General features: G+C 39.4%; 51 protein-coding genes and 1 riboswitch. Of the genes, 50 read left to right on the plus strand and 1 reads right to left on the minus strand.

Translation table 11 applies throughout. From position 1 onward, the window contains the following. Positions 1 to 541 precede the first annotated feature (541 nt). The 18 genes from ACQKMV_RS00460 to ACQKMV_RS00545 all read left to right on the plus strand — a co-directional run bounded on the left by ACQKMV_RS00460 (position 542) and on the right by ACQKMV_RS00545 (position 23845). On the plus strand, positions 542 to 664 hold the full coding sequence (locus ACQKMV_RS00460) for a hypothetical protein (RefSeq protein WP_427501902.1): 123 nt from the start codon (positions 542 to 544) through the stop codon (positions 662 to 664). A gap of 93 nt (positions 665 to 757) precedes the next feature. After that, on the plus strand, positions 758 to 1147 hold the full coding sequence (locus ACQKMV_RS00465) for a MerR family transcriptional regulator (RefSeq protein WP_427502490.1): 390 nt from the start codon (positions 758 to 760) through the stop codon (positions 1145 to 1147). Next, entirely contained in the window at positions 1140 to 2642 is a 1503-nt protein-coding gene (locus ACQKMV_RS00470; RefSeq protein ID WP_427501903.1) for a class I adenylate-forming enzyme family protein, read from the plus strand. The genes ACQKMV_RS00465 and ACQKMV_RS00470 overlap by 8 nt, the downstream gene beginning before the upstream one ends. Position 2643: 1 nt before the next feature. Further along, positions 2644 to 4311, plus strand: coding sequence for an acyl-CoA dehydrogenase family protein (locus ACQKMV_RS00475; RefSeq protein ID WP_427501904.1), 1668 nt, complete (start codon positions 2644 to 2646; stop codon positions 4309 to 4311). Positions 4312 to 4368: 57 nt separating this feature from the next. Next, a riboswitch (cobalamin riboswitch) is annotated at positions 4369 to 4551 on the plus strand. 250 nt (positions 4552 to 4801) lie between these two features. Next, a complete protein-coding gene (locus ACQKMV_RS00480; RefSeq protein ID WP_427501905.1) occupies positions 4802 to 5767 on the plus strand; it encodes an ABC transporter substrate-binding protein in 966 nt (321 codons plus the stop codon). Further along, entirely contained in the window at positions 5764 to 6765 is a 1002-nt protein-coding gene (locus ACQKMV_RS00485) for a FecCD family ABC transporter permease (RefSeq protein WP_427501906.1), read from the plus strand. The genes ACQKMV_RS00480 and ACQKMV_RS00485 overlap by 4 nt, the downstream gene beginning before the upstream one ends. After that, entirely contained in the window at positions 6762 to 8237 is a 1476-nt protein-coding gene (locus ACQKMV_RS00490) for an adenosylcobinamide amidohydrolase (protein ID WP_427501907.1), read from the plus strand. Before ACQKMV_RS00485 ends, ACQKMV_RS00490 begins: the two co-directional genes overlap by 4 nt. Before the next feature lie 183 nt (positions 8238 to 8420). Continuing rightward, on the plus strand, positions 8421 to 8984 hold the full coding sequence (locus ACQKMV_RS00495) for a cob(I)yrinic acid a,c-diamide adenosyltransferase (RefSeq protein ID WP_049667988.1): 564 nt from the start codon (positions 8421 to 8423) through the stop codon (positions 8982 to 8984). A gap of 583 nt (positions 8985 to 9567) precedes the next feature. Then, a complete protein-coding gene (locus ACQKMV_RS00500; protein WP_427501908.1) occupies positions 9568 to 11790 on the plus strand; it encodes a heterodisulfide reductase-related iron-sulfur binding cluster in 2223 nt (740 codons plus the stop codon). A 199-nt stretch (positions 11791 to 11989) separates the two neighbouring features. Further along, entirely contained in the window at positions 11990 to 13195 is a 1206-nt protein-coding gene (locus ACQKMV_RS00505) for an acetyl-CoA C-acetyltransferase (RefSeq protein ID WP_427501909.1), read from the plus strand. Further along, positions 13195 to 14046 carry a 3-hydroxybutyryl-CoA dehydrogenase gene (locus ACQKMV_RS00510; protein WP_427502491.1) on the plus strand — a complete coding sequence of 284 codons (852 nt, stop codon included), beginning with the start codon at positions 13195 to 13197 and terminating at the stop codon, positions 14044 to 14046. Before ACQKMV_RS00505 ends, ACQKMV_RS00510 begins: the two co-directional genes overlap by 1 nt. A 71-nt stretch (positions 14047 to 14117) precedes the next feature. Beyond that, on the plus strand, positions 14118 to 15254 hold the full coding sequence (locus tag ACQKMV_RS00515) for an acyl-CoA dehydrogenase (RefSeq protein WP_427501910.1): 1137 nt from the start codon (positions 14118 to 14120) through the stop codon (positions 15252 to 15254). Positions 15255 to 15405: 151 nt separating this feature from the next. Beyond that, positions 15406 to 16542, plus strand: a complete 1137-nt coding sequence (locus ACQKMV_RS00520; protein ID WP_427501911.1) for an acyl-CoA dehydrogenase — start codon at positions 15406 to 15408, stop codon at positions 16540 to 16542. Positions 16543 to 16545: 3 nt separating this feature from the next. Beyond that, entirely contained in the window at positions 16546 to 17178 is a 633-nt protein-coding gene (locus ACQKMV_RS00525; protein ID WP_427425988.1) for a TetR/AcrR family transcriptional regulator, read from the plus strand. Between the two features lie 322 nt (positions 17179 to 17500). Next, positions 17501 to 20749, plus strand: coding sequence for a fused isobutyryl-CoA mutase/GTPase IcmF (gene icmF, locus ACQKMV_RS00530; RefSeq protein WP_427501912.1), 3249 nt, complete (start codon positions 17501 to 17503; stop codon positions 20747 to 20749). A gap of 149 nt (positions 20750 to 20898) precedes the next feature. Continuing rightward, positions 20899 to 21060: a hypothetical protein gene (locus ACQKMV_RS00535; RefSeq protein WP_427501913.1), complete on the plus strand. Its 162-nt coding sequence runs from the start codon at positions 20899 to 20901 to the stop codon at positions 21058 to 21060. 151 nt (positions 21061 to 21211) lie between these two features. Then, positions 21212 to 21751 (plus strand): DNA-directed RNA polymerase subunit delta, encoded by a 540-nt coding sequence (gene rpoE, locus ACQKMV_RS00540; protein ID WP_427501914.1) that lies wholly within the window; start codon positions 21212 to 21214, stop codon positions 21749 to 21751. Between the two features lie 501 nt (positions 21752 to 22252). Next, positions 22253 to 23845: a CTP synthase gene (locus ACQKMV_RS00545; protein WP_427501915.1), complete on the plus strand. Its 1593-nt coding sequence runs from the start codon at positions 22253 to 22255 to the stop codon at positions 23843 to 23845. Between the two features lie 49 nt (positions 23846 to 23894). Here the strand turns inward: ACQKMV_RS00545 and ACQKMV_RS00550 are convergent, their stop codons facing one another. Then, positions 23895 to 24425 carry a DUF2529 family protein gene (locus ACQKMV_RS00550; protein ID WP_427501916.1) on the minus strand — a complete coding sequence of 177 codons (531 nt, stop codon included), beginning with the start codon at positions 24423 to 24425 and terminating at the stop codon, positions 23895 to 23897. Positions 24426 to 24581: 156 nt separating this feature from the next. On the opposite strand from ACQKMV_RS00550, the gene ACQKMV_RS00555 reads away from it, so the two are divergent. The 32 genes from ACQKMV_RS00555 to murA all read left to right on the plus strand — a co-directional run bounded on the left by ACQKMV_RS00555 (position 24582) and on the right by murA (position 57359). Then, the gene (locus tag ACQKMV_RS00555; RefSeq protein WP_427425994.1) at positions 24582 to 24938 is read left to right on the plus strand and encodes a response regulator; all 357 of its coding nucleotides are present in this window, start codon (positions 24582 to 24584) and stop codon (positions 24936 to 24938) included. 640 nt (positions 24939 to 25578) lie between these two features. Next, positions 25579 to 26433, plus strand: a complete 855-nt coding sequence (locus ACQKMV_RS00560) for a class II fructose-bisphosphate aldolase (RefSeq protein WP_427501917.1) — start codon at positions 25579 to 25581, stop codon at positions 26431 to 26433. 249 nt (positions 26434 to 26682) lie between these two features. Beyond that, complete coding sequence (gene fsa, locus ACQKMV_RS00565) at positions 26683 to 27333, plus strand: fructose-6-phosphate aldolase (protein WP_368636153.1); 651 nt, start codon at positions 26683 to 26685, stop codon at positions 27331 to 27333. A 61-nt stretch (positions 27334 to 27394) separates the two neighbouring features. Beyond that, complete coding sequence (locus ACQKMV_RS00570) at positions 27395 to 28681, plus strand: UDP-N-acetylglucosamine 1-carboxyvinyltransferase (RefSeq protein WP_427425996.1); 1287 nt, start codon at positions 27395 to 27397, stop codon at positions 28679 to 28681. Positions 28682 to 28776: 95 nt separating this feature from the next. Then, positions 28777 to 29733: a class II fructose-bisphosphatase gene (gene glpX / locus ACQKMV_RS00575; RefSeq protein ID WP_427501918.1), complete on the plus strand. Its 957-nt coding sequence runs from the start codon at positions 28777 to 28779 to the stop codon at positions 29731 to 29733. A 276-nt stretch (positions 29734 to 30009) separates the two neighbouring features. Continuing rightward, positions 30010 to 31293: a transcription termination factor Rho gene (gene rho, locus ACQKMV_RS00580; protein WP_427425998.1), complete on the plus strand. Its 1284-nt coding sequence runs from the start codon at positions 30010 to 30012 to the stop codon at positions 31291 to 31293. 333 nt (positions 31294 to 31626) lie between these two features. After that, positions 31627 to 31830 (plus strand): 50S ribosomal protein L31, encoded by a 204-nt coding sequence (gene rpmE, locus ACQKMV_RS00585; protein WP_010857976.1) that lies wholly within the window; start codon positions 31627 to 31629, stop codon positions 31828 to 31830. Between the two features lie 120 nt (positions 31831 to 31950). Next, entirely contained in the window at positions 31951 to 32523 is a 573-nt protein-coding gene (locus tag ACQKMV_RS00590) for a thymidine kinase (protein ID WP_427501919.1), read from the plus strand. A gap of 517 nt (positions 32524 to 33040) precedes the next feature. Next, positions 33041 to 34117 (plus strand): peptide chain release factor 1, encoded by a 1077-nt coding sequence (gene prfA, locus ACQKMV_RS00595; protein WP_427426000.1) that lies wholly within the window; start codon positions 33041 to 33043, stop codon positions 34115 to 34117. Continuing rightward, positions 34104 to 34964 (plus strand): peptide chain release factor N(5)-glutamine methyltransferase, encoded by an 861-nt coding sequence (prmC, locus tag ACQKMV_RS00600; RefSeq protein ID WP_427501920.1) that lies wholly within the window; start codon positions 34104 to 34106, stop codon positions 34962 to 34964. Before prfA ends, prmC begins: the two co-directional genes overlap by 14 nt. 44 nt (positions 34965 to 35008) lie before the next feature. Further along, a complete protein-coding gene (locus ACQKMV_RS00605; protein ID WP_427501921.1) occupies positions 35009 to 35608 on the plus strand; it encodes a stage II sporulation protein R in 600 nt (199 codons plus the stop codon). 101 nt (positions 35609 to 35709) lie between these two features. After that, positions 35710 to 36744, plus strand: a complete 1035-nt coding sequence (locus ACQKMV_RS00610; protein WP_427501922.1) for an L-threonylcarbamoyladenylate synthase — start codon at positions 35710 to 35712, stop codon at positions 36742 to 36744. Positions 36745 to 36943: 199 nt separating this feature from the next. Beyond that, on the plus strand, positions 36944 to 37441 hold the full coding sequence (locus ACQKMV_RS00615) for a manganese efflux pump MntP family protein (RefSeq protein WP_427501923.1): 498 nt from the start codon (positions 36944 to 36946) through the stop codon (positions 37439 to 37441). Positions 37442 to 37465: 24 nt separating this feature from the next. Beyond that, positions 37466 to 37906, plus strand: a complete 441-nt coding sequence (locus ACQKMV_RS00620) for a low molecular weight protein arginine phosphatase (RefSeq protein WP_427501924.1) — start codon at positions 37466 to 37468, stop codon at positions 37904 to 37906. 8 nt (positions 37907 to 37914) lie between these two features. Beyond that, positions 37915 to 39198, plus strand: coding sequence for a methyl-accepting chemotaxis protein (locus ACQKMV_RS00625; protein WP_427501925.1), 1284 nt, complete (start codon positions 37915 to 37917; stop codon positions 39196 to 39198). A gap of 1173 nt (positions 39199 to 40371) precedes the next feature. Next, on the plus strand, positions 40372 to 40809 hold the full coding sequence (rpiB, locus tag ACQKMV_RS00630; protein ID WP_427426008.1) for a ribose 5-phosphate isomerase B: 438 nt from the start codon (positions 40372 to 40374) through the stop codon (positions 40807 to 40809). A gap of 112 nt (positions 40810 to 40921) precedes the next feature. Next, positions 40922 to 41464 carry a TIGR01440 family protein gene (locus ACQKMV_RS00635; protein ID WP_427501926.1) on the plus strand — a complete coding sequence of 181 codons (543 nt, stop codon included), beginning with the start codon at positions 40922 to 40924 and terminating at the stop codon, positions 41462 to 41464. A 59-nt stretch (positions 41465 to 41523) separates the two neighbouring features. After that, complete coding sequence (glyA, locus tag ACQKMV_RS00640; RefSeq protein ID WP_427426010.1) at positions 41524 to 42765, plus strand: serine hydroxymethyltransferase; 1242 nt, start codon at positions 41524 to 41526, stop codon at positions 42763 to 42765. A 678-nt stretch (positions 42766 to 43443) separates the two neighbouring features. Continuing rightward, positions 43444 to 45603 (plus strand): EAL domain-containing protein, encoded by a 2160-nt coding sequence (locus ACQKMV_RS00645; RefSeq protein ID WP_427501927.1) that lies wholly within the window; start codon positions 43444 to 43446, stop codon positions 45601 to 45603. A 126-nt stretch (positions 45604 to 45729) separates the two neighbouring features. Beyond that, positions 45730 to 46359, plus strand: coding sequence for a uracil phosphoribosyltransferase (gene upp / locus ACQKMV_RS00650; protein ID WP_427501928.1), 630 nt, complete (start codon positions 45730 to 45732; stop codon positions 46357 to 46359). 227 nt (positions 46360 to 46586) lie between these two features. Further along, the gene (gene wecB / locus ACQKMV_RS00655; protein ID WP_427426012.1) at positions 46587 to 47708 is read left to right on the plus strand and encodes a non-hydrolyzing UDP-N-acetylglucosamine 2-epimerase; all 1122 of its coding nucleotides are present in this window, start codon (positions 46587 to 46589) and stop codon (positions 47706 to 47708) included. 518 nt (positions 47709 to 48226) lie between these two features. Then, complete coding sequence (locus ACQKMV_RS00660) at positions 48227 to 48598, plus strand: ATP synthase subunit I (protein WP_427501929.1); 372 nt, start codon at positions 48227 to 48229, stop codon at positions 48596 to 48598. A gap of 36 nt (positions 48599 to 48634) precedes the next feature. Then, positions 48635 to 49357: a F0F1 ATP synthase subunit A gene (atpB, locus tag ACQKMV_RS00665; RefSeq protein ID WP_134020520.1), complete on the plus strand. Its 723-nt coding sequence runs from the start codon at positions 48635 to 48637 to the stop codon at positions 49355 to 49357. Positions 49358 to 49422: 65 nt separating this feature from the next. Continuing rightward, positions 49423 to 49647 (plus strand): F0F1 ATP synthase subunit C, encoded by a 225-nt coding sequence (atpE, locus tag ACQKMV_RS00670; protein ID WP_132360362.1) that lies wholly within the window; start codon positions 49423 to 49425, stop codon positions 49645 to 49647. A 173-nt stretch (positions 49648 to 49820) separates the two neighbouring features. Further along, positions 49821 to 50342, plus strand: a complete 522-nt coding sequence (atpF, locus tag ACQKMV_RS00675) for a F0F1 ATP synthase subunit B (RefSeq protein ID WP_427426014.1) — start codon at positions 49821 to 49823, stop codon at positions 50340 to 50342. Beyond that, positions 50339 to 50875, plus strand: coding sequence for a F0F1 ATP synthase subunit delta (locus tag ACQKMV_RS00680; protein ID WP_427501930.1), 537 nt, complete (start codon positions 50339 to 50341; stop codon positions 50873 to 50875). Before atpF ends, ACQKMV_RS00680 begins: the two co-directional genes overlap by 4 nt. Positions 50876 to 50903: 28 nt before the next feature. After that, a complete protein-coding gene (atpA, locus tag ACQKMV_RS00685) occupies positions 50904 to 52412 on the plus strand; it encodes a F0F1 ATP synthase subunit alpha (RefSeq protein WP_427426016.1) in 1509 nt (502 codons plus the stop codon). A gap of 47 nt (positions 52413 to 52459) precedes the next feature. Then, complete coding sequence (gene atpG / locus ACQKMV_RS00690) at positions 52460 to 53317, plus strand: ATP synthase F1 subunit gamma (protein ID WP_053484440.1); 858 nt, start codon at positions 52460 to 52462, stop codon at positions 53315 to 53317. Between the two features lie 48 nt (positions 53318 to 53365). Next, on the plus strand, positions 53366 to 54781 hold the full coding sequence (gene atpD / locus ACQKMV_RS00695) for a F0F1 ATP synthase subunit beta (RefSeq protein ID WP_427501931.1): 1416 nt from the start codon (positions 53366 to 53368) through the stop codon (positions 54779 to 54781). 24 nt (positions 54782 to 54805) lie between these two features. After that, entirely contained in the window at positions 54806 to 55213 is a 408-nt protein-coding gene (locus tag ACQKMV_RS00700; RefSeq protein WP_268636088.1) for a F0F1 ATP synthase subunit epsilon, read from the plus strand. 97 nt (positions 55214 to 55310) lie between these two features. After that, positions 55311 to 55550, plus strand: coding sequence for a DUF1146 family protein (locus ACQKMV_RS00705; protein WP_427501932.1), 240 nt, complete (start codon positions 55311 to 55313; stop codon positions 55548 to 55550). Between the two features lie 495 nt (positions 55551 to 56045). Continuing rightward, positions 56046 to 57359, plus strand: a complete 1314-nt coding sequence (gene murA / locus ACQKMV_RS00710; RefSeq protein WP_427426019.1) for a UDP-N-acetylglucosamine 1-carboxyvinyltransferase — start codon at positions 56046 to 56048, stop codon at positions 57357 to 57359. Positions 57360 to 57671: the final 312 nt, after the last annotated feature.

The following is a 57671-nucleotide window of genomic DNA, read 5'->3' on the forward strand; positions in this document are numbered from 1 at the left end:
CGAAGCGACGGAAGGAATAGCAAGAGCGACGGATAGAATCGGAAGCGACGGAAAGAACCGCAAGAGCGACGGATAGAATCATCAAAGCGACGGAAGGAATAGCAAGAGCGACGGATAGAATCGGAAGCGACGGAAAGAACCGCAAGAGCGACGGATAGAATCATCAAAGCGACGGAAGGAACAGCAAGGGCAACGGATAGAATCGGAAGCGACGTAAAGAATCGCCAGAGTGACGGAAGGAATCATCAAAGCGACGGAAGGAATAGCAAGAGCGACGGAAAGAATCGGAAGCGACGGAAAGAACTGCTAGAACGACGGATAGAACCGTCGAAGTGACGGAAAGAACCGCAAGAGCGACGGATAGAATCGGGAGCGACGGAAAGAACCGCCAGAGTGACGGAAGGAATCATCAAAGCGACGGAAGGAATAGCAAGAGCGACGGATAGAATCGGAAGCGACGGAAAGAACTGCTAGAACGACGGAAAGAACCGTCGAAGTGACGGATAGCCCCGCCAAAGTGATGGATAGAGCAGCCAAAGACGTGGATAGAACCGTCAAAGACGAGGATAGAATCATCAAAACGACAGAAGTATCGGCCAGAGCGACGGAAAGAGCAGCTAAAGAAATGAATGGCATCCCCGAAAAAATAGATTCATCTACTTAAAACATAAATTTTCTTCAAAATTCAGATATCTTGTTGAAGTTTACGTTAGCGTCAATGATATACTGATGGAAAATGGGAAGGGGGGAGATGATGTTGAAGACGATTCAGGAAGTGGCTAAGCAGTTTAATGTTTCAACACGGACAATTCGTTATTATGAGGAGCTAGGGCTGCTTAATCCCAATCGGTCATCTACAAATCAACGAACCTTTTCAAAAAAAGAATTAGCAAAGCTTAAGCTTATTTTCCGAGGAAAGCGTTACGGTTTTTCACTTGAGGAGATAAAGGAGATGGTATTGCTGTTTGATTATGATCGCACGGGCATTCAGCAGTTGGAGCGTACGGTCGAATATGGGGAGCAAAAAATTCAAGAAATTGATGACAAAATAGCGGAGCTTGTACAGATGAAAATGGAGATACAGCAATTACAAGGCATTTTTACAGAAAAGTTAGCGACTTTAAAGGGAGAGATGCACGATGAATAGTTCGAATTTGTTAGCACGTAATGCGCGAAAGTATCCTATGAGTGATGCTGTTGTTTGCCAAGGCAGACGAGTGTCTTATCGTGATTTAGATGAGCAAGTGACACGTCTTAGTCATGCTTTATTAGAGCAAGGGGTGCGCCAAGGCGATAAAGTCATCATTTTTATGCCAAATGTTGTAGAGTTTGTTGTTAGCTATTTTGCAATTCAGCGCATTGGTGCTATTGTCGTTCCAGTAAATGCGAAATTTACGCTGCAAGAGGTCGAATATGTAGCGCAGCATGCTGATGCTAAAGCTATTCTAGTACATGAGGCAATTTTTGCAGCAGTCGAAAACATCACGGTAATTTCTTTAAAAATCAAAACAGGTCAAGAGCATGCTGGTTGGCTAAACTATGAAACTCTTATTCAACATGCAAGCATTCAAACAATTGATTGCCAGTTGAATGAAGATGATGTTTCGACGATTTTATATACATCGGGTACAACGGGAAAACCAAAGGGTGTGTTGTTTAGTTATCGCAATATTTTAACTGTAGCACAAATGATTGCAGTAGAAATGGAAGTAAAGCCCGAAAGCCGAATCCTTCTCATGATGCCGTTGACGCATTCAGCTCCATTACATCTATTTTTAATGGCTGGAGTATTCGTTGGCTCAACAAACGTGCTAACACCAACATTTACGCCTGATTTGTTTATTGATTCAATAGAGCAGGAAAGGACAACGCATTTCTTTGGCGCACCTGTTGCCTATTTGTTAACGGCCCAAATGCCAAGATTGCAAACAGCGGATTTATCATCGATGAAATGGTGGGTTTATGGTGGCGCGCCTTTATCACAAAATGAAGTCCAATTTTTACAAAAAGCATTCCAAACAGATAATTTAACGTGTGTCTATGGCTTAACAGAGGCTGGTCCAAATGGTTCGTTATTGTTTGGCAGAGAGCATGCAACGAAAGCAGGAAGTATTGGCCGCCGTGCACCACTTGGAGCGGAGCTGCGTATTATCAACGACGAAGGAGAAGATGTCAGTGTTGGTGAAGTAGGAGAAATCGTCTTACTTGGTGAAGGCAATATGCTCGGCTATTACAAGGATGATGTTGCAACAAAGGCTGCGTTTATAGATGGCTGGTTGAAAACAGGTGATTTAGCGCGCATAGATGAGGACGGCTATATTTGGATTGTCGATCGCAAAAAGGATGTTATTTTTTCAGGCGGTGTGAATATTTATCCGAAAGAAATAGAAGATAGTATGTTGCGCTATGAGGGGATATTTGAAGTGGCTGTTATCGGTGTGCCACATCCGGAGTGGGGAGAAACGGTGAAGGCCGTTTATGCCGCCAAAACGGAAATTGACGAGGACGAACTTAAAGCTTTTTTGGAGGAGCATCTTGCTAAATATAAAATTCCGCGCATTTTTGAACGCGTGGAAGCACTACCACGAAATGCATCAGGCAAAATACTAAAACAAACCTTAAAGGGACAAGAGGTGAGATAGCATGAAGGTTTTACAGCAGGAAGAAATGAAAACAACAAACTTTTTTAAAGAGAATGATACACTTCATAAAGTTTTAGAAATGATGCTAGATAAAGAGTTTGTGGAATATGCAACACGTGAGCTAACAGATTTCGGTGAGCTTTGTGCTGGAGATATTGATGTGAGAGCCAAACATACGGATAGAGAGGGTGAACCTCGATTACAAAGGTATAATGCTTATGGTGAAGAAGTGTCAGATGTTTGGGTCAATGATGGCTATAAAAGAACAATTGAAGAGACGTATAATACCGGCATTGTTGGCTATGTGCATAAGGATATTCCGCAATTAGGTAGAAAGGGCAACTATGTTTACAGCTTTGCTCAAGGTTATTTACTATCACATACGGAGCCAGGCTTTTACTGTCCTGTTACTTTAACAATGGCAACGGCTTTTTTACTTGATCATTATGCAAGTGATGAGGTGAAGGAGCGATTTTTACCACATGTTTGTGCAACAGGAGAGACAGAGCTATATGAGGGGGCTACTTTTTTAACGGAGCGTCAAGGTGGCTCTGATGTTGGTGCGAATGTTGTAGAGGCAAGACAGGACGGCGATCAATATCGTTTATATGGTGAGAAATATTTCGCGTCTAACGCAGGAATGTGTGGGGTAGCCATGGTATTGGCACGTATGGAAGGGGCTCAGGCAGGTTCAAAGGGCTTAACATTATTTGCAGTTCCATGGCGAAATGAAGATGGCACTGTTAATAACCTTCGCATTCGACGTTTAAAGGATAAGCTGGGTGTTAAAGCAGTACCTTCAGGTGAGGTGGAATTTGATGGTGCGCTAGCTTACGTTGTGGGTGATCCAAATAAAGGAATTTACTATATGCTGGAGGCGCTTAATTTATCAAGAATTTGTAATGCGGTTGCTTCTATAGGCATTATGCGCCGCGGATATTTAGAGGCGAAGCACTATGTGACAAATCGTCATGCATTTGGTAAGCCTTTAACGCAATACCCTATGATTCAGGATACGCTAGGGAAATTCGCTGCCAAGCTTCATGTGGAAGTTGCTACGGTTTTTGATCTTATTCAGCTGTACGATAAGGTAACTAGTGGACAGGGGAATAAAGAGGACATCATTTTAAATCGCTTGTATATTGCGATCATGAAAAAAGAAACGGCAGAGCAAGCTGTACATTATGCTAGTGAAGCAATTGAATTACATGGCGGAAACGGCTATATTGAAGATTTTGTTACACCTCGGTTATTAAGAGATGCGCAGGTACTTACTGTGTGGGAGGGGACAGCGAATATTTTAGCTTTAGAGCTCATTCGTTTAGTTGATAAGTTTCATGTGCACGAAATGTTTGTTCGTGTCATGGAGGAACGTCTAGAAAAACTAGCTGACAGTCCATTAGTCAAAATTGTAGTGAAGCAATTAGCTAAACTAGATTCAACTTTGCAAACATTTAGCCGTTTAGATGATGCGACGAAAACGTTTGAGGCAAAAAAGGTCGCAGAGAAAATGGCACATTTATATGAAAGTGTTGTAGCAGTTGAATGGGCGCAAAGATTCGGCGGCAAATATGAGAAGCTAGCAGATATTTATTTAGAGAACACATGGGCATTGCGAGAAATGGGGGCCCCAATGAAAACCGTACAGTATTTCTCAGACATAGTTTAATCGATTAGAGGTCGTCTCGAATGGGGGCGACTTTTTTGATTTTCATGTATAATGAAATCAACTGAATATTATAAAGGTTCTTTACTAATGTAAAGTGAAAAGGGAAATCGGTGTAATTCCGATGCGGTCCCGCCACTGTATGTGTGAGTTTTTTCAATCTGCGCCACTGAAAATTTCGGGAAGGCTTGAAAAAACGTAAGGAGCACGAGCCAGGAGACCTGCCTTTATAGAAAACACGTTGTAGCCTACGAGGATAGGATGGTGGATTTTGTATATGTATTTTTGTGCAAATTTGACCCCCTCATTTTTTATGATGAGGGGTATTTGTTTTGTAAGATAAATGTCGATAAATTTGAAAGAGTGGATGATAATCTCACAATGCTGGGCGATAAACCCACAACCTTGGGCGATAAAAACAAAAATATATCGATAAATCAGAAAAACAAGTCATTAACTATATGCACAGATAGACTTAGGGGGATTCATTCGCATGAAGAAAATTTGGAAAATAGGATTATCAGCATTTTTAGCTATTGGCTTGCTGGCTGCATGTAATACTAAAGAGGCAACAAATGAAAAGCCGGCAACTTCTGAGCCACAAGAGATATCAAAAGTAGATCAAGCAACATTTCCAATGACGATAACGGATGCTACTGGCAAAGATATTACGCTAGAAGCACCTCCAGAAAAAATTGTCTCTCTCATTCCGAGTAACACAGAAATTTTATTTAGCCTTGGCCTAAATAATGAAATAGTTGGTGTAACAGATAATGACGATTATCCATCAGAGGCAACTAAAAAAGAAAAGGTCGGTGGTATGGATTATAATATCGAACAAATTATTGCTTTAACACCAGATATCGTTTTTGCGCATGCATCGGGTATGGGTTACTCAAAAGGAGCAATTGAACAGCTTGAGGCTGCAGGTGTGAAAGTATTTGTTGTAGCGGATGCAAAAAACTTTGATGAAACATACACAACGATTGAACAGCTTGGTCGTGCAACAGGAAAATTAGAAGAGGCTAAAAAAATTGTCGCAAATATGAAGGCAAAAGTTAAAGAAATTGAAGCAAAACTTGAGGGTGTTGAACCAAAGAAAGTATTTGTAGAGTCATCCGATGAGCCAGAAATTTATACAGCTGGTAAAGGTACATTTATGAATGAAATGCTAGAAATGATTCATGCCGAAAATGTGGCAGCAGATTCAAATAGCTGGTATAAAATTGATGCAGAACAAATTATCGCGAAAAATCCAGATGTCATTGTAGTGGCATATAATTATGTACCTGATATTTTAACGAAAATTCCAAAACGTCCAGGCTTTGAGACAATTACGGCCGTAAAAACTAAAGCTATTGTACAAGTGGATGAAAATACGACAAGCCGTCAAGGTCCTCGATTAGCAGATGGTCTTGAGGAATTAGCGAAGGCCGTCTACCCAGAGGCGTTTAAATGAGTAAAACAATTGTAGCCTATATAATAGCGATTACGCTTCTAGTCATTAGCATCTGGTGTGGTGTAGCGATAGGCTCGGTTCATATTCCACTAGAAGTATTGTGGAATAAGGCGGCTGATGAAACAGCTGCCAATATTTTATGGAAGATTCGGTTACCTAGAGTTTTGCTGGCAGGGCTTGTAGGGGCATCACTTGCTATTGCAGGGGCAGCTTTTCAAGGTTTATTAAAAAACCCTTTGGCTGATCCTTATACGTTAGGTGTTTCCTCTGGTGCATCAGTGGGTGCAGTTATGACGATTTTCTTTAGTATGTCCATACCTGTAGTCGGCCATTTTACGTTACCGACCTTTAGTATGATAGGTGCCATATTAACGATGGTAGCTGTCATGGGTTTTGCTAGAATAGTAGACCGCTCGCTAAAAATGGAAACTCTTATATTAACAGGGGTTATATTTAGTTCATTTTTAGGTTCCTTGATTTCGTTAATGATTGCATTATCTGGTGAAGAGCTACGGCAAGTTATCGGATGGCTACTCGGCTCAGTATCGATGCGGGGTTGGCCTTTTGTTCAAATGATTATTCCGTTTGTGATAATTGGCTCAATTATGCTTTGGACACAAAGACGCGAGTTAAACGTTCTGTTATATGGAGAAGAACGCGCAAAGCATTTAGGTGTCAATGTTAAACGCAGTAAATATATTATTTTAGTGGGTGGATCAATGTTGACAGGAGCTGCGGTAGCTGTTTCTGGAACGATTGGCTTTGTTGGTTTAGTAGTTCCTCATATGACGAGAATGATTTGGGGTTCAGATCACCGTCATTTATTGCCATTATCATTTTTAAATGGTGCAACATTGCTGATTATTTGTGATTTAGTAGCACGAACAATTATTATGCCAAGAGAGCTACCGATTGGTGTAATTACTGCATTTATTGGGGCGCCCGTTTTTTCCTATATTTTTTATAAGCAACGTAGAGGCAAGGGGGTACGGGCATGATTGTTGTTGAACATCTTTCTGGTGGCTATGAAGACGTACCGATCGTCCAGGATATAAGTTTTTCTGTTAAAAAAGGAAAAATACTAGGGATTTTAGGGCCGAATGGTAGTGGGAAATCTACATTGTTAAAAGTAATAAGTGGCATACTACCAGCAACTGCAGGCACTATATTAATAGATGGTAAAAATAGTAGCTCTTACAATGCTCGTGCTTTAGCAAAAAAAATGGCGGTGCTGCCACAATTACATGCTAATGCCTTTTCAAACAGTGTACGAGAGGCGGTATCTCTTGGACGTTATCCACATCAAACAGGCTTTTTTTCGAGCTGGACTGATCGTGATGAACAGGCAGTCCAACATGCAATGATGCAAACAGGTGTGAAACGCTATGAACAGACATCGATGGAATTTTTATCGGGCGGTGAACAGCAAAGAGTTTTTGTAGCTCAAGCTCTTGCACAAACAGCGGAAATATTACTGTTAGATGAGCCAACGAACCATCTAGATATTGCTCATCAACGTCAAATTTTAGATATGGTGCGAAAGGAAGCAATAGAATGTGGTTTGACCGTTATTATGGTACTACATGATATGAATTTAGCTTCCCTCTATTGTGATGAATTGTTACTAATGGAGGAAGGACGGATGCGGGCATTTGGGGAGCCACATGAAGTATTAATCGCTTCGCAAATCGAAGACGTCTATCATGCGCGAGTTGCAACCTATGCACATCCTGAAATTCCAAAGCCTCAAATTACAATGATGCCAGCTTTAGCTGAACATCAGCAACGTGCTGTCATTAAAAAAGAAAACTTCACTGTTACAGATCATTACATTCAGCTTCAATCAGAGTTTCCTTTAAAAACGGTGTCCTCAGCTGTTCATAATCCGGGTATCGGTTGGTATGATTGTCTGTTAAATCGCTCTGTACCAATAGATTATGTGATTAGTGATGTAAAGAGAGAAGTCGCTGAATTTTTACTGAAGGAGCATTTTGCATCTACAAGTACTGTCGTCATGTTAACAGCTGTACCAACAAACCTAGTAGCTATTAATGAATTTAAAGCTTCCTTTGGCAGCGTCCTTGTTGCTGTTACGGCTGGAGTTGGCAATGCTGTTGATGTGTCTCGTACACATGAAAGGCAGGGTGAACCATATATTGGTACTATAAATACGTGGGTTATCGTTAATGGTTGTTTATCAGAAGAAGCGTTTTTCCAAGCAATGATGACAGCAAATGAGGCGAAAACAAAGGCATTACAATCAGAAAATATTCGTGATGAGCTTAGTGGTACGATTGCGACAGGCACTGCTACAGATAGTTTATTGATTGCGGCAACACAAAAAGGGGAAGAAATGCTGTACGGAGGCCCAATTACTGATGTAGGCAAAATTATCGGTAAAGGTGTTTTTGAAACAACTGTGCAGGCAATAAAAAATTATCTTCATTCAGCAGATAAACCTGCTGAATGAAGATAATGCCTCCGGCGGATGTCACGGATTTTCAAAGGAATGAAAAAGGATGTTAGCCTAAAACCTTCGCATCCTGCGAAAACGGCTAACTGACCTGCATCGTGCAGGCCTGGGCACAATTCAAAATCCGGACGCAATTACGCCAAGGCGAAATTGATAAAATAATTTTAGGAGATGAGAGAAATGAAGCTTTACACAAAAACAGGCGATACGGGGAAAACAAGTCTTATCGGTGGACGCGTTGATAAAGATAGCTTACGCGTTGAAACATATGGGGCCATCGATGAATTAAATTCTTTTATTGGTAAGGCTGTCAGTGAACTAGATCGTGAGCTATTCAAGGATATTCTAATTGATTTAGAAACGATTCAGCATGAGCTTTTTGATGCGGGTGGAGACCTTGCTAACGTCATGAAGGAACGTCATTATAAGCTAGCAGAGCAGCCGATAGAAGTGTTGGAATCACGTATTGATGCATTGTCAGACGAAGCACCACCGTTACAACGCTTTATTCTGCCAGGTGGTGCGCCAGCAGCTGCAACTTTACACATTGCTCGCACAGTAGCACGTCGAGCAGAGCGTCAAATGGTAACGCTTATGAAGGAAATCGAAGACGTACCGACAATTGTACAAAAATATTTAAACCGTCTATCTGATTATTTATTTGCAGTAGCACGGGTTGTAAATCATCGATTGAATGTCGCGGATATCGAATATATTCGAAGCGGCAATGTCTTTAAAAAATAATTTGATCACCAAAAGTTGTGGATGACATTGAGCTGCGGGAGTGAAGCGGCTCATCGGACGCCCTCGGGAAAGCGTAAATACTTTTAAGATTTATCGGAACAAAATCTTATTTTATCGGAACAATTTTAGCTTTTATCGGAATATTTTCTCGTTTTATCGGAACAATTTCAGTTTTTATCAACTAAGGTAGAAGAACGAAGGCTAAAACCATCACGTCCTGTGATAACGCCTTCGTGACCAACATCGGTGCTGTTGCTGCTGCCGCTTCGTTAGCACTACGCTTTCGCACAAAAAACATCTGTTGGCCAGAGACCCTGTAGCGGAACGGAAATCAACCCCACGTTATGGAGAAAGTTAATATTAGTATTTTATTAAATAGTCACTTTGAAAAATTCAGGGTGGCTTTTTTTCTTGTAAAATGTAAGAATATAAAATTATCAGAAATATTTTCGTTTTATGTTGACTGAATGCTCACTCATTTATTAGAATGGGAATATAATGATAGAATGAAGTACATTTACGTTTTAGCTAGCAAATTTATCACAAAGAGAGAAACTTACGACAACTAAAGGGGGGACCAACCATGAGTCCATTAGTAATTGCAAACATTGTTCTAACAGTCGTGGTTGTGCTTTATGCAGTAGGATTGTTCTTCTATCTGTTAAAAACACGCTATAAGTTTGTGCAATTGGGGAAAAAGGTTGAGTTTGATGAAAGTGTTAAAGAACGAATTCATTATCTTATGGTCAATGTACTTGGCCAAAATAAGCTATTAAAAGATCCAAAGAGTGGTTTAATTCACGTCATGTTCTTCTATGGATTTTTGATGGTGCAGTTAGGTGCCATTGATTTAATTTGGAAGGGGTTAGTACCTGGATCACATCTGCCGCTTGGCATTTTCTACAGTGTGTTTACATTCTTCCAAGAGCTTGTGGTATTAATGATTTTAGTGGCGGTTGTATGGGCATTTTACCGTCGCTATGTAGAAAAGCTAGTACGTCTAAAACGAGGCTGGAAAAATGGTCTTGTGTTAATTTTCATTGGTGGGTTAATGGTTTCCACATTGTTTGCAAATGGTATGGGATTAATTTGGCATGGTGAAGGACTAACTTATACAGAGCCAGTTGCTTCTGGCATTGCTGCTATTTTTGGCTTCCTACCAGCATCAGCGGCGGCTGTTGTTTTCTATGTGATGTGGTGGGCGCACTTATTAATTCTGTTGACATTCTTAGTGTATGTACCACAATCAAAGCATTTCCACTTGATTGTAAGCCCGATCAATGTGTACATGAACCGTTTAGATCGTACGGGTACTCTAACACCGATCGACTTTGAGGCATTAGAAAATGCTGAAGATGAAGAGGATATGCCAGCAATTGGTGTTGGACGTATTCAAGACTTCACACAAAAACAAATGCTAGATTTATATTCCTGTGTAGAGTGTGGACGCTGTACAAATATGTGTCCAGCAACAGGAACAGGGAAAATGCTATCACCGATGGATTTAATCGTGAAGCTTCGAGATCATTTAACATTTACAGGTGCTGTTGTGACAAAGCAAAAGCCTTGGGTACCTTATCAATTCTTTGCTAATACAAAGGGGAATCAGCTAGCGATGGCAGCTGGTGCTGAGGGGGCAGTCATTGAAGATATCTACAATCCTTCTTTAATCGGCGATGTCATTACAGAAGAAGAGATTTGGGCATGTACAACTTGTCGTAACTGTGAGGATCAATGTCCTGTTATGAACGAGCATGTCGATAAAATTATTGATTTACGTCGTTACTTAACAATGACTGAAGGAAAAGTAAACCCTGATGCACAACGCGCGATGACAAATATCGAGCGTCAAGGCAATCCTTGGGGCTTAAACCGTAAAGAAAAAGAAAATTGGCGTGACCTAGATCCAACAATTCATATTCCAACAGTGAAAGAGCTGAAAAAATCAGGCGAGGAAATGGAATATTTATTCTGGGTAGGTTCAATGGGTGCATTTGATAACCGCTCACAAAAAATTGCATTAGCTTTCTGTCGTTTATTAAACGAGGCAGGCGTGAAGTTTGCGATTTTAGGAAATAAAGAGAAAAACTCAGGGGACACACCTCGTCGTTTAGGAAATGAATTTTTATTCCAAGAGCTGGCAACAGCAAATATCGATGAATTTGAGAAAAACGAAGTGAAGAAAATCGTTACGATTGATCCGCACGCTTATAATATCTTTAAAAATGAATACCAAGACTTTGGCTGGAAGGGCGAGGTCTACCACCATACTGAACTATTGAATCAATTGATTGATGAAAATCGTCTAGCGTTAAATTACGAAGTTCATGAAACGATTGTGTTCCACGATTCTTGTTATTTAGGTCGTTATAACGATGTTTATGATGCACCACGTGAGATATTACGTGGCATTCCAGGTGTTAAGCTTGTGGAAATGGAGCGTAATCGTGAGACAGCAATGTGCTGTGGTGCAGGCGGCGGTTTAATGTGGATGGAAGAACATGTCGGCAACCGTATTAACGTAGCACGAACTGAGCAAGCTTTAGCAACTAATGCATCAGTTATTTCTTCTGGATGTCCTTACTGTTTAACAATGCTTGAGGATGGTACAAAGGCAAAAGAGGTTGAGGATTCAATCGGTACATTCGATGTTGCAGAGCTATTAGAGCGTTCAGTGTTTGGTGAAAAGATGAAAGCTGTTGAGAATTCTGTTGAAGAAGCAGCAGATGTAATGGTTGAAGAAGTAGTAGCATCTGTAGATAGTGTCGAAAAAGACAAGAATGCAGAGGCTAACGAAGAAAAATAATGGTTATTGCAGAAATATTTTAGTTATCTGAAAAATATAAATTGCAGAATAAATAATTGTTTTGTAGAATAAGATTAAATGGAGATGGGAGTTAACACATAAACTCCCATTTTTCATAGCAAGAGGTCGAGCGAGCGTTCAGTCAACGCAAATGCTCTAATACTTCTTCTTAGAACGTAAAACAAAAGGGGTGTTTTACTTGAATAGAGCTGTAATATTAGCAGGATCAAGAACTGCATTTGGTAAGTTTGGAGGTTCACTATCAGCATTAAGTGCAAGTGATTTAGGTGCAATCGCTATAAAAGGGGCACTGGAGAAAGCGAATATTTCACCTGATGAAGTAGATGAAGTAATTTTAGGCTCCGTTTTACAAGGGGGACAGGGTCAAATTCCTTCAAGGCAGGCTGCGATAAAAGCAAATTTACCAATAGCAGTGAAAACAGAAACGATTAATAAGGTTTGTGCGTCAGGGATGCGTGCTGTAACACTAGCAGATCAGCTAATTCGATTAGGGGACGAAGAAGTAATTATCGCTGGTGGTATGGAGTCCATGTCTAATGCACCTTATTATCTACCAAATGGTCGAACAGGCTTACGCATGGGCAACTCTACAATGGTGGATGGCATGCTATATGATGGCTTAACATGTGCCTTCGATAAGGCAAGACCGCATATGGGAAGCTACGGTAATACAACGGCCAATGAATATTCGTTAAGCCGCGAGGAGCAGGATGCTTGGTCTGTTCGTAGTCATGAACGTGCACTTGCAGCAATCGAGAAAGGTTACTTTGCTGAAGAAATCGTACCTGTGGAAATTCCACAGCGTAAGGGAGATCCGCTTCAAGTTGATACAGACGAAGCACCAAGAGCTGGTACGTCAATGGATGTACTTGCAAAACTCAAACCAGCCTTTGACAAGGACGGAACGATTACAGCAGGTAATGCACCTGGTGTTAACGATGGTGCATGTGCCTTAGTAGTAATGAGTGAGGAACGTGCAGCTCGTGAAGGCAGAGAGTCACTTGCGGTTATTATCGGTCATGAAGAGATTGCTATTGAGCCAGAGAACTTTCCGCAAACACCAGGGCTTGTCATTAACAAGTTACTTAAAAAGACGGGAAAATCACTAGCAGACATTGATTTGATCGAAATCAATGAAGCTTTTGCAGCAGTAGCTCTTGTCAGCAAGCAATTGGCGGATTTAGATGCTGATAAGGTCAATGTTAACGGTGGTGCAGTTGCATTAGGTCATCCAATTGGAGCATCTGGAGCACGCATTATTTTGACACTTGCCCATGAATTAAAGCGCCGTGGCGGTGGTATCGGAATTGCTGCTATCTGCTCAGGTGGAGGGCAAGGCGATGCGATTATGATTGAAGTACCGAAAACAGGGGGACTCAAATGATGGGAATTCAAAAAGTAATGGTTATTGGTGCTGGGCAAATGGGTTCCGGCATTGCACAAGTTTGTGCACAAGCTGGTTATGATGTCAAACTGAACGACATGAAGCAGGAATTTTTCGAACGCGGTATAGGAGTCATTACGAAAAACCTGGCACGTGATGTCGAAAAGGGTCGTAAAACTGAGGATGAGAAGGCAACGATTTTAGGTCGTATTAGTATGTCACTAGATTTACAGGATGCTAGTGATGTAGATATTATCATCGAGGCGGCAGTGGAAAATATGGAAGTGAAGCAATCCATCTTTAAGCAAATCGATCAGATTGCACCGGCACATGCCATTTTAGCTACGAATACATCATCTTTACCAATTACGGAAATTGCAGCTGTAACAAATCGTCCAGAGCAAGTAATTGGTATGCACTTTATGAATCCTGTACCTGTTATGAAGCTTGTAGAAATTATTAGAGGATTAGCTACAAGTGATGAAGTCTACAAATCTGTTGAAGACATGACAGTAAAATTATCGAAAACGCCAGTGGAAGTAAATGACTTCCCAGGCTTTATTTCGAATCGTATTTTATTACCAATGATTAATGAAGCGATCTACGCATTGTATGAAGGTGTAGCATCGAAAGAAGCCATTGATGATGTGATGAAGCTCGGAATGAATCATCCGATGGGGCCACTAACATTAGCAGATTTCATTGGTCTTGATACATGTCTATCCATCATGGAGATTTTACATGAGGGCTTAGGTGATAGTAAATATAGACCTTGTCCATTGCTTCGTAAATATGTGGCAGCTGGATGGCTAGGTAAAAAATCAGGAAGAGGCTTTTACGTTTATGAATAATCCTATGGGGATGGGACGACTTTTAAACGAAGTGTAATGCTACGGGACAACGTACAGGGGTGACATAATAGATGCATTTACAATTTACAGATGAACAAATAATGATGCGTGATATGGTTCGTAATTTCGCTCAGGATAAAATCGAACCGTGGGTAGAACGTATGGAGGCAGGAGAGTTCCCGCGTGAGCTCCTTGCCCAAATGGGAGAATTAGGTTTAATGGGGATCACGACGCCTGACGAATTAGGCGGCTCAGCGATGGATTTTACATCGTACATAATTGCTATCAATGAACTATCAAAAGTTAGCGCGGTAATGGGTGTTATTTTATCTGTGCATACTTCGGTTGGAACAAACCCTATTATTTATTTTGGCAACGATGAACAGAAGAAACGTTATGTTCCAAAGCTTGCTGCTGGTGAATATTTAGGGGCATTTTGTTTAACAGAGCCTAGCGCTGGTTCTGATGCTGGCTCTCTACAATCAAAAGCGGTACGAGATGGAGATGAATATGTCATCAATGGCTCCAAGGTGTTTATTACAAACGGCGGAGAAGCAGATGTTTATATTGTCTTTGCCTCAACGAATCCGGCTGCAAAAACACGTGGCATTTCAGCATTTATTGTTGAAAAGGGAACACCAGGCTTAATCATAGGTAAAGATGAGCATAAAATGGGCTTACATGGTTCACGTACAGTCCAACTAACATTCGACAACTGTCGCATTCCAGCCACAAACCTTCTTGGGGAGGAAGGGGAAGGCTTTAAAATTGCAATGGCCAACTTAGATGTTGGACGTATTGGAATTGCAGCACAATCTCTAGGCATTGCTGAAGCAGCGTTGGAGGCAGCTACTGCATATGCAAAAGAACGTGTTCAATTTGGCAAGCCGATTGCAGCACAACAAGGTGTTGGCTTTAAGCTTGCTGATATGGCGACAGCTGTAGAATCAGCAAAATTACTAGTCTATCGTGCAGCAGATTTACGTACAAAAGGGTTACCTTGCGGAGCTGAGGCATCTATGGCAAAACTCTTTGCCTCACGCACAGCAGTCCAAACGGCAATTGACGCGGTACAGATTTTTGGTGGGTATGGCTATACAGAAGACTATCCAGTAGAACGTTATTTCCGTGATGCGAAGGTAACAGAAATATACGAGGGTACAAGTGAAATTCAAAAGCTAGTTATTAGTAAACATTTACTTAAATAAGTCTTATGTTATGTGATCGAGATTGATTTTTTACGGATGATGTCGAACTGCTCAGGTCAAGCAAACTAGGCAATCGCCACAGAAACGATATCAAATATAAAAATCAACAATTTAGCAATAACAGAGTCTAACTAAAAAGGGGTAATGGACAATGAACTTTCAATTATCAGAAGAGCATGAGCAATTACGCGAAATGATTCGTGATTTTGCTATTAATGAAGTAGCACCAACAGCAGCTGAACGTGACGAGAACGAAGAGTTTGACCGTGCAATTTTCGATAAAATGGCAGAGCTAGGCTTAACAGGTATTCCATGGCCAGAAGAATACGGTGGTGCAGGCTTTGATTATCTTGCATATGTCATTGCTGTAGAGGAGTTATCACGTGTATGTGCTTCAACAGGGGTAACTTTATCAGCGCATACTTCGCTTGCTGGTTGGCCGATCTTTAAATTTGGTAATGAAGAACAAAAACAAAAATATCTTCGTCCAATGGCAGAAGGTAAACATATCGGTGCTTATGGCTTAACGGAGCCAGGATCAGGTTCTGATGCTGGGGGCATGAAAACTTATGCAAAACGTGATGGTGATGATTATATTTTAAACGGCTCGAAGATTTTCATTACTAATGGTGGAGTAGCAGATACATATGTTGTATTTGCAGTAACAGATCCAGAAGCTAAACATGGCACAACTGCTTTTATCGTTGAAGCTGGCTTTGAAGGTTTCTCGGTAGGGAAGAAGGAGAAAAAACTAGGAATTCGTTCATCTCCTACAACTGAAATTATTTTTGATAACTGTCGCGTTCCGAAAGAAAACATGCTTGGAGCTGAGGGAGAAGGCTTCAAAATTGCGATGACAACACTTGATGGAGGACGTAATGGCATTGCGGCGCAAGCTGTAGGGATTGCACAAGGCGCGTTAGATGCAGCTGTTGAATATGGTAAAGAGCGTGTGCAATTTGGTAAGCCAATCACTGCTAACCAAGGTGTATCCTTTAAACTAGCAGATATGGCAACTCAAATTGAAGCATCTCGACTGCTGACATACCAAGCGGCTTGGTTGGAATCAAATGGTCTACCGTATGGTAAGGCATCTGCAATGGCAAAATTAATGGCTGGCGATACTGCGATGAATGTAACGACTGAGGCGGTTCAAGTCTTTGGTGGCTATGGTTATACGAAAGATTATCCAGTTGAGCGCTTCATGCGTGATGCGAAAATCACACAAATTTATGAAGGTACACAAGAGATTCAACGATTGGTTATCTCTCGTATGTTGACGAAATAACGTATGACAGAAAGAGATAAAAGACCCCAAGTACAGTCAACAGTAAAAGATGAAAATCTTATCGCCATTCGTCGAGAACAAATGATAGAGGGAGCCATTAAATTATTTAGAGAAAAGGGTTTTCATCGTGCTACGACGAGAGAAATCGCAAAAGCTGCAGGCTTTAGTATCGGAACATTATATGAATATATCCGTACTAAGGAAGACGTCCTTTACCTTGTATGTGATAGTATTTATCACCATGCGATGGAGCGACTTTCAAGTTATGAGATTAAGGCAGGAACTATAGAAGAGTTAAAGGAAATGATTCGAGAATATTTCTTGCAAATTGATAGTATGGTTGATGAGCTGACAATCATGTATCAGGAAACTAAATCATTGTCAAAAGAAGCACAGCGTTATGTATTTAGTAAAGAGTTTGAAATGGTTGGTACTTTTGAGCGATTACTACAACGCTGTGTGCAGTCAGGTGAAATAACGATGACGGATAAACAAATCCACATGGCAGCAAATAACTTAGTCGTTTCTGGACAAAGCTGGGCATTCCGTAAATGGGCGCTTCATCGTCAACACTCTATCGACGAATTTATTGAAATGCAAATAACATTGTTTATTTCAGGCATAAAGGGGTTCTAATAAGTTCCGTAAAGGGGTTGTCGGTAATTGCATAAAGCGACATTGCAATTACCGACTTTTTTTATGAATGAAAAGGCACATCACCAAAAGTTGGGTATGACATTTATTGAAAATATATGCAAAGTTAATTAGTTGATTGCAGTGGAGACTGGACGCCCCCAGGAAGCTCTGCTCTGCGCGAAAGCGAAGCGTCAGCGGCAAATGTTTTATCTGTGCGAAAGCGAAGCGACAGCAACAAAGCGCCCAGTCGGAACGGAAATCAACCACACTTTATGATGATGAGTCGATAAAGAACATTTAGGGGAGAAAGTAGGGATTTCATATGACAAAGGTAGAAGTATATCGTCCAAAAAATCACGTACGTTTTGTTACAGCATCGAGTCTTTTTGATGGACATGATGCTTCAGTTAACATTATGCGACGTATTTTACAATCAAGCGGTGTAGAGGTAATCCATTTAGGACATAACCGCTCCGTGGAAGAAGTCGTAAATGCTGCGATACAAGAGGATGCTCAAGGCATTGCGATATCTTCTTATCAAGGCGGGCATATGGAATACTTTAAATATATGTATGATTTGCTGCGTGAAAAAGGGGCGCCACATATTAAAATTTATGGCGGCGGCGGTGGTGTTATTTTACCACGTGAAATTAAAGAGCTACATGCTTACGGGATTGCGGGGATTTTCTCGCCAGAGGATGGGCGTGTTTTAGGATTACAAGGGATGATTAATCAGAAAATTAAAGGAACTGATTTCCCAACGGCTACAGGAAACTATCAAGAAAAGCTTGATGCTCTAACGACAGAAACACCAGAAATTTTAGCAAATTTATTAACTGCTGCTGAGTCGAATGATGATGAAGAAACGAAAAAGATGCTAGAAGAAGCTCGTAAACGCTCAAAAGGGACACCTGTATTAGGTATTACAGGAACTGGTGGTGCGGGTAAGTCTTCCTTAACGGATGAATTAATTCGTCGTTTCCTAAAGGAGTTTCCGGATAAACGCGTAGCTATTCTTTCTGTCGATCCGACAAAGCAAAAAACAGGTGGGGCTTTACTTGGTGACCGAATTCGTATGAATGCGATTTTCAATAATCGAGTATATATGCGTAGTTTAGCAACCCGTGGATCTCGTACAGAGCTTACTGCTTCAATTGGAGACGTGCTAGATGTAGCGCGTGTAGTGGGCTATGATTTAATCATTGTAGAAACAAGTGGTATTGGTCAAGGCGATGCCGAGATTACAAAATACACTGATCTATCCATGTATGTTATGACAAGTGAGTTTGGTGCTCCAACACAGCTTGAGAAAATTGACATGATTGATTTTGCGGATGTGATCGCCATCAATAAATTTGAACGTAAAGGCTCTGAGGATGCGCTACGTCAAGTGCAGAAACAATATCAACGTTCACGAGAGCTTTGGGATGAATCACTAGATAATATGCCTGTGTACGGTACGATTGCCAGTCAATTTAATGATAAAGGAACGAATGCTTTATTTGCTGCATTAGTAAATATCATTAATACGAAGACAGGAAGTAATTGGGAAACAGGCTATGAGCAATTTGCGAAAACTCAAAAGCAAGATGTTATTATTCCAAACGACCGTCGTTATTATTTACGAGAAATCACAGACACTGTACGTGGCTATCATAAAAAATCAGAGCAACAGGTGGAATTTGCTCGCCGTCTATTCCAATTAGAGGGAGCTATTGCGGCGGTTAATGAAAAAGCACCAAATGATGCACTTGTCGCATCTCTTACTTCTTTAGCGGAAAGTGTTAGAGATGAATTAACAGCTGAATCCAAACGTATCTTAGATAATTGGCAAGCTTTAAAAGAAGCGTATGCTGGAGACGAATTTGTAACGAAAGTTCGTGATAAAGAAATTCGTACGATTTTAAAGACAATAAGTCTATCTGGTACAAAAATCCCTAAAGTGGCCTTACCGAAATTCGTAGATTACGGTGAAATTTTACGATGGGTTTATAGAGAAAATGTACCTGGTGAATTCCCATATACAGCGGGGGTATTCCAATTTAAACGTGAAGGTGAAGATCCGAAGCGACAATTTGCTGGCGAAGGAACGCCTGAGCGTACAAATAAACGATTCCATTATTTATCGAAGGATGATGATGCAAAACGTTTATCAACAGCATTTGATTCGGTAACGCTATACGGTGAGGATCCAGATTACCGACCAGATATTTATGGGAAGGTTGGAGAATCGGGTGTATCTATTTGTACGCTAGAGGATATGAAAAAGCTTTATGCAGGCTTTGATTTATGTGCACCATCAACTTCAGTATCGATGACAATTAACGGTCCAGCGCCGGTTATTTTGGCGATGTTCATGAATACGGCTATTGATCAGCAAGTGAAACTACGCGAGAAAGAACTTGGCCGCCCTCTGACAGTTGAAGAATTTACGGAGACACGAGAGAAAACATTACAGGTCGTACGTGGAACGGTGCAAGCAGATATTTTAAAAGAAGATCAAGGGCAAAATACTTGTATTTTCTCAACAGAGTTTGCGTTACGTATGATGGGAGATATTCAACAATACTTTATCGACCATAAAGTTCGTAATTATTACTCAGTATCTATTTCTGGTTACCATATTGCCGAAGCTGGTGCGAACCCAATATCACAGTTAGCCTTTACATTAGCAAATGGCTTTACGTATGTGGAATATTATTTAAGTCGAGGAATGAATATTGACGACTTTGCGCCAAATCTATCATTCTTCTTCTCTAACGGACTTGATCCGGAGTACACAGTTATTGGACGCGTAGCCCGCCGTATTTGGTCGGTTATAATGCGTGATAAGTACGGTGCCAATGAACGAGCACAAAAATTAAAATATCATATCCAAACATCTGGACGTAGTTTGCATGCACAGGAGATTGATTTTAATGATATCCGCACAACATTACAGGCATTAATGGCATTACAGGATAACTGTAATTCATTGCATACAAATGCATATGATGAGGCAATTACAACGCCTACTGAAGAATCTGTACGTCGTGCAATGGCGATTCAAATGATTATTACGAAGGAACATGGCTTAGCGAAAAACGAAAATCCATTACAAGGAGCATTTATCGTAGAAGAGTTAACGGACCTTGTAGAAGAAGCGGTACTAGAAGAGTTTGATCGTATCAATGATCGTGGTGGCGTACTAGGTGCAATGGAAACACAATATCAACGTGGAAAGATTCAAGAGGAATCTATGTACTACGAGATGTTAAAGCATTCAGGTGAGTTACCAATCATTGGTGTAAACACATACTTAAATCCGAATCCACCTTCAGAAGATGAAATTAACAATATGGAAATTGCGCGTGCATCGACGGAAGAAAAAGAGACGCAGATTCATAATTTACATTCCTTCTGGAAGCAACATGAAGGAGAGAGCGAAGCGGCTATTGCCCGTTTACAACAAGTAGCTGTAAACAACGGTAATATTTTTGCTGAGCTTATGGAAACTGTAAAAGTCGCTAGCTTAGGGCAAATCACAAATGCTTTATATGAAGTAGGCGGACAATATCGTCGTAATATGTAGTCCGTAAATGTGCATATCTTCTTGCTGTATAACATTTATTCTATTTTGTGCAAAATGTTTGTGTAGTTTTAAGTGTCTAGTCTTAGGATTAGGCACTTCTTTTTATTTCCGTTATAATAAGAAATGTAAAAAAAGGGGAGGCGCAGTAGATGGTGAAATCAGCTATTAACTACATCATTATTTTAGCTTTAGTGTTAGGAGTTTATTTCCTGTATGATAAGCAAATTGGCGCTATTCCTTTACTATTATTATCTTTCTATTTGTTTTACTTAGGGATAAAAAAAATGCGTGATATAAAAAACAGTAAATGAAGCTAGCAAAGAGAATAAAACTTTGTATATAATGGGTATTATGCTTATGATATGGAAGGTTACTTTTGTGCGGCCTTTTTTGCTGCGCTCCGAAAATAAAGCTATATGTATTTTAAAACGTCCATTGTGATGAGGGAAAGGAAGTGCACGAATGAATTTTCGTGAAATGACAAAAGAACAATTAACTGAAGAATCGTTAATTAACTTAGCTTATGCAATTTTAAATGAAAAACGTGCCTCAGTGTCTTTTAATGACTTATTAACACTTATTCAAGAGCTTGTAGGCTATAGTGATGAAGAAATGAAAGCTCGCTTACTACAATTCTATACAGATTTAAATGTAGATGGCCGCTTCTTATTTAATCAGGAAACTGGCTGGGGTTTACGTGAATGGTATAAAGTTGAACAGATTGAAGAAGAAACAGCTCCTTCTGTTAAAACTCATAAGAAAAAATCTAAAGTTGCCGTTGAGGATGAAGATGATTTAGACGAAGATTTAGATGAAGAAGATATTGACTTTGATGAAGATTATGAAGAATTCGTTGAAGAAGATGATGTAGATGAAGAAGAAGATGATGATAAAGAAGATATCGACTTTGATGAAGATGATTTAGATGAAATCGATGAAGAAATCGACGAGGACTTTATCGATGATGATGAAGAACTTGATGAAGAAGAGGATGAAATCTAAGTAAGATAATTACTCTTTGAAATTTTCTTTCTTTTATCCTTGTAGTAAAAAATCTTGACTTCTATCACGGTTACGTTTAATCTTTTACTTGGGCTCCTTAATTAAAGGAGAAAGACCGTGTATGTAATACGCTCCCCCTGCAGACCTATGCAGGAGGAGCGTTTTTTTATTTTTTAACTTTATTCAGTCAAGTTCTCCCAAGTTTATAGCTATGGAATGAATATAAATGTTCTAAATTATTCATGATGTATAATAATCGGTGACTGAGTAGACGTTAGGATTTCAAATTTTTAAAAGGAAAGTAGAAAAGAGATAGAAACGATTACAGCTTCGAATCGACTACAATTTTGTAGGCATTCTCGGCTTTTCTTATTTTAGGGATGAGAATTATTAATTTTCTTAGCCTGTCGAACATTTGCTTCAATGCTTTGAATCAGCATGTGGCGTGAATGCACTTTTCTTACTAGCAATTTCTAGAACAATATAAGGAGGAATTTTTTCATGACGAAGTATATTTTTGTAACAGGTGGGGTTGTGTCATCACTTGGAAAAGGGATTGTAGCAGCATCTCTAGGTCGTTTATTAAAAAATCGTGGATTAGAAGTAACGATTCAAAAATTTGATCCATATATCAATATTGACCCAGGTACAATGAGTCCTTATCAACATGGTGAGGTTTTCGTAACAGATGATGGCGCAGAAGCTGACTTAGACTTAGGTCACTACGAACGTTTTATTGATATTAACCTAGGAAAACATTCTACAGTAACATCAGGTCGTGTATATCAGTCTGTATTACAAAAAGAACGCCGTGGTGATTACAACGGTGGAACAGTACAAGTAATTCCTCACATTACAAATGAGATCAAAGATCGTATTCAACGAGCTGGTCGCGAAACAAATGCAGACGTAGTTATTACAGAAGTAGGCGGAACAGTTGGGGATATTGAGTCATTACCATTCCTTGAAGCAATTCGCCAAATGAAAACAAATTTAGGTCATAACAATGTGATGTATGTTCATTGTACGCTTATTCCTTATATTAAAGCTGCAGGTGAGCTAAAAACAAAACCAACTCAACATTCTGTAAAAGAATTACGTTCTTTAGGTATTCAACCAAATATTATCGTTGTACGTACAGAGCAAGAAGTGCCGCAGGAAATGAAAGAAAAATTAGCTTTATTCTGTGATGTTCAGCCACACGAAATTATTGAATCTCGCGATGCAGAACATTTATATGAAGTACCTTTAAACCTTCATGCACAAGATATCGATGATATCGTACTTGACCATTTTGGCATTGAAGCACCAGAGGCGGATATGGAAGAATGGCGCGAGCTTGTAGCAAAAGTGAAGAGCTTACCAAATAAACGAAAAGTAGCATTAGTAGGTAAATATGTAGAACTACAAGATGCTTACATTTCTGTTGTAGAGGCATTAAAACATGCAGGCTATGCATTTAATTCTGATATTGAAATTGACTGGATTAATGCTGAACATGTAGATGCTGACAATGTAGCTTCATTATTAAAAGGTGCTGACGCAATTTTAGTTCCAGGTGGCTTCGGTGACCGTGGAGTTGAAGGTAAAATTTTAGCGACACAATATGCTCGTGAAAATGATGTGCCATTCTTAGGTATTTGCCTAGGTATGCAACTTGCGACAATAGAATTTGCTCGTAACGTACTTGGTTTACAAGGTGCACATTCTACAGAGCTTGATGCAAATACAGAATATCCTATTATTGACTTCCTACCAGATCAAAACGACAGTGTAGACATCGGTGGTACATTACGTTTAGGTTTATATCCATGTAAGCTAAAAGAAGGCTCAAAGGCAAGTCAAGCCTATGGTCAAGAGCTTGTTTATGAACGTCACCGTCATCGTTATGAATTTAACAATGAATATCGTGAAGCAATGGAAGCTGCAGGTCTTGTGTTCTCAGGTACAAGCCCTGACGGTAAATTAGTGGAAATTATCGAGTTACCAGAAAAGAATTTCTTCGTAGCATGCCAATTCCACCCAGAACTTGTATCACGTCCAAATCGTCCACAGCCATTGTTCCGTGATTTTATCGGAGCAACATTTAAATAATGAAAAAAGAGTTGTCTCAAACGCTGAGACAACTCTTTTTATAAATTCTTTATAACTCTTCGTCATCAAGACCAAGCATTTCATCATACGCAATTTTTACTGCTTCATAAACAAATAGGGCAGCAATAGCATGTGGCACAACTATGCGCTCTCCTATATCGTTCGGTAATAAACCACCTCGTATACGTGTTGAAATATACGTATACGCTAAATTTGCTAGTAGATTTTCAGAATTAGCAACTTCGCTAGCAACTGCAGCGAATGGAATAAACTCATTATTTAATTGCTGTGCTAAGGCTAGTGCCTCTTCATCGTGTGCACTACGTGTAAAAATGCATACACGATCAGCTTCCGTGATAACTGTATCTTTTGTCCAAGGAACTAACTTAGTAAAACGTTCCACAGCTTGACATGCATTTAATTCGACAACTTGCATTTCACCAAAGCAAGCGAAATAGACATTACCTTCACCAATACCAGCCTGTGCAAGTAACCGTGCTGTTTCTTCAATAGCTTCCTCTTCATTTTGTGTTATTCTTTGTAATAATCCACTCAGTTGTGTTGTTAGAATTTTTGACATGGTCCCACCTCAAACAATATTATATGTTTGAAAAGAGCATAAAGCAAAAGTAGATAATTTATAATACTAGAAGGTATTAAGAGGTTAAAGGAGAATATTACATAATATAGGAAGTATTTGTGTAAAAATAATAACTTAAAAAGGGCGGAATGAAATGTGAAACGATTACTAATTGTCGATGATCAACCAGGAATTCGTTTGCTTTTAAACGAAGTGTTGAAAAAGGAAGGTTATGTTACATATTTAGCTGCAAATGGTACGGAAGCTTTGAAATATGCTGAGGAGGAAATGGATTGTGTCTTATTAGACATGAAAATCCCAGGAATGGATGGTATAGAAATTTTAAAGCGCTTAAAAGAGAAGTGGCCACAACTCCCGGTATTCATGATGACTGCATATGGTGAATTAGACGTTGTACAGGAGGCATTAGATTTAGGAGCAATTCGATATTTTACTAAGCCTTTTGATATTTTTGAAGTACGTGATGAGGTTAATAAAACATTAAAAGTTTAGATGAACAGGCTATGGTCAACACAGCCTGTTTTTCATGGTTGTTATAAGATTTGTAGTAACTTTCTTCCGTTTCATAATTACTTCTCTTGCGAAATATAGGGTTTATCACCATAACATGGGGGTGATTTCTGTTCCGGCTGAGCCGAAAATAAAAGCCCTGGGCAGAAAAGAAGACGCTGTCGCTCCGTTGCATTACGCTTTCGCGTAACCGCGGTTCCGTTGCACTGCACTACGGTTGGCACTGTCGCTACGTTGCACTACGCTTTCGTGCAGAAAATAAAACGCTGTCGCTCCGTTGCACTGCGCTTTCGCGTAACCTTCGTTCCGTTGCACTGCACTACGGTTGGCACTGTCGCTCCGTTGCACTACGCTTTCGCGTAACCTCCGTTCCGTTGCACTACACTACGGTTGGCACTGTCGCTACGTTGCACTACGCTTTCGTGCAGAAAATAAAAGCCCCTGCTTTTCAGGGGCAGAACCTCCGTTCCGTTGCACTACACTACGGTTGGCACTGTCGCTACGTTGCACTATGCTTTCGTGCAGAAAATAAAAGCCCCTGCTTTTCAGGGGCTTTTATTTTTGCTATGATTAAATAGCATATCTATGTAGAAAGAATAGTCCTAAGAGGAGGATTTTTAGTATGGCATTAGTATCTATGAAAGAGATGTTAATTAAAGCAAAAGCAGAAGGTTATGCGGTTGGTCAGTTCAACATCAACAACCTTGAGTGGACTCAAGCAATTTTACAAGCAGCAGAAGAAGAAAAATCTCCAGTGATCCTAGGTGTTTCTGAAGGCGCAGGAAAATATATGGGCGGATTCATCTCCGTTGTACACATGGTAAAAGGTTTGATGGAATCTTATGGCATTACAGTACCAGTGGCTATTCATCTTGACCATGGTTCAAGCTTTGAAAAATGTAAAGAAGCAATTGATGCAGGTTTTTCTTCCGTTATGATTGATGCATCTCATCATTCATTCGAGGAAAATATTGCGATTACTTCAAAAGTAGTTGAATATGCACATGCGAAAGGTGTTTCTGTTGAAGCTGAACTTGGCACAGTAGGTGGTGACGAGGATGGCGTAATCGGTGGTATTATGTACGCTGATCCAGAAGAATGCCGTAAAATGGTTGAGCTAACAGATATCGACTGTTTAGCACCAGCACTAGGCTCTGTTCATGGTCCTTACAAAGGAGAACCAAACTTAGGCTTTAAAGAAATGGAAGAAATCTCAAAATTAGCAGACCTTCCATTAGTATTACATGGTGGTACAGGTATCCCAACAAAAGATATCCAACGCTCAATTTCATTAGGTACAGCAAAAATTAACGTCAACACTGAAAATCAAATTGCTGCTACAAAAGTAATCCGTGAAATTCTTGATAATGATAAAGTTGTTTATGATCCTCGTAAATTCCTTGCTCCAGCACGTGAAGCGATTAAAGCAACAGTTATTGGGAAAATCCGCGAATTTGGAAGTGCGCAAAAAGCATAATTTTTGTATCTAAAATGTAACAAAAACACAGATGAATACACACAATAAGAGAAGCGTTGATGCTGTTATCGACCTTCTCTTGTTTTTGAAATAAAAAATTTTTGGCAAAAATTCAATTTATAAGGCTCATCGTCAAATGTTGGGGTTAGGGGATGACATTTGTTACAAAGTATTCCATGCAAATAAGTCGGAACGGAAATCAGCCCACGTTATGATGATGAAACAAAATAGTGATCAGGAGGATATATTATGAAATTTTTCATTGATACAGCAAACTTTGAAGAGATTAAAGAAGCGCACGCATGGGGTATTTTATCAGGTGTTACAACAAACCCATCGTTAGTTGCTAAAGAAGAGAATGTTTCTTTCCATGATCGACTTCGTGAAATCTCAGAGCTTGTAGACGGCTCAGTGAGTGGAGAAGTAATTGCTCTAGATGCGGAAGGTATGATTAAAGAAGGTTTAGAATTGGCTGCTATTGCTCCGAATATTACAGTTAAACTGCCGATGACTCCAGCTGGCTTAGAGGCATGTCGTTTCTTCGCAGACAAAGGTATTAAAACGAACGTAACATTAATCTTCAGTGCAAACCAAGCATTAATGGCTGCTCGTGCAGGTGCTACATATGTATCACCATTTATCGGTCGTCTAGATGATATGGGTCAAAACGGCGTAGAGCTAATTGAAACGATTGCAGATATTTTCACAATTCATAACATTGACACGCAAATTATTGCTGCATCTATTCGTCATCCACAGCATGTAACAGCTGCAGCACTTGCTGGTGCACATATTTCAACTACTCCTTTTAAAGTATTAAAGCAACTTTTCCATCATCCTTTAACGGAAAAAGGAATTGAAGGATTTTTAGCGGATTGGAATAAGAGAAAAGGCGAATAATAAGATTATATAGTGAGCCAATTTCTGAAAATTACTTTCCAATCATGAGGGAGAACGCAAAATGGATGTTTATAAAATTACAGGCGAAAATCGTCTAAAGGGTACAATAAAAGTTAGTGGTGCAAAAAATAGTGCAGTCGCCTTAATTCCAGCATCAATTTTGGCGAACTCTCCAGTGACAATTGGAGGGATACCAGAAATTTCTGATGCATGGACATTAAAGGCTTTATTAGAGGAAATCGGTGGAGAAGTTTCATTTGAGGATGGCACAATGACAATTGATCCAACGGACATGATTGCGTTGCCATTACCAAACGGCAACGTGAAAAAGCTTCGTGCCTCCTATTACTTAATGGGAGCAATGCTTGGTCGCTTTAAAAAAGCTGCGATTGGTTTACCTGGAGGCTGCTTCTTAGGGCCGCGTCCTATTGACCAACATATCAAGGGCTTTGAGGCATTAGGTGCAAAAATCACTAATGAGCATGGAGCAATATATTTACGAGCTGATGAATTAATTGGCGCAAAAATATATTTAGACGTTGCCAGTGTTGGAGCAACAATTAATATTATGTTAGCTGCTGTCCTCGCGAAGGGTCGTACGGTTATTGAGAATGCAGCAAAAGAGCCGGAAATTATTGATGTAGCAACTCTTCTTACTAACATGGGAGCTAATATTAAAGGTGCGGGTACAAGTGTTATCCGTATTGAAGGCGTAGAGGAGCTTCATGGTACGGAGCATACGATTATTCCAGATCGCATTGAAGCTGCTACGTTTATGGTTATGGCTGCCGCTTTAGGTGAAGGCATTACAATTGATAATGTTATTCCATTGCATTTAGAGGCGATTATTGCAAAGCTTCGTGAAATGGGTGTAAAAATTGAAATCGGTGAAGAAAGTATTTTTGTACCAAAAACAGATCTCTCCACATTGCAAGCCGTTGATGTTAAAACATTAGTGTATCCTGGGTTCCCGACGGATATTCAGCAGCCACTTTCCGTTTTAATGTCTCAAGCATTTGGTTCCTCAAAGGTAACAGATACAATCTATACAGCTCGATTTAAGCATATTGATGAACTTCGTCGTATGAATGCCAATGCACGTGTTGAAGGAAATACAGCTATTATTACAGGGCCTAGTAAATTACATGGTTCAACTGTAACAGCTACAGATCTTCGTGCTGGTGCCGCATTAGTATTAGCAGGCCTTTTAGCTGAAGGCGAAACAGAAATTCACGATATCTATCATATAGAGCGTGGCTATAGCTCACTTATTGAGAAATTACGTGATTTAGGCGCTGATATTCGACGTGAAACAATAATGGCTCGCGTAGCAGAGGCAAAGGAATAATGAGAGCTAAAAGTTTTGAACTAACTATGTTACAATAGAGGTAATTTGAATGTTTCGGCGAAGAAATATGCCGATAACGGGAGGCAAATAAAACAATGGAACGTAGTTTATCGATGGAAGTAGTACGAGTAACAGAGGCAGCAGCAATCGCATCCGGGAAATGGATGGGTCGCGGTTTGAAAATTGAGGCAGATGATGCAGCAACGACAGCGATGCGCGTAATGTTCGATACAATTCCAATGCATGCTACAGTAGTGATTGGTGAAGGCGAAATGGATGAAGCACCAATGCTTTATATTGGTGAAGAACTAGGCTTACGTAATGGAGGCCCTAAAGTAGATATCGCAGTTGATCCTCTAGAAGGTACAAATATTGTGGCGAAGGGTACAAATGGTGCAATGACAGTTCTTGCTATTGCAGATAAAGGCAATCTGTTAAACGCGCCTGATATGTACATGGAGAAAATTGCAGTAGGACCTGAAGCGGCTGGAAAGGTCGATATTAACGCTTCTGTTACGTATAATTTATTACAGGTAGCAAAGGCTAAAAATAAAGATATTTCAGATGTAGTAGCAACTCTTTTAGATCGACCACGTCACCAAGCAATTGTTGATGAAATCCGAGAAGCTGGAGCGCGTATTAAATTTATTCAAGATGGTGACGTTGGAGCAGCTATCAATACTGCTTTTGATGAAACTGGCATTGATATTATGTTTGGTACAGGTGGTGCACCAGAGGGTGTTATTTCAGCTGTTGCATTAAAATGTCTAGGTGGAGACTTCCAAGCGAAGCTAGTGCCAGAAGATGAGGAACAGTTAGAACGCTGCAGAAAAATGGGTGTAGACGTAGATAAAGTTCTTCATTTAGATGATCTAGTTAAAGGCGACGATGCTATTTTTGCAGCGACTGCTGTAACAGATTGTGAGCTTTTAAAAGGTGTTCAGTATAAAGGAGCCTATGCATTAACACATTCAGTTGTTATGCGAGCTAAATCTGGAACTGTGCGTTTTGTAGAAGGTCGTCACGCTCTTGATAAAAAACCTAGCTATTAATAAAATTTTCTTCTAAAATATACCTAGTGCATCTTTTTGCGCTAGGTACCTTCTTCTAAATTTTCAACCATCCCATAGTTTTATAAGGCTATGCTATGCTTCAATGTTGTGCATAGTAAATTGAAGTACCTATCGCTCTGCTTTCAAACTGCTTAATTTCCGACTCACGAATGAAAACGCAGACAGGTACGAAAAGATCACAGAGCCTATCGTGAAAATCTTCTATGATAACCCCAAAATGGCAATTATATTTTGAAAAAGACTGGAGTTGTGCATATGTCTGCATTGACAATCGCTCAATTAGAAAACATGACGTTAAAAGAGCTTTACGCCCTTGCACGCCAATATAAAATTTCATATTATAGCAAGCTAACGAAAAAAGAATTAATATTTGCTATTTTGAAAACACGTTCGGAGCAAGAGGGCTATTTCTTTATGGAAGGTGTATTAGAAATTGTTTCGCAAGAAGGCTTTGGCTTCCTTCGTCCAATTAACTACTCTCCAAGTAAAGAGGATATTTATATTTCTGCTTCTCAAATTCGCCGCTTTGACCTACGAAATGGGGACAAGGTGTCTGGTAAGGTACGTCCACCTAAAGAAAACGAACGCTATTATGGATTACTACAAGTAGATGCTGTTAACGGCGAAGATCCAGAAGTTGCAAAGGAACGTGTGCATTTCCCTGCATTGACGCCTTTATATCCTGATCGACAAATTAAGCTTGAAACAACACAACGCAATTTATCGACACGTATTATGGATTTAGTGGCACCTGTAGGTTTTGGCCAGCGTGGATTAATCGTTGCACCACCAAAAGCAGGGAAGACATCGTTATTAAAAGAAATTGCGAATGCCATTACAACAAATTATCCTGAGGCAGAGTTAATTGTATTACTTATTGACGAACGCCCTGAGGAAGTAACTGATATTGAACGTTCTGTAAATGCAGATGTAGTGAGCTCGACTTTCGATGAGGTTCCAGAAAATCATGTAAAAGTTGCAGAAATCGTGTTAGAACGTGCGCGCCGCTTAGTTGAGCATAAACGTGACGTTATTATTTTAATGGACTCAATTACACGTTTAGCACGAGCTTATAACTTAGTTATTCCTCCGAGCGGTCGTACACTTTCAGGTGGTATTGATCCTGCTGCCTTCCATAGACCAAAACGATTCTTCGGTTCTGCACGTAATATTGAAGAAGGCGGTAGCTTAACAATTTTAGCGACAGCTTTAGTGGATACAGGATCTCGTATGGATGAGGTCATTTATGAAGAATTTAAAGGAACAGGTAATTTAGAGCTTCATCTTGATCGCCAATTAGCAGAGCGTCGTATTTTCCCTGCGCTTGATATCCGCCGTTCAGGAACACGTAAGGAAGAGCTTCTGCTTGAGCCTGAGCAACTTGAAAAACTGTGGGCGATTCGTAAAACATTCTCGGACGCACCTGATTTTGCAGAGCGCTTCATGAAAAAATTACGTACGACAAAATCAAATGAAGAATTCTTTGAAAAGTTAAATGAAGATATGAAAAAAGCTACTAAAGGCAAAGGTCTACTATAAATATTAATCACCATTGACTAGAAATAGTCGATGGTGATTTTTTTCATCATAACGTGTGGATGATTTCGGTTCCGACTGGGCGCTTTCCTTGGGTGTCTAGCCTTCACTTCAATCAACTTATATACATAATATATGTTTTAACAAATGTCACCCACAACTTTTGATGATGAGCCCTAAATAACTAATTATTAACTATTGTCAAATGTATATTTTTTATGGTATTATTGCAAAGTATGCAACGTGTACATATGTAGCCGACATATTCGGGCTATGTAAGGTACAGTTCGATAATACTCTGTTCCAGATGGTTCAGGGCGAGAGGAGAAAACGAATATGAAACAAGGAATTCATCCAGATTACAAAGAAGCAACAGTAACTTGCTCTTGCGGTAATACTTTCAAAACTGGTTCAGTAAAAGAAAACATCGTTGTCGAGTTCTGCAACGACTGTCACCCATTCTATACTGGCCGTCAAAAATTCGCGTCTGCTGATGGTCGCGTGGATCGTTTCAACAAAAAATACGGTCTTAAAAACTAATGTTAGTTTAATACCTGCCAAGCATGTGCTTGGCAGGTATTTTTTTCAGTATATCCAAAATGAATGTTGATGCGAGTCTTTTCGATATCTAGATTGACACGAAGAAAGGGAGAAGACAAAATGGCACAGCTATATTTTAAACACGGCGCAATGAATAGTGGTAAATCCATAGAAATTCTAAAAGTTGCGCATAACTATGAAGAACAACAAAAACCTGTAATGATGTTTACACCAGGCATAGATACGCGAGATGAAGTAGGCTTTATCTCAAGTCGAGTAGGCTTACGTCAACAAGCCATTCCTGTTAATGATGATACAAATATTTTTGAGCTAGTAAAAAACAATACCGTAAAACCGTATTGTGTACTTGTTGATGAAGTACAATTCCTAAAAAAAGAACATGTTTTGCAGTTGGCATATATCGTAGATGAGTTAGATATTCCAGTTATGGGCTTCGGGCTAAAAAATGATTTCCAAAATGAGCTATTTGAAGGCAGTCAGTACATGCTTACATATGCAGATAAAATTGAGGAAATGAAAACGATTTGCTGGTTCTGTCATAAAAAGGCGACAATGAATTTACGTGTTGATGAAAGTGGTAAGCCTGTTTATACAGGTGATCAAATTCAAATTGGCGGGAATGATTCCTACTATCCAGTTTGTCGAAAGTGTCACGCGCATCCGCTGCTATAATGCAAAACGGCTTAGTTGATAGTGCTAAGAAAAAGTAGCATACGTGCGGGAATTTCCTTATACTAAGTAGTGGAAATAAAAAATTTTTATAAAAAATCTTTACGCGCTTAGCGTAATTCTAATTTAGAGTTTCTCTTTTTCAGTAACGATACGACAGTTACAATAGAGCAAACTTCATAAAAAAAGGTTCATCACCAAAAGTTATGGATGACTTTTGTTAAAACGTCCACTATGTAAATAAGTTGATTGGAGTGGAGGCTGGGCGACTCCTTGGGGATTAGCGAATAGAGGAACGAAGGCTAAAATCATCACGTCCTGTGATAACGCCTTCGTGACCAACATCGTGTTGGCCCGAGACCCTGGAGCGAGCAAAGCGAGTGAAGCGGCTCATCGGACGCCCCCAGGAAGCTCTGCTCTGCGCGAAAGCGAAGCGTCAGCGGCAAAGCGCCCAGCCGGAACGGAAATCAACCACACGTTTTGGTGATGATCCATAAAAAACTAAATAGAGGTGAAATCCATGTTCGATCGATTACAAGCAGTGGAGGATCGTTACGAAAGGTTAACAGAGCTTTTAAGTGATCCCGATATTGTGAATGACAGTAAAAAATTACGTGAATATTCCAAAGAACAATCAGATATCCAGGAAACTGTAGATGCTTATCGTGAATATAAAAGTGTAAAAGAGCAATTAGCTGATACACGTGAAATGCTAGATAATGAAAAAGATCCTGATATGCATGAAATGGTGAAAGAAGAATTCAACCTACTAAAAGAACAGCAAGAAGAGTTAGAAGAACGTTTACGTATTCTATTAATTCCAAAAGATCCCAATGATAATAAAAACGTTATTATGGAGATTCGTGGAGCAGCTGGTGGAGACGAGGCGAATATTTTCGCGGGAGATTTGTTCCGTATGTACTCTCGTTATGCAGAGACACAAGGCTGGAAAATTGACATAATGGAAGCGACGCCGAACCCAATGGGTGGCTATAAAGAAGTTATCTTTATGATTAACGGTCAAGGTGCATATTCAAAATTCAAATTTGAAAATGGTGCACACCGCGTACAACGTGTACCTGCAACAGAATCTCAAGGACGTATTCATACATCAACAGCGACAGTAGCTTGCTTACCTGAAGTTGAAGAAGTAGATGTTGAAATCCATGAGAAAGATATCCGAGTAGATACATTTGCATCTTCTGGTGCAGGTGGTCAATCGGTAAATACAACGATGTCAGCTGTGCGTATGACTCACTTACCGACAGGTGTTGTTGTATCAATGCAGGATGAACGATCACAAATTAAAAACCGTGAAAAGGCAATGAAAATTCTACGTGCTCGTGTTGCTGATATGTATTTGCAAGAAGCACAAAAAGAAATCGATGCCACACGTAAATCAGCTGTAGGTTCAGGCGATCGCTCTGAGCGTATTCGCACATACAATTATCCACAAAACCGTGTAACAGACCACCGTATTGGTTTAACGATTCAAAAACTAGATCAAATCGTTGAAGGTAGACTAGACGAAATCATTGATACGCTCATTTTAGAGGAGCAAGCATCAAAGTTAGAGCGATTAAATGATGACCTATAATAATGTAATGGAGGCCCTTCAATGGGCTTCTTCTTTTTTAGTGGATAAAGGTCGTGAGGAAACGGCAGCACGCATTGTCATGCAGCATATACTTGGCACTAGCTATTCAGAAGTAATGTTACACCTCCAAGAAGTATTAACAGCTGAGCAAAAAAAGAAATTTAAAGATCTCATCGAAGAGCATGCGAGTGGACGACCTGTACAGTATTGTGTCGGTAGTGAAGAGTTTTATGGTCGTTCATTTATTGTTGATGAGTCAGTACTTATTCCTAGACCTGAGACTGAGGAATTAGTGCTTGGGACAATCAATCGTATGAACAAAATATTTGATCATCAAGCATTAAAGCTGGCAGATATCGGAACTGGTAGTGGTGCAATTGCTATTTCTATGAAGCTAGAATGTCCAGAGCTAACAGTCGTAGCCACTGATTTATCTGAAGCTGCTTTAACTACAGCACAAAAAAATGCACAAAGATTAGCGGCGGATATTGATTTTCGACTAGGGGATTTAACGAAGCCTCTGGCAGGTGGGAAATTTGATATCGTTTTATCGAACCCACCTTATATTGCTTTTGATGAAGCGCAAGAGATGTCAAGTACCGTGCTAGAGCATGAACCACATAGTGCTCTTTTTGCAGAAGAAAACGGACTTATTTTATATAGAAAATTGGCTGAACAGCTTCCACACCTTATGAATAAACCTGCCCTCATTGGCCTTGAAATCGGTTATACACAAGGGGAGCAGGTGGCCCAATTCTTTAAAACTAGTTTTCCACAGGCTACAATTTCTGTAGAAAAAGATATAAATGGTAAGCCTCGAATGATTTTTTGTGAAATTCATGTATAAAGTATCTACTTCTTGCCCACAATGTTGAGCAAGGAGGGATTTTTATGTTAAACGAATACAAGATTATTAGATTACCTAAACAAAATGTCTTTTTAGCTTTTGCAAGATTAGTATTAATTGCGATTGCTTTACAATTATGTATTTTATATATTCCAACATTAGTAGGTTTTGCGAAAGAAGCTAGCAATCATGAGCAAGAAAATGATTTTCGTATACGCGTTATTGCCAATAGCAATACGACACAGGATCAGCTTGAAAAGGAGCAGCTTGTCAAAAATTTAAAGCCATATTTTAAACAAGTAGTAGCTAGTGCTGGAGCTAAAACTGTGGATAACGAGCAAATACTTTCATTAAAACAAGAAATTGAAGCAGAAATAAAAGAAAATTATCCACAACTTCATACACAAGTTGTACTTGGGGATAACTTATTTCCACCAAAGAGAAAGGACGCTGTACTTTATCCACAAAATTTATATCATTCGATTGTCGTGAAAATCGGTGATGCACGTGGTGATAACTGGTGGTGTAGCGTATTCCCATCAATTTGTGAGCCTGATAAAGCAGAAGCGAAAGAAGAAGTAAAAGAAGAGAAGGAACACGTTACATTTTTTATATGGGAATGGATTAAAGGTTTTTTTGAATGAATTGTTCACAAATTCAGATAACTTATGCACAATTTTCAATAAGTTATAAACATTATGTGGATAATTCAGTAAAAACGAATAATTGAAGGAAGGTTTTAATTATGGAAACCGTTTGCAAGATTGTGGACAGTAATGTGAATAGTCAGATAAATTATACACAGGCTGTGGATATCTTAAATGTAGGTGAGGTTGTGGCATTTCCAACAGAAACGGTTTATGGCCTAGGAGCCGTTGCAACAAATGACACAGCGGTCAAAAAGATATTTGAAGCAAAAGGTCGTCCTTCAGACAATCCACTGATTGTCCACATTGGCACGAAAGAGGAAGTTGAACTCTATATAGAGCATATTTCGGAAGTAGCCAAAAAATGCATGGATTTATTTTGGCCAGGTCCACTAACACTTGTAATGCCTGTAAAGCCAAATGTGCTGGCTAACAGTGTGACAGCTGGTCTAACGACTGTCGGCATTCGTATGCCAGATCATCCAGTTGCACTCGCCTTACTTCAACAATTAAAAAAACCACTTGCTGCGCCGAGTGCTAATCGTAGTGGGAAGCCGAGTCCTACAGAAGCAATACATGTTCAGGATGATTTGGGAGGGTACATACCTTATATTCTAGATGGAGGTTCTACTGGGATTGGACTCGAATCCACAGTGTTAGATGTTACACACGAACCTCCAGTAATTTTGCGTCCAGGTGGAATTACAAAGGAAATGTTAGAGGCTGAGATTGGTCAAGTTATTCAACCTTCAAAAATAGAGCAGAAATTAGAGGCAACTCCAAAAGCTCCTGGTATGAAATATACACACTATGCACCTAACGCACCTGTACTATTAATTGATTGTGATTTGGAGAAAGTCCATGAGGCGGTAAATCAATTACAAAAACAAGGGCATAAAGTAGCGTTACTTGCACCAGCAAGCTTTGTTGATAGCAAGGCTGATTTTTATTTCTCAGTAGGAGAAGCTGGAAGTAAAGAAGAAATGGGTGCGACATTGTACCATGCCCTACGAGCTTGCGATAAAACAGCAGCTACAATTATTCTAGCAACTACTACTTCCACTGATGGGGTAGGGGCTGCAATTATGAATCGACTTGAGAAAGCGGCTGGAGGAAAATGGTATACTCCGTAAATAAAATACCTTTAAAAATAGTATGCTAGAAGTAACCTCTAGCATGCTATTTTTGTATTTGAGCTATGGTTATGGAAAGCATAGCGAGTTTTAACTATAACAGAAGGTGAATGTTATTGTTGTAAGGAAAATGTATTATGATAATACTGTATTTTCGAGCATAAAATGATAAAATATTAGAGAGCGAAGGAGTGCTTTCTTGCAGGGAATTCTTGCAGGTATTTTAACGTCTGTAGATGTGATTGGTTTATATGTATTAATACCAAATGTTAGATATCGATTTTTTTTGTCAGTATGGACAGCAGCTTTGCACATGCTTTTCCCATTATTAGGTTTCGAATTAGGAAACTATTTAGTTCGTTTCCTCTTAGAATGGGGACAATGGATTTCAAGTATTTTATTATTTTGCATGGGTTTACATTTACTATTATTTTCGCGAAAAGATGAAAAGGTTACTATTTCACCAATACTTTTAGCTATGACCGCAAGCCTAGATGCCTTTTCAGTAAGTGTTTCTTTTGGTATGCTACACTTAGAGGAAACAGTATTTATTATAAGTGCAGGTGTAAGTGCACTTATTTGCTCTTATGGGTCATTAGTCATTGCAAGTAGAAGTCAGGTCTTGCTTGGCAATAAATTTCAAATAATTACAGGAATTTTTTTTATCATTATGAGTGTACTAGCTATCCGGCAATAGAGAAAACAGTGGAGGGTGATAAGTATGAAAATACTATTTGTTTGCACCGGAAATACTTGTCGCAGCCCAATGGCAGAGGTTATTTTAAAACATAAACAAATTGACAATGTTGAGGTTCGTTCAGCAGGCATTTATGCCATGCCAAATGCTGAAATGTCTGCACATGCGCAACAAGTATTATATGAAGCAAATATGACGCATCAGCATTTAGCAACACAATTATCAATAACTGAAATGGAATGGGCTGATTTAATTTTAACAATGACAATCGCTCATAAAGATACAATTATCGCTAATTATCCAAATGCTGAACAAAAAGTTTTTACTTTTAAAGAGTACACAAGTGAAGGCATTTTAGGAAATGTTGGAGATCCTTACGGCGGTAGTAAAGAAATTTATAAAGAAACATTTGCAGAATTAACAGAATTGGTAGAACGATTAGTAAAAAAACTTGAAGAGAATTGAGGGTCGCTATGAAAAAACAGTTTGGCTTACGACTTAAACTAGTATTATTTGTCGGTATTCTTGCACTAATCACATACAGTATCAGTTTTATATTCATCGAATATTTACAACCTACCTTCTTCCCAGAGACCAATCGTAATATGTTTGAACTTATTACTTATCTGTTAGGGATTACGTGGTCAGGTATTTTGGCTGCGGTTTTCAGTGTAATCTTAATTAAACCTTTACAGCAGCTTGAAAATTCAGCTTCCCGTGTAGCAGAAGGGAAAATTGGACAGGATGTAGAAATGCCGAAAACTAGTGATGAGATTCGTTCTGTTGCAGAGGCCTTTCAACAAATGGTATTAAATTTAAGACAGATGGTTGAAAGTATAGATCTTAACTTCCAACAAACAAATCAATCGATCATTCAACTATCGGATGAAGCCGCAGTTGCAACGAAAAAGGCTGAGGGTATTGCCACTACGGTAAAACAAATTTCTACAGGAGCAGAGGCGTCTGCTACAGCAGTACAAGATACAGCTGAAGCCATTGAAGATGTACGAGCTCTTGCAACAGAAGTTAACAGTAGAGCAGAGGTATCAGCAACGCAATCGAAAGAGATTCTACATAATTTAACGACAACAACAAAAGCTATAGAAACGTTAGTCAATAGTATTCAACAAATTGCGGCTGGCAATAATGAAGCATTAGAGAGCATTCGTCTGTTAGAGGAAAATGCTGGACAGGTAGAGCGCATCATTAGCTTAGTTGGCGATATTGCAGCACAAACAAATTTACTAGCTTTAAATGCTTCGATTGAGGCAGCGCGTGCTGGAGAACATGGAAAAGGTTTTGCTGTTGTAGCTGAAGAAGTTCGTAGTTTAGCTGATGAAAGTGCGAAAGCGGTACAAGGCATTACTACCCTTATTCAATCTATGCAACAAAACGTTGAGATTGTTGTAAAACAAATGAATCAGCAGGTAGCATTTGCCACAAAAGAAGCTGCGCGTGTATCAGAAACAACGACAGCGGTAGAAGGTATGTCTTCAAGTGTACATGAAATGGCAACATCGATTGTGGAAATTTCTTCACTAATTGAACAGCAAATGCATAATATTGAAACAACTGCTCGTCAATCTCAAGAAGTTGCAGCCATTGCTCAAGAAACGTCAGCTGGTGCACAGGAAGTTCGCGGTGCAGCAGAAGAACAAGCATATGCAATTGAGAAAGTAGAGCAACTAGCAGAAGGCTTAAAGAAACAATCAGAAGAGCTGCATAAAATGATTCAACAATTTGATAGACAAGCATAAATGTGATTTTAAACTGTAGATAGACTTGGGTGAGTACCGAGTTTACTACAGTTTTTTTTCATATGTCAGCTTATATGATGCCAAAAGCAGATGATAGCGACGGGAAGAACAGGCGAAGCGACGGAAAGAATAGGCAAAGTGACGGATGGATCGATCAGAGCGACGGAAAGAAGGGGCAAAGTGACGGATAGATCGATCAGAGCGACGGAAAGAAGAGGCAAAGTGACGGAAAGCCCGCACAGCGACGGAAAGAAGAGCGGCCCCGATGGATAGAACAGACGAAGTGACGGATGGATCGATCTGACCGACGGAAAGAAGAGGTAAAGCGACGGAAGGCCCGCAAAGCGATGGAAAGAAGAGCGGCCCCGACGGATAGAACAGACGAAGTGACGGATGGATCGATCTGGCCGACGGAAAGAAGAGGTAAAGCGACGGAAGGCCCGCAAAGCAATGGAAAGAAGAGCGGCCCCGACGGATAGAACAGTCGAAGCGACGGAAAGAATGATTTGAGCGACGGAAAGAAGAGGCAAAGCGACGGAAGGCCCGCACAGCGACGGAAAGAAGAGCGGTCCCGACGGATAGAACAGGCGAAGCGACGGAAAGAATGATCAGAGCGACGGAAAGAAGAGGCAAAGTGACGGAAAGCCCGCAGAGCGACGGAAAGAAGAGCGGCCCCGATGGATAGAACAGACGAAGTGACGGATGGATCGATCAGAGCGACGGAAAGAAGAGGCAAAATCGTGGATAGAGCCGTCAAAATCGTGGATAGAAGAGCCAAAGCGACGGAAAGAAGAGCAACCCCGACGGATAGAACAACAAATCGACATGAGTTCCGCAAACGCACACTAGCATGTGATATAGAACAGTCCTATATCACCAACTTCTGGTAATACATAGAAAAAATATTAATATAGTATGTCCACTGTAATTGAAAAGCTGAAAAAACTTCAGAAGATGGAATATTACAACAAAAGACCGTTATCCGAATTTATCAACATGATATTCACATTATCCACAGAAAAACGAGTTTAAAAGTGAATGATTTTATTTGAACTAACAAGAAATGTTCGTCTTTTAGGAAAAATCAGCATAAAAATGCAAGAAAAATCATGTTATTCTTGAGATAGAAGTGGTACACTAGTGTTGACTATAATTTCGAAATGAGGGAACCCAGTGAGAATAGCAATTTCTTCTGATCACGGAGGCAATAACTTACGTCGTGAGATTATGCAGCTGTTAGATGAGCTAAATATTAGCTACGAAGATTTTGGTCCACAATCTGCGGATTCAGTAGACTATCCTGATTATGCAAAACCAGTTACTGAAGGTGTTGCTAGCGGGGAATTTGATAAAGGTATTTTAATTTGTGGCACAGGTATTGGAATGTCCATTGCTGCAAATAAAGTTAAGGGAATTCGTTGTGCTTTAGTGCATGATGTATTTAGCGCAAAAGCAACACGTTGCCATAACGATTCAAATATTTTAGCGATGGGTGAGCGAGTTATTGGCCCAGGCCTTGCATGTGAAATCGCTAAAGTATGGCTTGAAACAGATTTTGAAGGTGGTCGTCATACGCGCCGCATTGAAAAAATCGCTGAGCTTGAGCAATAAGACAAGCAATTAAGTTTGTTAACAGATGTCATAAGCTAGAAAGTTTCAGAAAAAAATCTGAGTACTTTTTACTGTTTGACATAAATAAATAGAAATAAAGGGGCTGAGCATAGTGGTTGTACAACAAATACGAACACATTTGACTCAGTTACTCAGTGAATTTGAAGAGCAGGTAACCCTACGACCAAATACTATTTTTGTCGTAGGCTGCTCGACATCTGAAGTGATTGGTCAGAAAATTGGCACAGCAGGCGCGCTTGAAATTGGAGAGGCAATTTTTGAGCCGTTGCAGGCATTTGCAAAGAAACATCAACTACATCTAGCGTTCCAAGGATGTGAGCATATTAATCGTGCTATTACAATGGAAGCAACAACAGCAGAACAATTTGGTTATGAACCAGTAACAGTTGTACCAGTTCGTACAGCAGGTGGCTCGATGTCTGCTTATGCGTTTACGCAATTTACAAATCCAGTTGTTGTGGAAACTGTGCAAGCAAATGCAGGCATTGACATTGGTCAAACACTCATAGGTATGCATTTAAAGGCAGTAGCTGTTCCAGTTCGTACTTCTGTGCGAATGGTAGGAGAAGCGGTTGTGACAATTGCAACAACACGTCCAAAGCTGATTGGCGGAGAGCGTGCAGTATATAAATAAAATTACCTCTGAAATCAGTGGTATACAATTAACGATTATACTTAGGAGGCTTTTTAAACATGGCATACGAAAAATTAGCAGTACAAGACAAAGCAGTATTAGATGGAATTCTTGCGGAAAAAAAACGTCAACAAGCAAATATTGAGTTAATCGCATCAGAAAACTTTGTATCTGAAGCAGTAATGGAAGCACAAGGTTCTGTTCTAACAAATAAATATGCTGAAGGTTATCCAGGTAAACGCTACTATGGCGGTTGTGAACACGTAGATGTTGTGGAAGATATCGCACGTGATCGTGTGAAAGAAATCTTTGGTGCAGAATATGCAAACGTACAACCACACTCTGGTGCACAAGCAAACATGGCTGTATACCACACAATTTTAGAGCCAGGAGATACAGTACTTGGTATGAATCTATCTCATGGTGGTCACTTAACACATGGATCTCCTGTAAACTTCTCAGGTATTCTATATAATTTCGTTGAATATGGCGTAACAAAAGATACTCAAGTAATCGATTATGAAGATGTACGCCAAAAAGCATTAGAGCATAAGCCAAAACTAATTGTTGCAGGAGCGTCTGCATACCCACGTGAAATCGATTTCGCTAAATTCCGTGAAATCGCTGATGAAGTAGGAGCATACTTCATGGTGGATATGGCACATATTGCTGGTCTTGTAGCTGCTGGCGAACATCCATCACCAGTGCCACACGCTGATTTTGTGACATCTACAACTCATAAAACATTACGTGGTCCACGTGGTGGTTTAATCCTTGCTTCGAAAGAATGGGAGCAAAAGCTAAACAAATCTGTATTCCCAGGTATCCAAGGTGGACCATTAATGCACGTGATCGCTGCAAAAGCTGTAGCATTCGGTGAAACATTACAACCAGAATTCAAAGAGTATGCAAAACAAATTAAAGCTAATGCTAAAGCTTTAGCAGAAGTATTAATGGCAGAAGGTGTTGAAATTGTATCTGGTGGTACGGATAACCACTTGTTACTTCTTAATGTGAAATCTCTTGGCTTAACAGGGAAAGTAGCAGAGCATGCACTTGATGAAGTAGGGATTACAACAAATAAAAATACAATCCCTTACGATACAGAATCTCCATTCGTAACTTCTGGTATCCGCATCGGTACACCGGCTGTAACATCTCGTGGCTTCAAAGAAGAGGATATGAAAGAAGTTGGTGCAATTATTGCTACGGTTCTTAAAAACCCAGAAGATGAAGCAGTCAAAACAGAAGCAAAAGCTCGCGTAAAAGCTTTAACTGACAAACATCCATTATACGCATAATTTAATAGATAAGGCTGTGCTTAAAGTGTAATCTATCACTTTAACCACAGCTTTTTTTATTGCTCATTTTGAAAAGTCGAGATGGCATTAGTTGATTAGAGTGTAAGCAGACAAAACCGTGTTGTTGCTGTCGCTTCGCTTCCGCACAGACAAAACCGTGTTGTCGCTTCGCTTTCACACAGTATCCAAAGTGGAACGAAATCATCCTGCGTTATGGTGAAAAGCTTTCTTGTTTGGGAAATATTATTATAATGTAATTATTTTTTCTAAAATGGAAATAAAATACTCTTATTTTTGAATTTATTTACATAAACTTAGTAGAAAAGGATATATTATGGCTCGTTGCTAAAAGTTGCGGATGGTATTTTTAAAACAAATGCCATTTATATAAGTTGATTTTCATTCCGGCTGGGCGACTCCTTCGTGACCAACGTAGTGTTGTTGCCACTACGTTGCACTACGCTTTCGCACAAAAAACATCTGTTGGCCCAAGCGGCTAATCAGACACCCCCAGTCGGAACAGAATTTAACCACACGTTATGATGAAGAGCCTATATTATAAAGTTGATCGGGACAAGTAGTGTCCTTATAAAGAATATTTTTTTATAAAAGTGACAATTTTTTGAATTTTTATGTACAATGAAGAGAGATAAAAGTGATAGAGGGAGGGGGAGCTGGATGGTTACTAAAATGATGTTCATAGAAAATGAAATGCTATTAAATACAATTCGTAGGTTAGGTGATAATTCTAGAGAAAGCTACGTTATTTTTGATGTAACGAATAATCATTGTATATTGGAGTGTAATGATTCTTTTTGTACGCTTACGAATTCTACACGTTCACAAATAATAAATAACGATTATTTTTCATTGATGTCAAACGAAGAACAGATGACAACTATTGAAACGATTAAACAAAAGATACATAGCGGAGTCATGGTACAAGCAAAATTGCACCATAGTTGCTTCGATAAACCTCCTTTTTGGGCAGAAATTCAAGCACTCCCATTTCAAAATAATAAAAATGAAACATTATTTGTACTAGTACTTGTGAAGGATGTTACGTACTATCACACAGAGGAATTTTTAATGCGCCTAGAGAAAGCTATGTATGAGGCGATTGAAAAGGACAATTCCTTTGATATAACGATGAGCATTATTTGCAGTGGTCTAGATGAATTTTTTATGCCGAATATATCAAGTATGGTACTTGTCAAAACGGAGGCAGATCAATTACAAATTTTTAATGGGAACGATAAAATAAAAGGTTTACCAGAGCGTTGTGAAAACAATGAATTTTTTAAGAAAGTTATGCAAAGCGAGACATCCATTCTAGTTAAGAACTTGGATGAAATTGATATTCCAATAGAACATAAAATATTTGCCATTTCATCTAAAAAGCCATTTGGATGGTTCGTGCCAATATACAATCAACAACATCAAGCAATTGGATTGTTTGCGATATTTTTAAGGCAACATTCAAGTGATCGAAAGTTTTTTGAAAACATGTTTCGAAAAATTGGTGCACTTGTTGCATTGGCCTACTCGTATGCAAAAACACAACAAAAGATATGGGATTTAGCCTATATCGATATTACAACGGGGCTACCTAATCGACATAGTTTTTTAAACAAGGTAGAAAAAGAGAGAGAATGCGGTGAAAAGGGTAATATCAAAATCTTAAAGCCGAGCGAATTTCATCAAATTGTCGAGTTATATGGTCGTGAAGCGGGAGATGAGCTTTTAAGACAAATTGCCAAACGTCTAAATGAAGAGAAAAATGAGCATAACGAATATATTGCTAGATTTACAAGCTCTAGTTTAATCATTTCAAATACGACATCCGATGAAGTTTTCTTAAATTATGAAAGGCGTCTAAAAGAGATTATTCGTCAGCCCTTTATTGTGGGGGGGAAGCAAATTTATATTACACTGAAAACTGGAATTGCTTTATATAACGATGAGATAAAAATTGCTGATGCGGTTCGCTTTGCAGATAATGCTGTATCCTTTGCGGCCAATAAACCGGGCACTTATGTGGAAATATTTACGCAAGAAAGAAACGATGTGCTTGAGCAGCAAATGGCAATGTTAAACCATTTGGCACAAGCAATAAAAAATAAAGAAATCTCGGTGAATTTACAGCCAAAGGTTGATTTACGGACAGGTGAAATCCAAAGTATTGAGGCGCTTGCACGCTGGATTTCTCCGAAACTCGGTTTTGTGTCACCAGCGGTATTTATTCCAGTGGCAGAAAGTGCGGGAAAGGTACGAGAAATCGATATTCAGATATTAGAGATTGTTCTTTCATGGTTAGCAGAGCGCAAGAGATTAGGGAAAAAATTAGTGAAGGTGGCAGTAAATATTTCGCCTGATCATTTTTACTATGCTAATTTTGTACAGGATACATTGGAGCTCGTTCAGAAGTACGATATTGATCCGAGGTATATCATTTTAGAGGTAACGGAAAATATTGGTCTAGTAGATTTTCAGACAGCTTTTTCTATTATCCAGGAATTAAAGGGCTATGGCTTTAAAACTTCGGTGGACGACTTTGGAACAGGCTTCTCATCACTAAGTTATTTACAACGACTTCCGTTTACTGAATTGAAAATAGATAGAAGCTTTATTAATGCTATTAATGATGCTGCGACACTCGCTATTGTCCGCTCCATTATTCAATTAGCATTAAACTTAGGAATGACTTCGGTCGCAGAAGGTATTGAAAATAAAGAACAGGTTGAGATTTTACTTGCACTTGGCTGTACAGTAGGACAAGGGTATTTTTATTACAAACCGATGGCAATAGAACAGTTAGATGCAATACTTGATGAATAATCGCTATTATATGTAGTAAACACTCTTGAAAAGGAATTGTCCCAAATTTATTTTTGAGACGACTCCTTTTTTCTGTTATACTAGGTGAGATAAAAATGAAATCCGAACGGTTAGGAGCGAATCCCTTTGAGCAAAGTATACGTATTTGATCATCCACTAATCCAACACAAGTTAACTTATATTCGTGATAAGAATACAGGAACAAAAGAATTTCGTGAGCTAGTAGACGAAGTTGCAACATTAATGGCATTCGAAATTACACGTGACATGCCAGTCGAGGAAATTGAAATTGAGACACCTGTTACAGTTGCTAAGACAAAAGTACTTTCTGGTAAAAAACTTGCGATTGTACCGATTTTACGTGCAGGTATCGGCATGGTAGATGGCGTATTAAATCTAATTCCAGCTGCAAAAGTTGGTCATATCGGTCTTTATCGTGATCCAGAAACTTTAAAACCTGTAGAATACTATGCAAAACTTCCAGCAGATGTAGAAGAACGTGATTTCATCATTGTAGACCCAATGCTTGCAACTGGTGGATCAGCAGTGGAAGCGATCAACTCACTGAAAAAACGTGGTGCGAAAAGTATTAAATTTATGTGCTTAATCGCTGCGCCAGAGGGTGTAAAAGAGATTCAAGAACAGCATCCAGATGTAGATATTTATATTGCTGCACTAGATGAAAAATTAAACGACCATGGTTACATTGTTCCTGGTTTAGGTGATGCAGGCGACCGTCTATTCGGTACGAAATAATACTGAGCAGTTTTCAACGGTAATAACAAGGTTCACCACCTGAAGATTTATTATGTAATTTTTGGGAAACTTAAAACTTTTGAGAGCGTCCTTCAATATTGAAGGACGTTTCATAGTATGTTAGGCGAAATACTTCCCTTGAAGTTCGACACTTGCTTCATACGACGCAGATCAATGGGAGTAAAGAACTTTTCATACAAATATTATAAAGGACGGTGCAAATCGTTTTGACGAAAAAATGGAAAGTAATGACGATTTTCGGTACGAGACCAGAGGCTATTAAAATGGCTCCACTTGTATTGGAATTACAAAAGCATCCTGAGCAAATAGAATCGATTGTGACGGTAACAGCTCAACATCGCCAAATGCTCGATCAAGTTTTAGAAACATTTAAAATTACACCAGACTACGATTTAAATATTATGAAGGATCGTCAAACATTAATTGACGTGACGACTAATGCATTACAAGGCTTAGACAAAGTTATGAAAGAAGCAAAACCAGATATTGTTTTAGTACATGGCGATACAGCAACGACTTTCATTGCAAGCCTAGCTGCATTTTATAACCAAATTGCTATCGGACATGTGGAAGCAGGTCTTCGAACTTGGAATAAGTATTCACCATATCCAGAGGAAATGAACCGCCAGTTAACAGGTGTCATGGCCGACCTTCATTTCGCACCAACGGAAGTATCGAAGAAAAACCTTTTAGATGAAAATAAAAACCCTGAAACTATTATTGTCACTGGTAACACAGCTATCGACGCATTAGCTACAACTGTAAGTGAACATTACACACATCCTGTCTTAGAAAAAATAGGTTCAGATCGTATGATTTTATTAACAGCGCATCGTCGTGAAAATCTAGGTGAACCTATGCGTCATATGTTTAGAGCGATTACTAGAATTTTGGCAGAGCATGAGGATGTTCAAGTTGTTTATCCAGTTCATATGAATCCAGCTGTACGAGAAATAGCTAATGAAATTTTAGGAGACCATAAGCGTGTACATTTAATTGAACCTCTTGAAGTCTTCGATTTCCATAACTTTGCGGCTAATTCTTATATGATTTTAACTGATTCTGGTGGCGTCCAAGAAGAAGCACCTTCATTAGGTAAACCAGTTCTAGTGCTCAGAGATACAACAGAACGTCCAGAAGGTATTGCAGCAGGGACTTTAAAGCTAGCGGGAACTGAAGAAGAAACAATCTATTCTCTAGCAAAGCAATTAATAGAAGATACAAATGCCTATGAATCAATGGCAAAAGCATCAAATCCTTATGGTGATGGACATGCTTCTGAGCGTATTGTGAAGGCTCTTCTAGAATTTTTACAAAAAAGCAAGTAATACGCCATTTCGAAATTGAAAAATGAGTCTAATTTACCATTTGTAATGGGTGGGCTAATTTACGAGCATAAATGTGTCGTAAATTAGCTTTTTTTTGCACAAACGTGAACTTCCGTTTTGGAGCTATGAAATTTCATACACAAATTTGTCAACAATTTGACAAGAATACAGTGACTGTGAAGTTTTTCTCCTTTACCAATTGACTTCAAATATCTCCTATTGTATGCTTACAAAGGGTAAGAATGATAAGGGTTTCTATTCGTAAATAGAGGTTGAAACACTTGTTATATCAGGTTTCTACTAAATTGACAGTACAAACTTAAACTGTCGATTTGCAACGTTTTGTGCGTTTCGGGGTGTAAGATTTTTTTTGGGATTTACACCTGTAATTTCAAAATGACTCTCTCCCGTTACTATTCCGCTGTGAGTAGTGTTTTTCACTGCTCTTTTCTGATTTCACATAGTGGTCAGCAAACGTTTTCTTTACTCGAAAAATTGATTCAGGAGATTATAAACCAATGCTAGATTTGCATCACATTTTTGCTGTGCAGAAGAGAGCGTTATTTTTTTTGCTCGCACTCTGTGCATTAGGCTGGGGATTTACTTCCTATCAAACGGTATTTGCGGGCATCGCAATCGGTGCATTTTTTGGTACGTATAATTTTTGGATTTTAGTTCGCCGTATGGAGAAGTTTGATCGATCCATTAGTGAAGGGAAGAAAGTAGGCTCACTTGGTACAGCGCTTCGCTTTGCATCAGGTGTAGCGGCAGTCGCTTTAGCCATTTCGTTGCCAAACTATTTTCACTTAATTAGCACGGTCATAGGGCTAATGATTCCGTACGTTTTTCTCTTTGTCGAGAGAATTGTGTCACATGTAAGGAACCGCTAATGTGCTTTAAATTAGAAAGAGAGGTGAAAAATAACAATGAATCATGAAGCTCCATTAAAAGTAGTTGATTTTGGTTTGTTTACTCTAACGTTCAACCTTTCAACTGTAATGATGTTACTAGTCGCAGCTGTAATCGTTTTCTTAATCGCGTTTATCTCAACTAGAAGCCTTAAGTTAAAACCTACAGGTATGCAAAACTTTATGGAATGGATTATGGATTTCGTAAAGAACATCATCAAAAGCAACATGGACTGGAAAACTGGCGGTCGATTCCACATTTTAGGTATCACGTTAATTATGTTTATCGCTGTATCTAACTTATTAGGTCTTCCATTCTCTATCATCTATGATGGCGAACTTTGGTGGAAATCTCCTACAGCTGACCCAACTGTTACAATGACGCTTGCAGCAATGATTTTAGCCTTAACACATTTCTATGGTATTAAAATGAAGGGGACAGGCCATTATGTTGGTACATTCTTCAAGCCAATGTCATTCATGTTCCCGCTAAAAATCGTTGAAGAATTTGCGAACACTTTAACATTAGGTCTTCGTCTTTACGGTAACATTTATGCAGGTGAGATTTTACTTGGCTTAATCGCAGGTTTAGCATCATCAGGTGCTGTTGGATTCATCGGAGCAATTGTTCCAATGATGGCATGGCAAGGTTTCTCTATTTTCATCGGCTTTATCCAAGCCTTTATCTTCACAATGTTAACAATGGTTTACATGGCTCATAAAGTGAGCGATGACCATTAATATAAAGCATACATCTTATGCTTGAACCCAAAAAAAACAAACAATTCCAAGGAGGAAATTTTCAAATGACAGGTTCATTAGGTTTATTAGCAGCAGCAATCGCAATCGGTTTAGGTGCACTTGGTGCAGGTATCGGTAACGGTCTTATCGTTTCAAAAACAGTAGAAGGTATCGCTCGTCAACCAGAAGCTCGTGGCGTTCTTCAAACTACAATGTTCATCGGGGTAGCATTAGTTGAAGCCCTACCAATCATCGCAGTAGTAATCGCATTCATCGTAATGAACAAATAATTCAGTTGTATACTGAATTCTAGTGGCGAAGCAGGAATCTCTAGATGAAACTTCGCCCTTCATTTTGGAACTGATAAAAGCTATGTGAAAATATAGCTTTTTAAAATAGGTAGTTTTTCAAGTAATAAAATTATTATGTTGAAGTTAAAGCTCTTGAAGGGAGTGAAACAATCGTGTTTTTAGATAATCTTGTACTAGGCAACGCTGGACCTGGTTTCAATGGTGGTGATATCGCCGCAACATTGATCATTTTCATAGTGTTAATGCTATTACTTAAAAAGTTCGCTTGGGGTCCACTTATGGGCATCATGCAACAACGTGAAGAATTAGTAGCTAGTGAAATCGAAGCAGCTGAAAAAGCTCGCAAAGATTCTCATGCATTTTTAGAAGAACAAAAGAGCCTTCTTAAAGAAGCTCGTACGGAAGCACAATCGATTGTTGAAGGCGCTAAGAAGCAAGGCGAAGTGCAAAAAGAAGAAATTCTTACTGCAGCACGCAATGAAGCGAACCGCTTAAAAGAATCGGCTTTACGTGAAATTGAGTCTGAAAAAGAAAAAGCTATTGCAGCTGTACGTGATGAAGTCGTTTCATTATCTGTACTTGCAGCATCTAAAGTCCTTAGCAAAGAGATTTCTGAGGCAGACAACCGTGCTCTAATTGAAGAGACGATTGCGAAGGCAGGGGAAGCTCGATGAGTAATTCAACTGTAGCAAAACGTTACGCTCAAGCGCTTTTTGAATTAGCGCAACAAAAAAACATTCTTGCAGAAGTTGGAGCAGACTTAAACGAACTAACAAAGGTTGTCAATGAATCTCCTGATTTTTTAACACTTTTAAATGCTCCTAAGTTCTCTATTGAACGCAAGAAACAAATGGTAGCTGAAATCTTTGCTGGTGCAACTCCAGAAGTTTTACACACAGTTCAACTACTTGTTGAGAAAAAACGTGTAAACGAAGTGAAGCTAATCGCAACAGCATATGCTGAACTTGCTGCACAAGCACAAGGTATTGCAGATGCTACAGTATTCTCAACTCGTGCAATTTCTGCTGAAGAGAACGCTAACATTTCGGCAGCGTTTGCGAAACTTGTTGGGAAACAATCATTAAACATAACAAACGAAATCGATCCATCTTTACTTGGTGGGATTCGTGTTCAAATCGGTAACCATATTTATGATAGCTCAGTAGCGAACAAGCTTGAGCGTCTAAAACGTGAATTAATCGGTTAATAATTTAGAAATGTGAGAGGTGACATACATGGGCATCAAGGCTGAAGAAATCAGCAGTCTGATTAAACAACAGATTGAGAATTATGAATCTGAACTTAAAGTAAGCGAAGTTGGTACAGTTATCCGTATTGGTGACGGTATCGCACTTGCTCATGGCCTCGACAACGTCATGGCTGGAGAGCTTTTAGAGTTCTCTAACGGTGTTATGGGTATGGCTCAAAACCTAGAAGAAGGTAGCGTTGGTATCGTAATTTTAGGTCCATACACAGACATCAAAGAAGGCGATGAAGTTCGTCGTACAGGTCGTATCATGGAAGTACCAGTTGGTGAAGAACTAATTGGTCGTGTTGTAAACCCACTTGGTCAACCAGTGGATGGACAAGGTCCTATCAACACAACAAAATCTCGTCCAATCGAAAGTCCAGCTTTCGGTGTAATGGCTCGTAAATCAGTACACGAACCACTACAAACTGGTATCAAAGCGATTGACGCTCTAGTACCAATCGGTCGTGGTCAACGTGAGTTAATCATCGGTGACCGTCAAACTGGTAAAACATCAGTAGCAATCGATGCAATTCTTAACCAAAATGACCAAAACATGATCTGTATCTATGTTGCAATCGGTCAAAAAGAATCTACTGTACGTGGTGTAGTAGAAACTCTTCGTAAAAATGGCGCTTTAGATTACACAATCGTTGTGACAGCTTCTGCTTCTCAACCAGCTCCATTATTATTCTTAGCACCACTTGCTGGTGTTTCTATGGCAGAAGAATTCATGTTACAAGGTAAGCACGTATTAATCGTGTATGATGATCTTTCTAAACAAGCATCAGCTTACCGTGAACTTTCACTTCTTCTACGCCGTCCTCCAGGTCGTGAAGCTTACCCTGGTGACGTTTTCTACTTACACAGCCGCTTACTTGAACGCGCTGCGAAGTTAAATGAAACATACCAAAATGGTTCTATTACAGCTCTTCCATTCGTTGAGACACAAGCTGGGGATATCTCTGCATACATCCCAACTAACGTAATCTCAATCACTGATGGACAAATTTTCTTACAATCTGACTTATTCAACTCTGGTGTACGTCCAGCGATTAACGCCGGTCTTTCTGTATCACGTGTAGGTGGATCTGCTCAAATTAAAGCGATGAAAAAAGTTGCGGGTACACTACGTCTTGACTTAGCTGCATTCCGTGAACTTGAATCATTTGCTCAATTCGGTTCTGATTTAGATAAAATCACACTGGCTAAACTTGAACGTGGTAAACGTACGGTTGAAGTTCTTAAACAAGACCTTAACAAACCACTTAAAGTTGAAAAGCAAGTTGCTATCCTTTATGCATTAACTAAAGGTCACTTAGATGATATTCCAGTACAAGATATCGTTCGCTTCGAAGGTGAATTCTTAAGCTGGTTAGATACAAACCACACAAACGTTTTAGATCATGTTCGTACTACAAAAGAGCTTGCTCCTGATGCTGATTACGTAGCAGCTTTAACTGAGTTCAAAAAAACTTTCGCTAAATCAGAATAAGTTCGAGTTAGTCACTTGATTAAAAAACAAAAGGTGGTGAAATACCAGTGGTAAACTTACGCGAAATAAAAGGTCGTATTAATTCTACAAAGAGTACGAAACAAATTACGAAAGCGATGCAGATGGTTTCTTCTTCAAAGTTACGTCGTGCAGAGCAAAACGCTAAAGCGTACGTTCCTTACATGGAAAAAATCCAGGACGTAGTAGGCGCGATCGCTTCAGGAACAAAAGACAGTGGACATCCAATGTTAACTGCTCGTCCTGTTAAGAAAACAGCTTACTTAGTCATTGGTTCTGACCGTGGTCTTGCAGGTGCTTACAACTCAAGTATCCTACGTCAAGTACAACGTACAATTGACGAGCGTCATAAATCAAAAGACGAATACGTTATTTTAGCGGTAGGTCGTGTTGTTCGTGATTACTTTGTGAAACGTGATCATAATGTCATCAGCGATGTTGTTGGTCTTCCGGACCAACCATCATTTGCTGATATCAAAGAAATCGCTCGTAAAGCTGTTGGTATGTTCACTGATGGTACGTATGATGAACTTTATATGTACTACAATCACTTTGTCAGCGCAATTGCTAGCGAAGTGACAGAGAAAAAACTTCTTCCATTAACGGATCTTGCACCTGCTAGCAGTAATGCTTCTTACGAATTTGAGCCATCTGGTGAAGCAATTCTTGAAGTGTTACTTCCACAATACGCGGAAAGCTTAGTTTACGGCGCATTATTAGATGGAAAAGCAAGTGAACATGCTTCTCGTATGACGGCTATGAAAAATGCAACTGATAACGCTTCTGATCTTATTTCAGACCTTTCATTGCAATATAACCGTGCGCGTCAAGCGGCGATTACACAAGAAATTACAGAAATCGTTGGTGGAGCTGCAGCCTTAGAATAGGCCAGCTTCCCAATGTCGTATAAGAATACGATAGGAGGGTACACAGTAATGAATAAAGGACATGTTATTCAAGTAATGGGTCCAGTTGTTGACGTAAAATTTAACAACGGCCAATTACCAGCAATCTATAACTCATTAACAGTTAAGATTGAACGTCCTAATGAAGAACCAACAATTCTTGCATTAGAAGTTGCTCTTCATTTAGGTGATGATTCTGTTCGTACAATTGCAATGTCATCTACTGATGGCTTACAACGTGGAGCAGAAGTTACAGACTCAGGAAAAGCTATCTCAGTACCAGTTGGTGAAGTTACTCTAGGTCGTGTATTCAACGTACTTGGAGAAGTAATCGACTTAGGTGAAGAGATTCCAGCTGACGTTCGTCGTGATTCAATTCACCGCGAAGCACCAACTTTCGCTGAACTTTCAACTTCAGTTGAAATTCTTGAAACAGGTATCAAAGTTGTAGACTTACTTGCACCATATATTAAAGGTGGTAAAATCGGTCTATTCGGTGGTGCCGGTGTAGGTAAAACTGTATTAATCCAAGAATTAATCAATAACATCGCGCAAGAGCACTCAGGTATCTCTGTATTCGCTGGTGTAGGTGAGCGTACTCGTGAAGGGAACGACTTATTCTTCGAGATGAGCGATTCAGGCGTTATCAAGCAAACAGCGATGGTATTCGGTCAAATGAATGAACCACCAGGTGCACGTATGCGTGTAGCTTTAACTGGTCTTACAATGGCAGAATACTTCCGTGATGAGCAAGGTGCTGACGTACTTTTATTCATCGACAATATCTTCCGTTTCACTCAAGCAGGTTCTGAGGTTTCTGCCCTATTAGGTCGTATGCCTTCTGCGGTAGGTTACCAGCCAACACTTGCAACTGAAATGGGTAAATTACAAGAACGTATCACATCTACTAACAAAGGTTCTGTAACTTCTATTCAAGCGATCTATGTACCAGCCGATGACTATACTGACCCGGCTCCAGCTACAACTTTCGCCCACTTAGATGCAACTACTAACCTTGAGCGTAAATTATCAGAAATGGGTATCTACCCTGCGGTTGACCCATTAGCTTCGACTTCTCGTGCTTTATCACCAGAAATCGTAGGCGCTGAGCACTACGCAATTGCTACTGGTGTACAACGTACAATCCAACGTTACCGTGAATTACAAGATATCATTGCTATCTTAGGTATGGATGAATTATCTGATGAAGATAAACAAACAGTAGAACGTGCTCGTCGTATTCAATTCTTCTTATCTCAAAACTTCCACGTTGCGGAACAATTTACTGGTCAAAAAGGTTCTTATGTACCTGTTAAAGAAACTGTTCGCTCATTCAAGGAAATCCTTGATGGCAAATGGGATCACCTACCAGAAGATGCTTTCCGTCTAGTTGGATCTATTGATGAAGTGGTTGAAAAAGCGAAAAGCATGGGCGTAGAGGTTTAATACTAGGGACGAGGAGGAAAAAATATGAAGACAGTTCTAGTCAATATTGTCACTCCCGACGGCCCAGTATACGATTCTGAAGTATCAATGGTAATCGCTAAAACAACTTCAGGTGAAATCGGTGTTCTTGCAGGCCATATTCCTATGGTTGCTCCACTTGCAATTGGTGCAGTGAAGCTTAAAAAAGAAAACGGTTCAACTGAACTTGTTGCTTTAAGCGGTGGTTTCATTGAAGTTCGCCCTGAAAAAATCTCAATTTTAGCTCCGTCTGCTGAAATTGCTGAAAGCATCGATGTTAAACGTGCTAAAGAAGCCGTTAAACGTGCTGAAGGTCGTCTTCAAGGTAAACAAGATAACATTGATTTCAAACGTGCTGACCTAGCATTAAAACGTGCGTTGAATCGTATCAACGTTCATGAGGGTAATATCTAATTCAAATTTTAACGGGCAGATTCAACATCTGTCCGTTTTTTAACATTATGCTACCGTTTGGGCGTATTGCTAGAGAGATTAATATGGAGGAACTAACATGGAAATGTATGAGGCAATAGGGCAAGAAGCTTTAATAGGGATATTATCGCATATATTTTTTATCGCTATTACTTTTTATGCGCTACAAGCTTTTATGATCGAAAAGATCTTTAAGAAGAATAAAGTATTTCAAATCCAGTTAATTTATATTTTATTAAGTATTGCGATAGGATCAGCCGTTTCAAATTTCTTTCTCCAAATTTCAAGTTGGTCTGGAAAGCTTCCGTATTTATTTTAATAGCCCCTTATTACTATCTTTATGTTAGTAATTGAATATACATATTTCACAGGGCTTTATAACTAATTTATGTGGTCCTTTGAAATATGTAAAACTTAGTTTAACTTCTTTCAGCAATTATTATAGTAGCGAAAGCGAAGCGTTAGTGCTGTAGTCTCTCATGTCTATAGGTGGTGAGATGAATGCGACGCAATTATGCTGAGGCGAAATTGATATAAATCCATTAGATTTTGTTTTTTGTTCACATATCTTTGGGTATATATTAGAAATTTACGCTTTTCTTCCATGTTATTGGTCATTCACAAAAAAAAAAATCATGCGTACAATAAATAAATAGCAAAATATTGATAAATGACGTAAAATAGTGATTTGGATGCTTGAACGAGCATAAGAAAAGTTGTACTATAGAGTTGTTTGTTTACTGATTATGACATTATACTTCTTTTTAAAATAAAAATTTGATAGGTTAATAGATTGAATTCGGAGGGACATAGGGTGGAAAAAATAATAGTGACTGGCGGCCAAAAGTTACAGGGGAAAGTACGCGTAGAGGGCGCAAAAAATGCGGTGTTACCAATCCTAGCAGCGGCTTTACTTGCTTCTAAAGGAGAAAATGTAATTAAAGAAGTCCCTAACTTAGCAGATGTCTTTACAATAAATGAAGTACTGAAAAGTCTAAATGCGGCAGTTACATATATACCAGAGGACAATACAGTATATATAGATACAACAAAAGAACTTTCTAGTGAAGCTCAATTTGAATTTGTCAGTAAAATGCGTGCATCGATTTTAGTGATGGGTTCCTTACTTGCTCGAAATGGCTATGCTCGTGTTGCTTTACCGGGGGGCTGTGCAATCGGTTCCCGTCCAATTGAGTTACATTTAAAGGGCTTTGAGGCTATGGGAGCAAAAATCTCTTTTGGTCATGGATATGTAGAGGCGAAGGCAGAAGGACGTTTAAAAGGCGCAAATGTGTATTTAGATTTCCCGAGCGTTGGGGCAACAGAAAATATTATGACAGCTGCAGCCTTAGCGCAAGGAACAACTGTGATTGAAAATGCAGCGAAAGAGCCTGAAATTGTAGATCTTGCAAACTTTATTAATAGTATGGGCGGTCGTGTTATCGGTGCAGGTACGAATACAATTCGTATCGAAGGAGTAGATACATTATATGGAACAGAACATCATATTATTCCTGACCGAATTGAAGCTGGCACATTTATGGTTGCAGCAGCAATTACAAAAGGGGATGTAACGATCGAAAATGCTGTCCCTGAGCATATGACAGCATTAATTGCGAAGATGCGTGAAATGGGTGTTGAAATTACTGAGCTAGATGAAGGAATCCGTGTACGTGCTCCTAAAACATTAAAAGCTGTTGATATTAAAACAATGCCACATCCAGGCTTCCCAACAGATATGCAATCTCAAATGATGGCCTTAATGTTAACTGCTGAAGGTACGAGTATTATTACGGAAACGGTTTTTGAAAATCGTTTTATGCATGTTGAGGAGTTCCGTCGTATGAATGCCGGTGCTAAAATAGAAGGACGTTCTGTGTTTATCGAAGGGCCTGTAAACCTTCAGGGTGCTGAAGTAATGGCGACTGATTTACGAGCTGCGGCTGCACTAATTTTAGCAGGTCTTGTATCTGAAGGTGTGACTAGAGTTACAAAACTTCATCACTTAGATCGTGGTTACGTCGATTTCCATGGCAAATTGGCTGCACTTGGCGCAAATATTGAACGTGTACCAGTTGAGGAAGTTATCATTAAAGAGAAAACAACTGTTGAATTACCAACAAACTAAATAGATTTCTAAACCCTTTGCTTAAGAGCAGAGGGTTTTTTCTTTGTAGTGCAATCCATGTTAGCGAGAGTGAAGCTGTAATAGGAAGCTTCATGATCATTAGATGAAAAGAAGACTAAAACCGTCTCAAAAGTGATAATTTATCTTAGGAAAAAAGCGTATTTAAAGAGGATGTTAGTTCCTATTTAGCGTTTTTAAAACGTATGCCATGTTATAAGTTGATTGGAGTGGAGGCTGGGCGACTCCTTGGGGATCAGCGTCACAGATGAGACCCTGCAGCGAAGCGGATGTTTTCTGTGCGAAAGCGAAGCG

The sequence above is a fragment of the Lysinibacillus sp. NPDC094403 genome, from assembly GCF_050278745.1.
Taxonomy (GTDB): Bacteria; Bacillota; Bacilli; order Bacillales_A; family Planococcaceae; genus Lysinibacillus.

What these genes read in the sequence shown, in the direction of transcription:
- ACQKMV_RS00470 (WP_427501903.1), top strand. Translation starts at nt 1,140, where the DNA reads ATGAATAGTTCGAATTTGTTAGCACGTAATGCGCGAAAGTATCCTATG.
- ACQKMV_RS00475 (WP_427501904.1), top strand. Translation starts at nt 2,644, where the DNA reads ATGAAGGTTTTACAGCAGGAAGAAATGAAAACAACAAACTTTTTTAAA.
- ACQKMV_RS00480 (WP_427501905.1), top strand. Translation starts at nt 4,802, where the DNA reads ATGAAGAAAATTTGGAAAATAGGATTATCAGCATTTTTAGCTATTGGC.
- ACQKMV_RS00485 (WP_427501906.1), top strand. Translation starts at nt 5,764, where the DNA reads ATGAGTAAAACAATTGTAGCCTATATAATAGCGATTACGCTTCTAGTC.
- ACQKMV_RS00490 (WP_427501907.1), top strand. Translation starts at nt 6,762, where the DNA reads ATGATTGTTGTTGAACATCTTTCTGGTGGCTATGAAGACGTACCGATC.
- ACQKMV_RS00495 (WP_049667988.1), top strand. Translation starts at nt 8,421, where the DNA reads ATGAAGCTTTACACAAAAACAGGCGATACGGGGAAAACAAGTCTTATC.
- ACQKMV_RS00500 (WP_427501908.1), top strand. Translation starts at nt 9,568, where the DNA reads ATGAGTCCATTAGTAATTGCAAACATTGTTCTAACAGTCGTGGTTGTG.
- ACQKMV_RS00510 (WP_427502491.1), top strand. Translation starts at nt 13,195, where the DNA reads ATGGGAATTCAAAAAGTAATGGTTATTGGTGCTGGGCAAATGGGTTCC.
- ACQKMV_RS00515 (WP_427501910.1), top strand. Translation starts at nt 14,118, where the DNA reads ATGCATTTACAATTTACAGATGAACAAATAATGATGCGTGATATGGTT.
- ACQKMV_RS00520 (WP_427501911.1), top strand. Translation starts at nt 15,406, where the DNA reads ATGAACTTTCAATTATCAGAAGAGCATGAGCAATTACGCGAAATGATT.
- ACQKMV_RS00525 (WP_427425988.1), top strand. Translation starts at nt 16,546, where the DNA reads ATGACAGAAAGAGATAAAAGACCCCAAGTACAGTCAACAGTAAAAGAT.
- icmF (WP_427501912.1), top strand. Translation starts at nt 17,501, where the DNA reads ATGACAAAGGTAGAAGTATATCGTCCAAAAAATCACGTACGTTTTGTT.
- ACQKMV_RS00535 (WP_427501913.1), top strand. Translation starts at nt 20,899, where the DNA reads ATGGTGAAATCAGCTATTAACTACATCATTATTTTAGCTTTAGTGTTA.
- rpoE (WP_427501914.1), top strand. Translation starts at nt 21,212, where the DNA reads ATGAATTTTCGTGAAATGACAAAAGAACAATTAACTGAAGAATCGTTA.
- ACQKMV_RS00545 (WP_427501915.1), top strand. Translation starts at nt 22,253, where the DNA reads ATGACGAAGTATATTTTTGTAACAGGTGGGGTTGTGTCATCACTTGGA.
- ACQKMV_RS00550 (WP_427501916.1), bottom strand. Translation starts at nt 24,425, where the DNA reads ATGTCAAAAATTCTAACAACACAACTGAGTGGATTATTACAAAGAATA.
- ACQKMV_RS00560 (WP_427501917.1), top strand. Translation starts at nt 25,579, where the DNA reads ATGGCATTAGTATCTATGAAAGAGATGTTAATTAAAGCAAAAGCAGAA.
- fsa (WP_368636153.1), top strand. Translation starts at nt 26,683, where the DNA reads ATGAAATTTTTCATTGATACAGCAAACTTTGAAGAGATTAAAGAAGCG.
- ACQKMV_RS00570 (WP_427425996.1), top strand. Translation starts at nt 27,395, where the DNA reads ATGGATGTTTATAAAATTACAGGCGAAAATCGTCTAAAGGGTACAATA.
- glpX (WP_427501918.1), top strand. Translation starts at nt 28,777, where the DNA reads ATGGAACGTAGTTTATCGATGGAAGTAGTACGAGTAACAGAGGCAGCA.
- rho (WP_427425998.1), top strand. Translation starts at nt 30,010, where the DNA reads ATGTCTGCATTGACAATCGCTCAATTAGAAAACATGACGTTAAAAGAG.
- rpmE (WP_010857976.1), top strand. Translation starts at nt 31,627, where the DNA reads ATGAAACAAGGAATTCATCCAGATTACAAAGAAGCAACAGTAACTTGC.
- ACQKMV_RS00590 (WP_427501919.1), top strand. Translation starts at nt 31,951, where the DNA reads ATGGCACAGCTATATTTTAAACACGGCGCAATGAATAGTGGTAAATCC.
- prfA (WP_427426000.1), top strand. Translation starts at nt 33,041, where the DNA reads ATGTTCGATCGATTACAAGCAGTGGAGGATCGTTACGAAAGGTTAACA.
- prmC (WP_427501920.1), top strand. Translation starts at nt 34,104, where the DNA reads ATGATGACCTATAATAATGTAATGGAGGCCCTTCAATGGGCTTCTTCT.
- ACQKMV_RS00605 (WP_427501921.1), top strand. Translation starts at nt 35,009, where the DNA reads ATGTTAAACGAATACAAGATTATTAGATTACCTAAACAAAATGTCTTT.
- ACQKMV_RS00610 (WP_427501922.1), top strand. Translation starts at nt 35,710, where the DNA reads ATGGAAACCGTTTGCAAGATTGTGGACAGTAATGTGAATAGTCAGATA.
- ACQKMV_RS00620 (WP_427501924.1), top strand. Translation starts at nt 37,466, where the DNA reads ATGAAAATACTATTTGTTTGCACCGGAAATACTTGTCGCAGCCCAATG.
- ACQKMV_RS00625 (WP_427501925.1), top strand. Translation starts at nt 37,915, where the DNA reads ATGAAAAAACAGTTTGGCTTACGACTTAAACTAGTATTATTTGTCGGT.
- glyA (WP_427426010.1), top strand. Translation starts at nt 41,524, where the DNA reads ATGGCATACGAAAAATTAGCAGTACAAGACAAAGCAGTATTAGATGGA.
- ACQKMV_RS00645 (WP_427501927.1), top strand. Translation starts at nt 43,444, where the DNA reads ATGGTTACTAAAATGATGTTCATAGAAAATGAAATGCTATTAAATACA.
- ACQKMV_RS00660 (WP_427501929.1), top strand. Translation starts at nt 48,227, where the DNA reads ATGCTAGATTTGCATCACATTTTTGCTGTGCAGAAGAGAGCGTTATTT.
- atpB (WP_134020520.1), top strand. Translation starts at nt 48,635, where the DNA reads ATGAATCATGAAGCTCCATTAAAAGTAGTTGATTTTGGTTTGTTTACT.
- atpE (WP_132360362.1), top strand. Translation starts at nt 49,423, where the DNA reads ATGACAGGTTCATTAGGTTTATTAGCAGCAGCAATCGCAATCGGTTTA.
- ACQKMV_RS00680 (WP_427501930.1), top strand. Translation starts at nt 50,339, where the DNA reads ATGAGTAATTCAACTGTAGCAAAACGTTACGCTCAAGCGCTTTTTGAA.
- atpA (WP_427426016.1), top strand. Translation starts at nt 50,904, where the DNA reads ATGGGCATCAAGGCTGAAGAAATCAGCAGTCTGATTAAACAACAGATT.
- atpD (WP_427501931.1), top strand. Translation starts at nt 53,366, where the DNA reads ATGAATAAAGGACATGTTATTCAAGTAATGGGTCCAGTTGTTGACGTA.
- ACQKMV_RS00700 (WP_268636088.1), top strand. Translation starts at nt 54,806, where the DNA reads ATGAAGACAGTTCTAGTCAATATTGTCACTCCCGACGGCCCAGTATAC.
- ACQKMV_RS00705 (WP_427501932.1), top strand. Translation starts at nt 55,311, where the DNA reads ATGGAAATGTATGAGGCAATAGGGCAAGAAGCTTTAATAGGGATATTA.